The sequence below is a fragment of the Hymenobacter ginkgonis genome (assembly GCF_009755225.1).
GTDB classification, from domain to species: Bacteria; Bacteroidota; Bacteroidia; order Cytophagales; family Hymenobacteraceae; genus Hymenobacter; species Hymenobacter ginkgonis.
In genome coordinates this window covers 286,314-342,791 of record NZ_WQKZ01000003.1, presented here as the reverse complement: position 1 = coordinate 342,791, position 56,478 = coordinate 286,314, and the positions used below count along the sequence as shown (strand labels likewise).

The 56,478-nt window shown below is 61.2% G+C and carries 52 protein-coding genes (1 of these 52 cut by a window edge); 25 read left to right on the top strand and 27 right to left on the bottom strand.

The window, feature by feature from the left end; all coding sequences use genetic code 11:
• The first annotated feature begins 112 nt into the window (after positions 1–112).
• From GO988_RS12905 to GO988_RS12895, 3 genes are all read left to right on the top strand, one after another.
• Positions 113–1,039, top strand: coding sequence for a helix-turn-helix transcriptional regulator (locus GO988_RS12905; RefSeq protein ID WP_157566059.1), 927 nt, complete (start codon positions 113–115; stop codon positions 1,037–1,039).
• Positions 1,040–1,207: 168 nt separating this feature from the next.
• Complete coding sequence (locus tag GO988_RS12900; RefSeq protein ID WP_317164861.1) at positions 1,208–2,491, top strand: M20/M25/M40 family metallo-hydrolase; 1,284 nt, start codon at positions 1,208–1,210, stop codon at positions 2,489–2,491.
• A gap of 259 nt (positions 2,492–2,750) precedes the next feature.
• Complete coding sequence (locus GO988_RS12895; RefSeq protein WP_157566057.1) at positions 2,751–3,572, top strand: class I SAM-dependent methyltransferase; 822 nt, start codon at positions 2,751–2,753, stop codon at positions 3,570–3,572.
• Between the two features lie 108 nt (positions 3,573–3,680).
• Here GO988_RS12895 and GO988_RS12890 read toward each other — a convergent pair whose 3' ends face one another.
• Positions 3,681–4,454 carry a cupin domain-containing protein gene (locus GO988_RS12890; RefSeq protein WP_157566055.1) on the bottom strand — a complete coding sequence of 258 codons (774 nt, stop codon included), beginning with the start codon at positions 4,452–4,454 and terminating at the stop codon, positions 3,681–3,683.
• Between the two features lie 109 nt (positions 4,455–4,563).
• On the bottom strand, positions 4,564–5,835 hold the full coding sequence (locus tag GO988_RS12885) for a DUF6807 domain-containing protein (RefSeq protein WP_232341508.1): 1,272 nt from the start codon (positions 5,833–5,835) through the stop codon (positions 4,564–4,566).
• Positions 5,836–6,182: 347 nt separating this feature from the next.
• Here GO988_RS12885 and GO988_RS12880 point away from each other — a divergent pair, with 347 nt between their 5' ends.
• The 4 genes from GO988_RS12880 (at position 6,183) to GO988_RS12865 (ending at position 9,584) form a co-directional block, all read left to right on the top strand.
• Positions 6,183–7,052, top strand: a complete 870-nt coding sequence (locus tag GO988_RS12880) for an aldo/keto reductase (protein ID WP_157566053.1) — start codon at positions 6,183–6,185, stop codon at positions 7,050–7,052.
• A 33-nt stretch (positions 7,053–7,085) separates the two neighbouring features.
• Positions 7,086–7,907, top strand: coding sequence for a polysaccharide deacetylase family protein (locus GO988_RS12875; RefSeq protein WP_232341507.1), 822 nt, complete (start codon positions 7,086–7,088; stop codon positions 7,905–7,907).
• Between the two features lie 57 nt (positions 7,908–7,964).
• Entirely contained in the window at positions 7,965–9,077 is a 1,113-nt protein-coding gene (locus GO988_RS12870) for an OmpA family protein (protein ID WP_157566051.1), read from the top strand.
• Between the two features lie 132 nt (positions 9,078–9,209).
• A complete protein-coding gene (locus tag GO988_RS12865; protein ID WP_157566049.1) occupies positions 9,210–9,584 on the top strand; it encodes a sugar 3,4-ketoisomerase in 375 nt (124 codons plus the stop codon).
• Positions 9,585–9,605: 21 nt separating this feature from the next.
• Here the strand turns inward: GO988_RS12865 and GO988_RS12860 are convergent, their stop codons facing one another.
• From GO988_RS12860 to GO988_RS12850, 3 genes are all read right to left on the bottom strand, one after another.
• The gene (locus tag GO988_RS12860; RefSeq protein WP_157566048.1) at positions 9,606–10,523 is read right to left on the bottom strand and encodes a glycosyltransferase family A protein; all 918 of its coding nucleotides are present in this window, start codon (positions 10,521–10,523) and stop codon (positions 9,606–9,608) included.
• Positions 10,524–10,612: 89 nt separating this feature from the next.
• Positions 10,613–11,857, bottom strand: coding sequence for an MATE family efflux transporter (locus GO988_RS12855; protein ID WP_157566046.1), 1,245 nt, complete (start codon positions 11,855–11,857; stop codon positions 10,613–10,615).
• Between the two features lie 159 nt (positions 11,858–12,016).
• A complete protein-coding gene (locus GO988_RS12850) occupies positions 12,017–13,027 on the bottom strand; it encodes a GNAT family N-acetyltransferase (protein WP_157566044.1) in 1,011 nt (336 codons plus the stop codon).
• Between the two features lie 121 nt (positions 13,028–13,148).
• Here GO988_RS12850 and corA point away from each other — a divergent pair, with 121 nt between their 5' ends.
• Positions 13,149–14,369 carry a magnesium/cobalt transporter CorA gene (corA, locus tag GO988_RS12845; protein WP_157566042.1) on the top strand — a complete coding sequence of 407 codons (1,221 nt, stop codon included), beginning with the start codon at positions 13,149–13,151 and terminating at the stop codon, positions 14,367–14,369.
• A 110-nt stretch (positions 14,370–14,479) separates the two neighbouring features.
• Positions 14,480–14,677 (top strand): hypothetical protein, encoded by a 198-nt coding sequence (locus GO988_RS12840; protein WP_157566040.1) that lies wholly within the window; start codon positions 14,480–14,482, stop codon positions 14,675–14,677.
• Between the two features lie 180 nt (positions 14,678–14,857).
• Here the strand turns inward: GO988_RS12840 and surE are convergent, their stop codons facing one another.
• Entirely contained in the window at positions 14,858–15,712 is an 855-nt protein-coding gene (gene surE / locus GO988_RS12835; RefSeq protein ID WP_157566038.1) for a 5'/3'-nucleotidase SurE, read from the bottom strand.
• Between the two features lie 99 nt (positions 15,713–15,811).
• On the opposite strand from surE, the gene GO988_RS12830 reads away from it, so the two are divergent.
• Positions 15,812–17,602, top strand: coding sequence for a M14 family zinc carboxypeptidase (locus tag GO988_RS12830; protein WP_157566036.1), 1,791 nt, complete (start codon positions 15,812–15,814; stop codon positions 17,600–17,602).
• A gap of 103 nt (positions 17,603–17,705) precedes the next feature.
• Here GO988_RS12830 and GO988_RS12825 read toward each other — a convergent pair whose 3' ends face one another.
• From GO988_RS12825 to dnaG, 6 genes are all read right to left on the bottom strand, one after another.
• Entirely contained in the window at positions 17,706–18,170 is a 465-nt protein-coding gene (locus GO988_RS12825) for a BLUF domain-containing protein (protein WP_157566034.1), read from the bottom strand.
• A 57-nt stretch (positions 18,171–18,227) separates the two neighbouring features.
• Entirely contained in the window at positions 18,228–19,451 is a 1,224-nt protein-coding gene (locus GO988_RS12820; RefSeq protein WP_157566033.1) for a bifunctional 3,4-dihydroxy-2-butanone-4-phosphate synthase/GTP cyclohydrolase II, read from the bottom strand.
• Positions 19,452–19,575: 124 nt separating this feature from the next.
• Positions 19,576–20,787 (bottom strand): glycosyltransferase, encoded by a 1,212-nt coding sequence (locus GO988_RS12815; protein ID WP_157566031.1) that lies wholly within the window; start codon positions 20,785–20,787, stop codon positions 19,576–19,578.
• Entirely contained in the window at positions 20,781–22,106 is a 1,326-nt protein-coding gene (locus GO988_RS12810; protein WP_157566029.1) for a glycosyltransferase family 4 protein, read from the bottom strand. The genes GO988_RS12815 and GO988_RS12810 overlap by 7 nt, the downstream gene beginning before the upstream one ends.
• 69 nt (positions 22,107–22,175) lie before the next feature.
• Complete coding sequence (locus GO988_RS12805; protein ID WP_157566027.1) at positions 22,176–23,195, bottom strand: potassium channel family protein; 1,020 nt, start codon at positions 23,193–23,195, stop codon at positions 22,176–22,178.
• A gap of 168 nt (positions 23,196–23,363) precedes the next feature.
• A complete protein-coding gene (gene dnaG, locus GO988_RS12800; RefSeq protein ID WP_317164860.1) occupies positions 23,364–25,409 on the bottom strand; it encodes a DNA primase in 2,046 nt (681 codons plus the stop codon).
• Between the two features lie 289 nt (positions 25,410–25,698).
• Between dnaG and GO988_RS24625 the strand changes: the two genes are divergently transcribed.
• The gene (locus GO988_RS24625; RefSeq protein WP_157567283.1) at positions 25,699–28,668 is read left to right on the top strand and encodes a leucine--tRNA ligase; all 2,970 of its coding nucleotides are present in this window, start codon (positions 25,699–25,701) and stop codon (positions 28,666–28,668) included.
• A gap of 190 nt (positions 28,669–28,858) precedes the next feature.
• Here GO988_RS24625 and GO988_RS12790 read toward each other — a convergent pair whose 3' ends face one another.
• On the bottom strand, positions 28,859–30,277 hold the full coding sequence (locus GO988_RS12790; RefSeq protein WP_157566026.1) for a discoidin domain-containing protein: 1,419 nt from the start codon (positions 30,275–30,277) through the stop codon (positions 28,859–28,861).
• Positions 30,278–30,586: 309 nt separating this feature from the next.
• The gene (gene rlmF, locus GO988_RS12785; RefSeq protein ID WP_157566024.1) at positions 30,587–31,561 is read right to left on the bottom strand and encodes a 23S rRNA (adenine(1618)-N(6))-methyltransferase RlmF; all 975 of its coding nucleotides are present in this window, start codon (positions 31,559–31,561) and stop codon (positions 30,587–30,589) included.
• Positions 31,562–31,690: 129 nt separating this feature from the next.
• Here rlmF and GO988_RS12780 point away from each other — a divergent pair, with 129 nt between their 5' ends.
• On the top strand, positions 31,691–34,324 hold the full coding sequence (locus GO988_RS12780; protein WP_232341506.1) for a M14 family metallopeptidase: 2,634 nt from the start codon (positions 31,691–31,693) through the stop codon (positions 34,322–34,324).
• 91 nt (positions 34,325–34,415) lie between these two features.
• Here the strand turns inward: GO988_RS12780 and GO988_RS12775 are convergent, their stop codons facing one another.
• From GO988_RS12775 to GO988_RS23770, 5 genes are all read right to left on the bottom strand, one after another.
• Complete coding sequence (locus GO988_RS12775) at positions 34,416–35,870, bottom strand: discoidin domain-containing protein (RefSeq protein ID WP_198172703.1); 1,455 nt, start codon at positions 35,868–35,870, stop codon at positions 34,416–34,418.
• 350 nt (positions 35,871–36,220) lie between these two features.
• On the bottom strand, positions 36,221–36,871 hold the full coding sequence (locus tag GO988_RS12770; protein WP_157566020.1) for an NAD(P)-dependent oxidoreductase: 651 nt from the start codon (positions 36,869–36,871) through the stop codon (positions 36,221–36,223).
• 126 nt (positions 36,872–36,997) lie between these two features.
• Positions 36,998–37,426, bottom strand: coding sequence for an Rrf2 family transcriptional regulator (locus GO988_RS12765; protein ID WP_157566019.1), 429 nt, complete (start codon positions 37,424–37,426; stop codon positions 36,998–37,000).
• Positions 37,427–37,439: 13 nt separating this feature from the next.
• The gene (locus GO988_RS12760) at positions 37,440–37,799 is read right to left on the bottom strand and encodes an MmcQ/YjbR family DNA-binding protein (RefSeq protein ID WP_157566017.1); all 360 of its coding nucleotides are present in this window, start codon (positions 37,797–37,799) and stop codon (positions 37,440–37,442) included.
• 13 nt (positions 37,800–37,812) lie between these two features.
• Positions 37,813–37,989 (bottom strand): DUF6728 family protein, encoded by a 177-nt coding sequence (locus GO988_RS23770; RefSeq protein ID WP_198172701.1) that lies wholly within the window; start codon positions 37,987–37,989, stop codon positions 37,813–37,815.
• A 326-nt stretch (positions 37,990–38,315) separates the two neighbouring features.
• On the opposite strand from GO988_RS23770, the gene GO988_RS12755 reads away from it, so the two are divergent.
• On the top strand, positions 38,316–39,647 hold the full coding sequence (locus tag GO988_RS12755) for a dicarboxylate/amino acid:cation symporter (protein WP_157566015.1): 1,332 nt from the start codon (positions 38,316–38,318) through the stop codon (positions 39,645–39,647).
• Positions 39,648–39,679: 32 nt separating this feature from the next.
• On the opposite strand, the gene GO988_RS12750 is transcribed toward GO988_RS12755, so the two are convergent.
• Positions 39,680–40,399, bottom strand: coding sequence for a phytanoyl-CoA dioxygenase family protein (locus tag GO988_RS12750; protein WP_157566013.1), 720 nt, complete (start codon positions 40,397–40,399; stop codon positions 39,680–39,682).
• A 91-nt stretch (positions 40,400–40,490) separates the two neighbouring features.
• Between GO988_RS12750 and GO988_RS12745 the strand changes: the two genes are divergently transcribed.
• Positions 40,491–40,952 (top strand): nuclear transport factor 2 family protein, encoded by a 462-nt coding sequence (locus tag GO988_RS12745; protein ID WP_157566011.1) that lies wholly within the window; start codon positions 40,491–40,493, stop codon positions 40,950–40,952.
• 122 nt (positions 40,953–41,074) lie between these two features.
• Here GO988_RS12745 and ispG read toward each other — a convergent pair whose 3' ends face one another.
• A complete protein-coding gene (ispG, locus tag GO988_RS12740; RefSeq protein ID WP_157566009.1) occupies positions 41,075–43,063 on the bottom strand; it encodes a (E)-4-hydroxy-3-methylbut-2-enyl-diphosphate synthase in 1,989 nt (662 codons plus the stop codon).
• Positions 43,064–43,193: 130 nt separating this feature from the next.
• On the opposite strand from ispG, the gene GO988_RS12735 reads away from it, so the two are divergent.
• Positions 43,194–43,688, top strand: coding sequence for a TlpA disulfide reductase family protein (locus GO988_RS12735; protein WP_157566006.1), 495 nt, complete (start codon positions 43,194–43,196; stop codon positions 43,686–43,688).
• A gap of 23 nt (positions 43,689–43,711) precedes the next feature.
• Positions 43,712–44,329, top strand: a complete 618-nt coding sequence (locus GO988_RS12730; protein ID WP_157566004.1) for a thioredoxin family protein — start codon at positions 43,712–43,714, stop codon at positions 44,327–44,329.
• A gap of 84 nt (positions 44,330–44,413) precedes the next feature.
• Here the strand turns inward: GO988_RS12730 and GO988_RS24620 are convergent, their stop codons facing one another.
• A complete protein-coding gene (locus tag GO988_RS24620) occupies positions 44,414–45,304 on the bottom strand; it encodes a PAS domain-containing protein (protein ID WP_157566002.1) in 891 nt (296 codons plus the stop codon).
• 43 nt (positions 45,305–45,347) lie between these two features.
• Positions 45,348–45,707 carry a hypothetical protein gene (locus tag GO988_RS12720; RefSeq protein WP_157566000.1) on the bottom strand — a complete coding sequence of 120 codons (360 nt, stop codon included), beginning with the start codon at positions 45,705–45,707 and terminating at the stop codon, positions 45,348–45,350.
• A 298-nt stretch (positions 45,708–46,005) separates the two neighbouring features.
• Here GO988_RS12720 and GO988_RS12715 point away from each other — a divergent pair, with 298 nt between their 5' ends.
• A complete protein-coding gene (locus GO988_RS12715; RefSeq protein WP_157565998.1) occupies positions 46,006–46,545 on the top strand; it encodes a hypothetical protein in 540 nt (179 codons plus the stop codon).
• 34 nt (positions 46,546–46,579) lie between these two features.
• Here GO988_RS12715 and GO988_RS24615 read toward each other — a convergent pair whose 3' ends face one another.
• From GO988_RS24615 to GO988_RS12700, 3 genes are all read right to left on the bottom strand, one after another.
• Positions 46,580–47,089, bottom strand: coding sequence for an NAD(P)-dependent oxidoreductase (locus GO988_RS24615; RefSeq protein WP_317164859.1), 510 nt, complete (start codon positions 47,087–47,089; stop codon positions 46,580–46,582).
• Positions 47,090–47,692: 603 nt separating this feature from the next.
• Positions 47,693–48,106 carry a hypothetical protein gene (locus tag GO988_RS12705; protein ID WP_157565995.1) on the bottom strand — a complete coding sequence of 138 codons (414 nt, stop codon included), beginning with the start codon at positions 48,104–48,106 and terminating at the stop codon, positions 47,693–47,695.
• 143 nt (positions 48,107–48,249) lie between these two features.
• Positions 48,250–48,957: a hypothetical protein gene (locus GO988_RS12700; RefSeq protein WP_157565994.1), complete on the bottom strand. Its 708-nt coding sequence runs from the start codon at positions 48,955–48,957 to the stop codon at positions 48,250–48,252.
• Positions 48,958–49,179: 222 nt separating this feature from the next.
• Here GO988_RS12700 and GO988_RS12695 point away from each other — a divergent pair, with 222 nt between their 5' ends.
• The 3 genes from GO988_RS12695 (at position 49,180) to GO988_RS12685 (ending at position 51,298) form a co-directional block, all read left to right on the top strand.
• Positions 49,180–49,593, top strand: coding sequence for a 6-pyruvoyl trahydropterin synthase family protein (locus GO988_RS12695; RefSeq protein ID WP_157565991.1), 414 nt, complete (start codon positions 49,180–49,182; stop codon positions 49,591–49,593).
• A complete protein-coding gene (gene folE, locus GO988_RS12690; RefSeq protein WP_157565989.1) occupies positions 49,583–50,257 on the top strand; it encodes a GTP cyclohydrolase I FolE in 675 nt (224 codons plus the stop codon). Before GO988_RS12695 ends, folE begins: the two co-directional genes overlap by 11 nt.
• A gap of 132 nt (positions 50,258–50,389) precedes the next feature.
• Entirely contained in the window at positions 50,390–51,298 is a 909-nt protein-coding gene (locus GO988_RS12685; protein WP_157565988.1) for a TIGR01777 family oxidoreductase, read from the top strand.
• Between the two features lie 8 nt (positions 51,299–51,306).
• Here the strand turns inward: GO988_RS12685 and GO988_RS12680 are convergent, their stop codons facing one another.
• Positions 51,307–51,834, bottom strand: coding sequence for a D-glycero-alpha-D-manno-heptose-1,7-bisphosphate 7-phosphatase (locus GO988_RS12680; protein ID WP_157565986.1), 528 nt, complete (start codon positions 51,832–51,834; stop codon positions 51,307–51,309).
• 90 nt (positions 51,835–51,924) lie between these two features.
• Here GO988_RS12680 and hemG point away from each other — a divergent pair, with 90 nt between their 5' ends.
• The 5 genes from hemG to GO988_RS12655 all read left to right on the top strand — a co-directional run.
• On the top strand, positions 51,925–53,262 hold the full coding sequence (gene hemG, locus GO988_RS12675; protein WP_157565983.1) for a protoporphyrinogen oxidase: 1,338 nt from the start codon (positions 51,925–51,927) through the stop codon (positions 53,260–53,262).
• Between the two features lie 124 nt (positions 53,263–53,386).
• Entirely contained in the window at positions 53,387–54,169 is a 783-nt protein-coding gene (locus GO988_RS12670; RefSeq protein ID WP_157567279.1) for a polyprenol monophosphomannose synthase, read from the top strand.
• A gap of 93 nt (positions 54,170–54,262) precedes the next feature.
• On the top strand, positions 54,263–55,216 hold the full coding sequence (locus tag GO988_RS12665; RefSeq protein ID WP_157565981.1) for a TerC family protein: 954 nt from the start codon (positions 54,263–54,265) through the stop codon (positions 55,214–55,216).
• 16 nt (positions 55,217–55,232) lie between these two features.
• Complete coding sequence (egtD, locus tag GO988_RS12660; protein ID WP_157565979.1) at positions 55,233–56,195, top strand: L-histidine N(alpha)-methyltransferase; 963 nt, start codon at positions 55,233–55,235, stop codon at positions 56,193–56,195.
• 151 nt (positions 56,196–56,346) lie between these two features.
• Positions 56,347–56,478: the beginning of an MATE family efflux transporter gene (locus GO988_RS12655; protein WP_157565977.1), read on the top strand. Its footprint extends 1,275 nt past the window's final position; 132 of the gene's 1,407 nt are visible here — the first part of the coding sequence; its start codon is at positions 56,347–56,349; its stop codon lies beyond the right edge, outside the window.

The window sequence follows — 56,478 nt, the reverse complement described above, 5'->3', positions numbered from 1 at the left end:
GTAAAAGCGACTTGTTATAAGCGGCTGGCATGTTTGGCATGCCAGCCGCTTAAGCTTTTGTAGTCTATACTAACAAGGATAGCTTCTTACGCGTCCCTCCCCTAACGCCCGCATGAAAACGCTCGCGGTCCCCTTCACCGTCTTAGATACGGTAGCCGATTTTACGCAACATTATAGCTTTGCCCCGCCTACACATCCGCTGGTGACGGTTATTGACCTGGCCGAGTACCCAGCTCCCGATTTTTTGGCAAAACCCGCGTTGCGCCACCTGTACCTCATCGTATTGAAGCGGCACTTCGATGGGCAACTTCCCTACGGGCAGCAGGTATATGACTACCGGCAGGGCGTGCTGGGCTTTTATGCGCCCGGCCAGCCCGTGCAGTTTTGCCCGCCGGGCGATGTCCCCACACCGGCCAAGCCGCAGGGTTGGATGGTTGTATTTCACCCCGACTTGCTGGCGCGCCGTCCGGCGGGGCAGTTTCCGGGTAGCTATCCATTTTTTGCCTACCGTGTGCAGCAAGCCCTGGCTTTATTGCCTAGCGAGGAACAAGCCCTGACCTACGCCGTGACCGGTTTGCGGCAGGAGAGCGAGCAGCCCGCCGACACCTTTAGCCAGCAATTGCTGAGCACGCAGCTCGCTGTGTTGCTGCAATACGCCAATCGGGCTTACCACCGGCAGTTCCCCACCGAGCCAGCCCACGGCCCCGACCTACTCAGCCGCTTCGAAGCCCTGCTAACCACCTACCTGGACCACGCCGCCGAGCAGCCCCTACCCACCGTGCAGCACTTTGCCGAGGCGCTGCACGTGTCGCCCGCCTACCTGGGCGATGTGCTCCGCACGCACACGGGACAGAATGCGCAGCAGCATCTGCACTACGCACTTCTCGAAAAAGCCAAGGGCCTACTCTTGGGTACTACCCACAGTATTCGCGAGGTTGCTTTTTCCTTAGGCTTCGATAATCCTTCCTATTTCAGCCGCTTATTCAAGCAGAAGACGGGCCTCACGCCCGCCGAGTTCAGGCAGGCAGCCCTAGCCTAGCAGCAGGTACTTGGCTGGCACTACCAGACGTGGCTGTTTGTAGATAGCGGCCGCGCTCAGCTTGCCGCACCGGTGTTCTCGCTGCCCATGCAGCGCTTTTGCCTTTTATGCTGCGCATTGCGTCAAGAAGGCCTGTATATTGGCAAGCCTTAGTAAGCTAACTTAATAGTGCAATATCTTTTACTCGCCGCCGCTTTCCTTGGCTGCTACGCCGCCCAGGCCCAGCAGCTCACCCCTACCGAGCGCAAGATTGTGGCCTCGGTGCAGCAGCATATGCCGCAGACCGAGCGACTGCTAGAGCAAGTCGTCAACATCAACAGCGGCACGCTCAACGTGGCGGGCGTGCGCGAAGTGGGTGCGGTATTTCGGAAGGAGTTTGACGCGTTGGGGTTCAAAACCGAATGGGTGGCCATGCCCGCCAGTATGCAGCGAGCCGGCCACTTGGTAGCCCAGCGCAAAGGCAAAAAGGGTAAAAAACTCTTTCTAATAGGGCACCTCGACACGGTGTTTGAGTTAGATATGCCGTTTACCAAGTACACCCGGCTCAACGACTCGACGGCTACCGGCCAGGGCGTAAACGACATGAAGGGCGGCGATGTGGTGATACTAGCGGCGCTCCAGGCGCTGCAAGCCAACGGCCTGCTTAAAGACGCCAACATCACGGCTTACTTCACCGGCGACGAGGAGCGCGGCGGCAAGGGCCCGGAAGCCCGCGCCGACTTCATTGCCAAAGCCAAAGAAGCGCAGGTGGCCCTGGCCTTCGAAAATGCCATCGACCGGCACACGGTAGCTACGGCCCGGCGCGGCAGCAGCAATTGGCAGCTGAAAACGTTTGGCACGGCGGCGCACTCCTCCACCATTTTCAAGCCTACGGTGGGCTACGGGGCTATTTACGAGGCCGCCCGTATTCTGAATTCTTTTCGGGAGACGCTGAGCCAGGAGCAGTACCTGACGTTTAACCCTGGCCTTATCGTGGGAGGCTCGGAGGTAAACTACGACGAGGGGAAAGCCCACGCTGAAGTGACTGGCAAAACCAACATCATCGCGCCCACCGCGGCCGTGGCTGGCGACCTGCGGTTTTTGACCGAAGCCCAAAAGGAGGGCGCCCGCGCCAAGATGCGCGCCATTGTGGCCCAGAGCCTGCCTGGCACCCGGGCCGAAATCACGTTTTCCGATGGCATCCCGGGTATGGCCCCTACCCCCGGCAACCAGAAACTAGCGGCCTTGGCCGACCAAGCTAGCCGCGACTTGGGCCTGGGGCCCGTAGTGGCCGGCGACCCCGGCTCGCGCGGAGCCGGCGATGTGTCCTACGTGGCGCAGTACCTCGATTGCCTCGATGGCTTAGGCGCACCGGGTAAAGGGGCCCACGCTCCCGGCGAAACAATTAATTTGAAGGAATTTCCGTTGCTGATTGAGCGCACGGCACTTATGCTATACCGCCTCACCCGCTAGGCACTCTACCGCCTGCACGCAGCACGTCAGGGGGTAGGCTTTTCAACCTGCCGCAAGTTTAGCGCAGCATAACGCGGGCCTGGCGGTGGCGGTTACTAAGTCCGCGCTAGCCGTGGCTAGCTCCTCGTTAGCCGCTTAGCCGCTGGCTGAAGCTAGCGGTATCGCTGAAAATAAAAAGGGGGGTTCAACATTTTTTTATTTGTTACCTCCTTCTTTATGAGTAATTTGTAGCAGTTCCGACACTTCGCGCCTTGCTGCTATGCCCCTCGCTTTGTCAGGTATTAGGTTGGGAGCTTATTTGCTGGCGGGGGCCAGCCTGCTCGCCGCAGCGCCGGGGTATGCGCAGCAGCCAGCACCGACCGACAAACGGAGCCTACCCCCCATTCCGGGGCTGGGGCCCGCGCCGGTGCTGCCAGCCCACGCCACGCCGGCCGAAAAAGAGGCCTACGCCCGCCAGATGGCCGAGCGCACCCGCCAGCGCTGGAACTACCTGCTTACCGACTCGGTGGCCCGCACCAGGGTCTTCAACACCGCCCCGAATGCCTTGCTTGTGGAAACGGTGCGGGGGCTACCCCCCGGCACTGTCCTCGATGCCGATATGGGGGAAGGGCGCAATGCCCTCTACCTAGCCCAGCTGGGGTGGCAGGTAACGGGCGTGGACGTGGCGGAAAAGGCCTTGGCGTTTGCGCAGCGCCGGGCGCAAAGTATGGGAGTCAAGCTCACGACAGAGGTGCACGATATGGCTACCTACGACTGGGGCACCAATAAATGGGACCTCATTGTGCTGAGCTATGCCGGTGGGCGCGACTACGCACCGCGCGTGGCCCAGGCCCTCAAGCCCGGTGGACTGGTAGTGCTGGAAGCCTTCCACATGGACGCGACTACTCGCCTGCAAGTAGTGGACGGCGATTACCGCGTGTTTTTCCGTACCAATGAATTGCCCAAGCTGTATGGGGGCGCCGGCCTGAAGATTGTGCGCTACGAGGAGCCGCTGGCCCCCGCCGATTTTACCAAAGAAACGCTGCGCCTCGTTCGGCTGGTAGCCCAAAAGCCTAACCCAGCTCCGACGAGCGGGCGATAAGCCCGCCCTACCGCGGCGCGTTATTTTCCTCACGCGGCCATCTCAATGCGGTGCGGCACAGCGAGGAGCGCTCGGCCCTACCCCCACCAATTTACTCAAGAGACGTTGCTACTCGGCCTTGCTGTGCCACTGAATGGCAAAGTAGCCCACCGGGGCTTGGCTGGTATTGGTGAAGGCGTGGGGCACATTGGCGCGCAGCAGCACCACATCGCCAGCCGCGGCGGGGTAGGCGGTTTTGTCAATCAAAATTTGGCCCCGGCCCTGGGTCATGAGGATAATTTCCTCGGCGCGGTGCGTGTGCGGCGGGTGGCTGGCCCGGCCGGCATTAAGCACGGTGGCGTGCACATCGAAGCGCGGAAACATAGACGAGGGCCGGTCGAATACCGGCCGGGTTTCGCCCTTGTCGGTTTTTGTGAGCCGGAAGGCAGGCCAATCGCGCATGAAGGCGCCGCCCGCGGCTTGGCCCCGTGGCGCATCGGCCCCATCCACGGCGCGGAATCTCAGTTGCCAATAACGCACGGACGCGGCGGTGGCATTGCGCAGCGCGGGCTGGTCGCCGGCCATGGCCAGCAGCACCCCGCCGGGGCCCAGCGTTTTGGTAGAGTCATGGAGGGTAGCGGCCAGTTGGCCGTCCTGCACAATGAGCAGCGCTTCGGCCCCGGCCAGCGGGGGGCGGTTGGCTTGGCCAGCCGGCAGCGTAACGGTGATTATTTCCAGCTCCTGGAGGTCGAGGGTGCTGCCTTTCAGCAGGGGTAGGGCCGTGGGCCCGCGGCCGGGCCGGGCAGTTGCCGGCGCGTGGTACACCGCCGAGGGCAGCGAATCGGAGGGTAGGGCGAGGCTAGTCGCCACCAGGGCAGCTAAGGCGGCAGAGGCAAGGTTCATGGCAAGGCAATTGGGGTGGGAATTTGAGTAGGTACTACGTTGGCAGTCAGTACACCGCGAGGCAAGAGAGGGCGTCGCCACTCTTTCTTATCACCATACCTGGCTTGTTTTACTGCCGGTTAACTAGCACGCGCGGCGGGTGGGCAAAGTAGTACCAGGCGCTTTCGGCTTGCGCTTTGGTGCAGTGGCCATTGAAGACGAGCAGGCGGTAGTGGAGGGCGTAGGTTTGGCCAGGGGCGAGCGGCCAGGCCTTGGTTTTGGTGGGCGAAAAACTGGCAAAAACGTCGCCGCGGCCGTTTTGGTCCTCGGGCCAAATGCGCAGGGGCTCGGGATGGTTGTAGTTGGTAGGATACGAGAGCAGTACTACCCCCCCGTAGTCGGCCGGGCCGAGCTGGCCCTGCACCACGCACCAGCGCGCAGTGGTGCCATCGGCATCGTGGCGGGTTTTGCCGGCCGAGGTCAGCACCTCGCTGTTTTGCTTGTTCCACTGCGCGGTGGCGCGCCAGCCCAGGCCGCCGTAGCGGTAAGCCAGCAGCTGCACGGGGCTGGCCGTGGCACAGTTGAGTTGAATGGTGAGGTCGGCCAGGTAGCTATCGGGGCCCGCGGGCTGGTACACGCGCACCGTTTGCACTTCGTGGAGGGCAGTTCTTTCGGGGCGGCCTTTGGGAAAAGCGACGTGGTTTTGCAGCACTTGGTATTCGCCATACACCGCGCCGCTGGTGGTAGCCAGCACGTTGGCAAAGCGCACGGTGCCCTTGTGGTCGCCGATGTTCCAAAAGTCTACCGTATCGCCTTCAAATAAAACATGCGTCCAGGGGTTCCAAAGGCCGAAATGGTGGTAGTGGTCGGGCGCCTGTATGCGCGTAAGCTCTTGGCCGTGGGGCGACCACAGCGGGTGAATGAACCCGCTGCGCTTAAATGCTGTGTCGATACCCGCCGGCGGGTATACCGTGCGGTAGTTGTAGCGCAGCAGTGGGCGCGCGCCGGCGCGCACGAGCAGCGCGCCCTGCTCGTCGGCCACTTGCATGGGCGGGGGGGTAGGGCGCGGCGGCGGGCCCAGCCGCAGCTCGTAGGTGTGGGTAGCGGGCGTAGTACTGGCGGCCGCCAGCCAGTGCAGCACCCGCTCGCGGCCGTGCTCGATTTGGGTGGGCACTACCGTGCGGGTTTTGCCGCGCACCTCTACCAGCCGCACGGCCGAATCGGGCAGCAGCGTGAGCGCATCGAGGCTGGTGCTCACCGGAACGGCCAGGCTGCCGGTTGGGCGCGGCAAGGCCACGGTGAGCGTGGCCAGCTGCTGGGCGCGGGCGCCCAGGCTAGCCAGCCCGAGCAGCACCAACGCGCACGCTAGTCTTGGCAGCCAGGGGTAGGGAGGTGCTAGCAAAGGGGGGTAGGGAGGCTTGGTAGCAGCATAGCGCAGGGCGTAAGGAGGGGCAAGTTAGCGCGGCTGGCGGAGCTTCCACTTATGCCTTCGCCACTGCAAACTATCACAAACGATTGCGATTAGCAGCAGTACATTACTTTCTAAGTCAACTACTTACCTAGCAAGCTTTTTCTAATTTTATTTCCCCGAGCGTTCGCCGACACAGCCGGCGGTTGCGTTAGAGGCAAGTGGCCGCCCGGCGCACGCCCTGGCTTGGGTGCTGGCTACGGCCCAGCCTTACCTTGCCGCCGCGCGAAGGAAATTTCTCGGCAAATTTGTTTAGGGTACTCATCCCCCAACCTACGTTCATGAACCTCACCATTGCCCCGCACTCTGCCCACCCCCTCACCGTTTCGCGCCTCGGCTACGGCACCATGCGCCTCACCGGCCCCGGCATTTGGGGCGAGCCCGCCGACCGGCCGCAAGCCCTAGAAATTCTAAAAACCGCCGTGGCCCAGGGCGTCAACTTTATTGACACCGCCGACTATTACGGCGAAGACATCACCAACCGCCTGATTGTGGAGGCGTTGCATCCGTACTCGAAAGACCTGGTTATCTGCACCAAAGTGGGTGCCACCCGCCGGCCCGATAAAAGCTGGGTGCCCTTTAACACGCCCGCCAACTTGCGCACCAGCATTGAAAATAACCTGCGCACCCTCAAGCAAGAGCAGGTGCAGCTGGTGCACTTGCGCCTGATGGGCCCGGGCCCGGTGCCGCTGGCCGAGCAGCTAGGGGCCATGTTTGAGCTGCAAAAGGAAGGCAAAATCCAGCACGTGGGCCTAAGCAACGTGAGCCGCGAGGAGCTGGAAACTGGCCTGGCGATGGGCGAAATCGCTACCGTGGAGAATATGTATGGCTACGCCCAACGCACTACCCTGCGCGACGCCCACGGCGAAACCCGCGGCGGCGAAGAAGTGCTGGCTTTGTGCGAGCAGCACGGCATTCCACTGGTGCCGTTTTTCTCGCTGGTGCACGGCCTGCCCAACGCCGGCGACAAGCTAGTCACGCTGGCCAAGCAGCGCGGCGTGTCGGAGGCACAGCTGAATATTGCCTGGCTGCTGCACAAGTCGCCCCTGCTGCTGCCGATACCGGGCACGTCGTCGCTGGTGCATTTGCAGGAAAATTTGCAGGCCGCCAGCATTCAGCTGAGCACCGACGACATGGCGTATCTGGGCTAGCCGACTAGCCCGTCAAGTTTAACTTTCTTCGTTTTGAAAACTAAAATCCTTCTTGTTTCTTGGCTCGCCGCGCTGGGTTTGGCGGGGCCCCTGGCTAGCCAGGCCCAGGGCCTCAGCGTGTGGAATAACAAGCAGTGCGCCGTAGTGCTGACGTATGACGACGCTATCGATGCTGACCTCGACCGCGTGGTGCCGGCCCTGGACTCGGCCCGGCTGCGCGGCACGTTCTATCTCATTGGCTCGTCGCCGGTGGTGGCGCGCCGGCTGCCCGAGTGGCGCCGCGCTGCCCAGCGCGGGCACGAGTTGGGCAACCACGCCATGTTTCATCCCTGCGACGGCAGCTTGCCGGGCCGCGGCTTCGTGACGCCCGACAATGACCTGAGCAAGTACACCGTGAACCGGGCGGTGAGCGAAATCAGGGCCAATAACACGCTGCTGGCGGCTATCGACGGCAAGGCCACGCGCACGTTTGCCTACCCCTGCGGCGACCGGCAGATTGGCGGCGTATACTTCTACGACCAGCTGAAGCCCGATTTTGTGGCGGCGCGCGGCGTCATGCCCGGCCTCCAAACAGCGGCGCAGGTAGACCTCAGCAACGTGCAGTGCTACGCCATAAATGGCCAGGATGGCACCTACCTGGTAAACCTCGTGAAGCAAGCCGAGCAGTCGCATACGCTGCTGGTGTTCCTGTTTCACGGCGTAGGCGGCGGCCACAGCCTCAACGTGAGCCTGCCGGCGCACCGCCAGTTGCTGCGCTACCTCCAGGCTAATGAGCAGCGCATTTGGGTGGCGCCTATGGTGGAGGTAGCCGAAAAAATCAAGCAGGCCCAGCCAGCTGGGGCCGCCCAAAAATAGGGCGGCTACTTCGGCGCGGCTAATTAACACTTGTTTGCGGCATCGTATTTTGGCTTTATGAAAGGCAGCTTTTGGTTTTGGGGCGCCGGCGGGCTGGCCTGGCTACTGGCAGGGCCAGGGCGGGCCCAGTCGCTGGCGGGGGCGTGGCAGGGCGTCGAAACGAAAACGGGCGAAGACGGCATCTGGCCGTCTATGCTGCGCTTGCAGCCCGGCCGGGGCGAATTGTTGTTTGGCGTGCTGTACCAGGAAGTGGGCAGCGAGCCCGAAACGACTGTTACCTTCCAGGTGCAAGGCACCCGCAGCGGCCCCGGCCTACGGCTTGAGCACGTGCGCAAGCTGGACGAAACCCGGCGCTCGCCCTTCAGCTACTGGTGCTACGGCTCCATCACCTTCACCTACGATGCCACGCTAGAGAAGCTGACCGGCGTAGCTACCTACCTGCCGCAGGGCGACTGCGATACGGGCACGTTCACGTTTTACCGCATCAAGCTGAAGTCGGCGGCCAGCGTGCCGGCGGGTGCGCTCAGCACCTTGCGCGTATCGGGCCGCGACGTGCGCTGGTTTGCCGACCCCGAGCGCAAGCAGCCCCTCGCCACCGGCAACAGCTACCGCACCAAGCTCACCAAAACCACCACCTTCTACCTCACGCAGGGCTACTACCCCACCGCCGACAGCCCAGCGGTGCCCATCACCATTCAGGTGGCGGGCACGGCCAAGGCAGCCCCTACCCCCCGCCCCACGCCCAAGGCTCCGTCGGCGCCCGCTGCTCCTGCCCCTACTCCTACCCCCCCTGCACCGGCCGACTCGCTGGCTGCAACCCCGCCGGCGCCCACTCCGGCTCCGGCCCCGGTGGTGCTGCCTACCGTGCTGTTTCAATTGGGCACGGCCGAGCTGCTGCCCACGGGTGGGCCCGCGCTTAAGCAACTAGCGGCCGACCTGCTGGCCAACCCGGCGCTGCGCTTGCGCATTGCGGGCCACACCGACCGCATTGGCGAGCCCGGCAAAAACCAAGTGCTGTCGGAGCAACGGGCCGAAGCCGTGAAAGCCTACCTCACCAAAGCCGGCGTGGCCGCCGACCGCATCCAAACCAGCGGCTACGGCGATACCCGACCCCTATACCCCTCGCCCGACCCGCGCAATCGCCGCGTGGAAATAGAAAAGCTGCCCTAAGCGAAACACGTTCAGCAGCCGCTTTTTGAGTAACAGCCCCACAGGCAGGCGTGCACGGCCGCACCCCGGTATCAGAAAAGCTCGGCGGGCACTCCCCCGTACTAGCCTACCTTTGCGGGCCATTTTACCCGCATGACCCAGCCTTATTTACTTTCGCTACCCCTCCACGGCTCGGCCGATAGCGGCTGGCTGGCCGTAGCCGAAAGCCCTCACCTGCCCTTTGCGGTGAAGCGGGTGTACTGGGTAGTGCAGGTGCCAACCGACCGGGTGCGGGGGCGCCACGCCCACCATACCCTCGAACAATTGCTGGTGGCCGTGCACGGCGTAGTCGACCTGCATATTCGGGTAGAAGGCCAGGCCGAGATGCAGCATTTTCGGCTCGACCACCCCGACCAAGCCCTATACCTACCGCCCCACTGCTGGCCCGAGCTGCACTTTGGGCCCGGCGCGGTGCTGCTGTGCCTGGCCTCGCAGGCGTACGATGCGGCCGACTACATCCACGAGTAGCCGGCTTGTTTTGAAGATAGGTTAGCGCCCCAAGGGGAGGTAGGCCAGTAGCGTCAGCGCATAGTCTACAGGCCCGCGCCGGGCTACCTGGCGCAGCAGCCCGGCCACCTCGCGGGCCGCGGCTAGCTGCCGGCGGCGCAGCGCATGGCGCAGCTCGTAGCGCAAGCGGGCGGCCAGCACTTGGCGCTCGGTGGGCGTGCGGCACAGCGCCAGCGCCTTGGCGCATACCCGCACCGTGGAGGCCAGGTAGGGGTCGTGGGCGCGGGTTACCTGGGCGCTCATGCTGCGCAGGTGCTTGCGCTTGCGAGTCGTCACGGCATCCTGGTACTGAAAGCGCCAGTCACGGCTGGCCCGCACCCAGAAGTCGAAGTCTTCGTAGCTCAGCGTTTCGTCGTAGCCACCCAGGGCCAGCAGCGTGGCCCGGCGCATGAGCATGGTGGGCGTGCTGATAAAAAAACGCCCCAGTACTTCTGCAAATACCCAGCCGCTGGCGGGGCGAGGCACCAAGCCGCCATGGCCATCGGGCTGGTGGTGCAGCCCCAACGGCTGGCCGGCCTCGGTCAGCAATTCGCAGTTAGAATACACCATACCGTAGTCGGGGGGTAGGCTTTGAAACAGCGCCACCTGCTGGCTTATGCGCTGGGGCAGCAGCACGTCGTCGGTGGCAAAGTCCACTACAAACTCACCTTGGCTCCGAAAAAAAGCTTGGTTGAATGCCCGGCAGTTGCCCACGTTTTCGGGCAGCAGCAGCAGGTACCAGCTGGGGTGCTGCTGGGCATACTCCTGCAAAATGGCCGGGCTCTCGTCGTGGCTGCCGTTGTCAACCAGCCACACTTCCAGCGGCGCATAGTCCTGCGCCAGGATAGAATCTAGCGCCTCGCGCAGGTAAGGCGCATGGTTGTGGCACAGCGCTACAATGGTAACAAGCGGCGAAATCATAGCAGGCTACTAGCTTGATTTATAAAAGTAATAAGCTCGTTATGTGTTGCCTATGTATTACCCATTTGCATTTTTAACAAAAGAGTATACTATCTCCAAATGTGAATAAGCCCGCAAGCCAGTAGCAGTAGCCCATAGCGGGCGGCGTGCGCCAGCAATACCCCCTCCAACCCGTGCGAGGGCAGCAGCCCGGCCAGCAGCCCTGCATAGAGCGCCGCCGAAGCCGCCTGCACCGCCAGGTAGGGCAGCGGCCGGGCGCGGGCCAGCAGCTGGTACAGAAAAACCCAGGTTAGAAACTTGGCCCAGTCGCCGAGCAGCTGCGGAGCCAGCAGCTCGCGGGCGGCCAGCAGGCGCGGCGCAAATAGCAGGGGCAGCAGCGTATCGCGCAGCGCGTACACTACCCCCAGGCCCAGCGCCAGCCCACCAGCCAGCAAGCCCAGCACGGCCCGCAAGTAGCCCTGGGCCTGGGCCGGCGCGGCCGCCAGCGCCGCCAGCCGCGGGTAGAAAACGGTGCTGAGCAAGGCGCCCACCACCAGCGTATAATTATCGGAGAGCTTGGCTACCGCCTGCCATAAATCGGTGCGGGCGGGCGCAAACTGCGCCATGATAACTGCCCGCACGGCGTAGTCAACAGCCCGCCCAAATAGCAATGAGCCCGCCGCCATCAGCAGAAAGCGTAGTAAGCCGCGTATGGCCGCGGGGCTGTGCGGCCCCAAGCGCAGCCCGCGCAGCAGCCCCGCCCGCCGCGCCGCCACTACCCCCGGCGGCAACGCCAGCACCTGCCCGGCCAGGTAGGCCAACAGCACCTGCGGCAAGGCCCAGCCCGCGGCCAGCGCCCCGGCCGCTGCCCCCGTACCCAACAGGCTCAGCACTACCGCCTGGGCCACGTAGGCGCGGCGGCGCCCGGCCGCCAATAGCGCGGCGCTCACCAGTGCCTGAGCGGCCACCAGCAATAGGCCGAGCGTGAAAACCAGCGACCGGCCAGGGGGCCAGGCCGCGCCGCCAGTCACGAGCAGCACGGCACCGGCAGCCGCCACCGTGGCCGCCGTGAGCACGCCCGCGGCGCCCAGCCAAGCCCGGTAGCGGCCTGAACCGGGCCGCAGCGGGGCCAGGCGCGCCGTAGCGCCCACCTGCACGCCATCGGCGGGCAGCGCGCCAAACAGGGCCATTAAATTTTGGAACTGGGCCAGCTGCGTGAGGCCGCCGGGCCCTCCGTACACGGCCACCAGCTTGTTAAGCACCAGCGTGCCGGCTGCCCGCGCCACTACGGCCACCCCCGTGCCCAGCGAGCCGCGCACAAAGCCTTGCCAAATGGAGCGAGTAGAGGTAGCCATGCGGCAAAGGTCGGGGTAGGCCAGCCAATGCCGCTGAGCCACGATAGGAAGGGGGAAAGCGTTGGTTTTTACCCGCTGGTGTCAGCTCAAATCAAGCCGTCAAACCTGTTTTTACAAATGAGTAACCTATGAAAACAGGTTCACTAAATGAGTATACACTTATCCTAAGTCTTTCTGCCAGCTGAGTTTAGTGTTCCCTACCCCCCCGAGGTGGCGCTTGAAGCGCAGGAGCGACTCGTTGGGTTGGCCAACGAGTTGGCCGGGGCCGGCAGGCAGTGTAGAAGTGCCCAAGTCAACCACGGCCAGGCCCGAGGCGCGGGCGTAGGTGTGCAAGCTTTCGTGCAGCAGCACGGCGGGGCTGAGGTGGTTGTCGGCCAGCTGGCTGGCGGGGTAAAAGTTATACAGCACCTGCTCGCTTACCTGAATGGCAATGGTAAGGGCTGCCCACTCGCCACTTGGCTTACGCACCGAAAACAGCAAGTGCTGCCGCGGAAAAGCCCGGAATAATTCCTGCACGCGCGGCAGCGGCAGCGACAGTTGCTGCCCCCGCTCGTGCCGGCAGGCGGCGATGAAGTCGTAGGCCCAGGGCAGGATGAGGGGCGGCTCTTGCTCGGGCACTAGGCCAAGCTGGTGGCAGCGGCGCAGGCGGCGGCGCTCGCTGGGGTGCAAGTGGGCTACGTAGTCGCGGGTGGGGTCGAGGTAGTAGTTTTCTTCGGCCAGCGTGGTGATGTAGTGACGCTGGCCGAGCACCTCAGCCAAGAGGGCCACTCCGGCGGGGTCGTAGCAGGCGGGGTAGCCGCGCACCAGCAGCTGGCGCTGGCCGTGCTGGCGCAGCGTGGCTTCGGCCACCGCCAGCAGGTGGTGCAGGGCAGTGGCCGGCACGCCGGCCGCCAGCTGCACGCCCCCAAACGGTGCTTGGCCCGGCGAGCTAGCCTGGCCCGGCCCGGCCCCATCGGGTACCACAAAAAACTGGGCCACGCTTTGGCCGGTGGCCTCTTCTTCCAAGTAAAAGCTGAGCACTACCCCCGGCTGCGACTGCAAGACCTGGTGGGCGGGCTCGAGGTAGAGAAAAGGGGCAAAAGCCAGCGGCCGGCGCGGGCCGGCCGGCGGCTGGCCGGGTGCGGCCTCGGCCACGTATACGGCCCAGCCCAGCAGGGCGGTAGGTAGCAAAACAGGGAAGGCTCTAGACAGTGGATGCCGGGCAAAGTACGGCAGCAGCCCGCCGCATTTCAGTTTTGAGGCGCACCTTGCAGCTGTTTTAGTTGCTCTGCCTGCTGTTTATGAACGCTTTATGAACCCAGCCCCTGCCCTACCCCGCGCCGCTGCCCCACCCCTGCCACCCATTTCCCCCACTACCGACCCAGTGGAAACCCTGACTACCCCCCCTTTTTCGGCCGAGCGGGAGGCCCGCCGGCAGGCCCGCTACCAGGAGGTTGGCCAGCGCCCCGGCACGCTCAATGTGCGCCCCGACGCCCTGAAGCCGCGTATGCTGCTGCTCTCCTACACCGACGAGACCTACTCCGAAACCGAGTACACTGACCGCTTCGACGACTTGGTGGCCTACCTGCGCGACCACCCCGAGCAGAAGCACTGGATTGACGTGCGCGGCTACGGCGACCTGCCCCTGATGGAGCGCCTCATGGAGGAGTTTGGCCTGCACCCACTGCAAATGGAGGACGTGCTCGGCGACTACCAACGCGCGAAAGTGGAGGTGTTTGACGATAACCGGCTGTTTTTGGTGTCGCGCATGACGGAGTTTACCCCCGACCTGACCATCAACGATGACCAGCTGTCCATCTTCACGGGCCCTAACTACGTGCTCACGTTTCAGGACGACTACGAGGATTGCCTGGATGTGCTGCGCAACCGTTTCCGGGGCAATTTTAGCCAGCTGCGGCGCAAGAGTAGCGGCTACCTGGCCTACGCCCTCACCGATGTAGTGCTCGACCACTACTACCCCACCATGGCCGCCATCGGCGATTACATCGAGGAGCTGGAGGAACGCATTTTTGACACCAGCCACGAGCGGCGGCTGCTCAATCGCATCCTGCGCATCAAAAAAGACGTGGTGCGCTTTCGCCGGCTGGTGTACCCCGAGCGCGATAAGATGTCGGAAATTCTGCGCCTGCCCGACGAGGTAGTGCCCGAGGATTTGAAGGCGTATTACCGCGATGCCTACGACCACGCCATTCAGGCCCTGGACCTGGCCGAGAGCTACCGCGACAACATCTCGTCCTTGGCCGACCTCTTCCTCTCCGACCAAAGCAACCGCATGAACGAGGTGATGAAAGTGCTGACCATCATCAGCTCTATTTTCATTCCCTTGAGCTTTGTGGTGGGCCTCTACGGCATGAACTTTCAGCACGAGGATAGCCACGGCCACCTGCTGCCGCTCAATATGCCCGAGCTGTACTCGCCGTTTGGCTACCCCATTTTGCTGGTTGTACTTACCGCCATTGTGGCCGGGCAGGTGTACTATTTCTGGCGCAAAGGCTGGCTGAGCAGCGACTAACTACCGCGGCGCTCCTACCCCTGCCTGCGGGCCTAACTCGCACCTACTCATTGCTATTCACAGGGGCTTCACCAACGTATGGCGAACTTGAAGAGCTAAGTGTAGCTCGTATGAAATTGCCGCTTTTGCTCGTGGGTTTGCTGCTGCTGGCGCTGCTTTTGCCGCCGGCCGGGCACAGCGCGCACCGCCGGCATCGCCATGCGGCGGTGGGCCGCTGCCCCGGCTCGCCACAGCTGCTGCCCCTGCGGGTGCTGCGCACCGCGCAGTCTACGCAGGGCCCCAAAGTGGTGCGGGCAGTAGGGAGGTAAGCCCACAGTCTACAACCCGAATAAGCGGAAACATTAGAAAAATCGGCTGCCCTGCGGAGCTGGGCGAAGCATCTCTCCCGAACGGTATGGGAGAGATGCTTCGCCCAGCTCCGCAGGGCAGCCGATTTTTTGATTCAAGAACAGGGCTACTTATAAGTTAGGCGTTCGTTACAGTATGTACTACTGCGCGGCGGGGCCGTAGTCTTCGCTGGCCACGGGCTGGGGAGGCGTGCTGGCGGGCCCAGCGGGGGGTAGGGCCAGCTGCCAGGCGTCGGCCATTTCGGCGAGGCCGGTGTAGCTGGTGAGGTCGAACTGGCAGGGCACCACTGATACGTAGCCGGCGGCCAGAGCCGCCTCGTCGGTGTCGAGGCCGCGGTCTTGGTTCACAAATTCGCCTAATAACCAGTAGTAGGGGCGCTTGTAGGGGTCGTGGCGCTGCTCGAAGCTTTCCTGCCACTTGGCGCGGGCCTGGCGTGCCAGCCGGATGCCCTGGATGGGGCCGGCGGCGTGCTTCGGAATGTTCACGTTGAGGGCGGTGCCGGCCGGAATGCCGTGGGCCAGCGCCTGGCGGCACACTTCGAGCACCCAAGGGCCAACGTGCGAAAAATCGGCACCGTCGCCGTATTCGCACAGCGAAAAGCCAATGGCCGGCAGCCCCTCAATAGCCGCCTCAATGGCCGCCGACATGGTGCCCGAGTACAGCACGTTCACCGACGAGTTGGAGCCGTGGTTGATGCCCGACACCACGAGGTCGGGCCGCCGGCCCTGGAGCACATAGTGCTTGGCGATTTTTATGCAGTCGGCTGGGGTGCCGCTGCACGCGTAGGCCTCCACCTCGGGGCCAAAAAGTGAGGACTTATCGAGCCGCAGCGGGTGGCCGATGGTGATGGCGTGGCCCATGCCCGACTGCGGGCTGGCGGGTGCCACCACCACAATTTCGGCGTGCAGCTCTTGCATGCAGCGCACCAAGTGCGCAATGCCGGGGGCGATAAGGCTGTCGTCGTTGGAAATAAGAATAAGGGGACGAGTGGGCATGGGCAATTAACTAAAAGAATAAAATAAGCACGTCCTGCTGAGCCTGCCGAAGCAGGACGTGCTAGCGGGGTTATTTCTGCGCGAAGGTACTTTCGCCCTATGTACGTTGCCCCGCTCCTTCTCGCCGCCTCGCTGCTGGCTCGCCCGCTGCTCGCGCCGGCCCCTACCCCCCACCGCGGCGCCGAGCCGCCGCTCACCACGCCCTTCGAGCGCGACCCGGCCCACAACACCACGGCCACCTACGCCGAGTGCATTGCCTTTTATAAAGCGCTGGCCGCAGCCTACCCCGCCACCGTGCAGCTACGCGAGGCCGGCCCCACCGACAGCGGCCAGCCGCTACACGAGGTGGTGCTTTCGGCCGATGGCACCTTCGAGCCGGCCGCCAGCCGGGCCAAGGGCCGGCCGGTGCTATTCATCCAAAACGGCATTCACCCCGGCGAGCCCGAGGGCATCGACGCCAGCATGGCGCTGGCCCGCGATGTGCTGCGCAGCAAAAAGCTCTTACCCCTGCTGCGCCAGGTTACGCTTGTCATCATTCCGGCCTACAACATCGACGGCATGCTGAACCGCAACTCGACCACCCGCGTGAACCAGAACGGCCCGCAGGCCTACGGCTTCCGGGGCAACGCGCGGCACCTCGACCTCAACCGCGATTTTGTGAAGCAGGATTCGCGCAATGCGCGCTCGTTTGCGGCGCTCTTTGGCAAGTGGCGGCCCGAGATTTTTGTGGATACCCACACCTCCAACGGCGCCGACTACCAGTACACGATGACGCTCATTCCGACGCAGCCCGACAAGCTGGGGCCGGTGTTGGGGCCGTATTTGCAAGACAAACTGCTCCCCGCCCTCTACGCCGGCATGGCCCAGAAACACTGGCCCATGACGCCCTACGTCGATTTCAACGGTGAAACGCCCGAGAGCGGCCTGCGGGCTTTTATCGAAAGCCCGCGCTACTCTACCGGCTACGCGGCCTTGTTCAATACCCTCAGCTTCATGCCCGAAACGCACATGCTCAAGGCCTTCGGGCCCCGCGTGCAAGCCACCTATGACCTGCTGCTGACCTACCTCCAAACCACTGCCGCCCAGGCCCCGGCGCTGCTGGCCGCCCGCGCCGCCGCCGACCGCACCCTGGCCGCCCAAACCCGGTTTGCGCTGGCCTGGGCGGGGCGCGACACGGCCAGCAGCACGGTGCAGTTTAGGGGCTACGAGGCGGGCCACAAGGCCAGCGCCGTGAGTGGGCAGCAGCGCCTCTACTACGACCGCGCCCGGCCCTACACCCGGCCCGTGCTCCTCTACAACGCGGCCCGCGCCACGGCCGGTGCTACCGCGCCGGTGGCCTACGCCATTCCGGCGGCTTGGGGCGAGGTACTCGACAATTTGCGCCGCAACGGCGTGGTGCTGCGCGAGTTAAAGCAGCCCCTTACCGGCCCCGCCGAAACCTACGAAATCACCGATTTTAAGACCACGCCGCGGCCCTACGAGGGCCATTACCTACATTCGGGCGTCCAGCTCCTACCCCACCCCGCCCCTACCACCCTCGAAGCCAGCACGTACCTGGCGGTGCTGGCCGAGCAGGGCCCCGCCGCCCGCTACCTCGTGGAGGCGCTAGAGCCGCAGGCTACCGACTCGTTCTTTGCCTGGGGCTTTTTTGATAGTGTTTTGCAGCAGAAAGAGCACTACTCCGACTACGTATTTGAAGACTTGGCCGCCGATTACCTAGCCCAAAACCCCGCCGTACGCCAGCAGCTAGAGGCCGCCAAAAAGGCCGACCCCGCCCTGGCTGCCAGCGGCCCGGCCCAGCTCGAATGGGTGTACCAGCACTCGCCCTACCGCGAGGCCGGCTACCGCCGCTACCCCGTGCTGCGCTGGCTGGGGCCGGTGCCGCAGTAGCGCCGCCCTACCCCCGCTTTAGCCGGCGAGCTGCTCAACTCCCAACAAGAAAGGCTCTCCTGCGCAGGAGAGCCTTTCTTGTTGGCAAAACCAAGTGGTGCGGCTAGGTAGCCGGCGGCAGCGGCGCGGCAAAGCTGGCCAGGAAGCGCCGCAAGGCCTCGGGCACGTGCACCACCAGGCTAAACGGATTGCGGCGGCCAGGGGGCTGGCCCAGCGGCAGGTAGCCGGTAGTGGTGCGCAGGTCTTGGGTGGCGGCGGGCACGAAGCCCATGCGCCAATCCGGAAACATACGGCCCGCGGCGGGCCCCTCGTGCAGCACAAAGGCGTGCTTGTGGCGCGGGTCGCGGGTGATGCGCTGGTAGAGCGTATCGAGTTCATCGCGCGGGCCCTCCAGCACTTGTACAAACTCGTGGGTATCGGCGGCGTAGAGCAGCAGGCCCGTGAGGCGATGGTCCTGGTTGTGCGCCCGCGCCTGGCGCAGCAACCCGGCCAACACGTCGGGGCTCCTGCCCGCTTCCGTGGCCAGGCTGTGGTAAATAATCTGGTAGAGCGGGGGAGAAACCAGCATGTAACTACAAATTAAGTTTCCCCTTTACGCGAACCCGAACGCCGGGTTGGGCAAGCTCTACGCGGCCGGGTCGGGCACCATTTGCTGCAAAATGTCGTGGCCCATTTTGTCGCGCTTGGTGGTGAGGTAGGTGCGGTTGTGCTGGTTGGGCAGGATTTCGATGGGCACGGTTTCGGTTATTTCGAGGCCGTAGCCACTGAGGCCGGTGCGCTTCTTGGGGTTGTTGGTGAGCAGGCGCATCTGCCGGATGCCGAGGTCGCGCAAGATGGCGGCACCCACACCGTAGTCGCGCTCGTCGCCGCGGAAGCCCAGGTCTTCGTTGGCCTGCACGGTGTCGCGGCCGGCCTCCTGCAACTTGTAAGCCTTCAACTTGTTGAGCAAGCCAATACCCCTACCCTCCTGGTTCATGTAGATGATGGCGCCACGGCCTTCGCGGTCAATTTGCTGCATGGCCTGGTGCAGCTGCGGGCCGCAGTCGCAGCGGCACGAGCCAAAGATGTCGCCCGTAATGCACGAGCTGTGCACGCGCACCAGCACCGGCTCGGGGCCCGAAATATCGCCCTTCACCAAAGCCAAATGCTGGGCGCCGTTCGAGCGCTGGGTGTAGGCGTAGAGGTCAAAATCGCCAAACTCGGTGGGCATCTTCACCGTGATTTCGCGGTGAATGAGGCTTTCCTGGGCCAGGCGGTATTTGATAAGGTCCTGCACCGAAATCAGCTTCAAACCCCACTGCTTGGCCACTTTTTCTAGGTCGGGCAGGCGGGCCATTTCGCCGTCTTCTTTGAGAATTTCGACCAAAACGCCAGCCGGCTCGAAGCCCGCCAGGCGCGCCAAATCTACGGCCGCCTCGGTGTGGCCGGCGCGGCGCAGCACGCCTTCCTTACGCGCCTTGAGTGGGAAAATGTGGCCCGGCTTGCCCAAATCCTCGGGCTTAGTAGCCGGGTCGATGAGGGCCATAATCGTCTTGGAGCGGTCGGAGGCTGAAATGCCGGTGGTTACGCCGTTGGTGAGCAGGTCTACGCTCACCGTGAAGGGCGTGGCGTGCAGAGCCGTGTTGCGGCCCACCATCAGGTCGAGGCCCAGTTCGTCGCAGCGCTCGGCAGTAAGGGGCGCGCACACCAGGCCGCGGCCGTGGGTGGCCATGAAGTTGATGACTTCGGGTGTGGCGCAGCGGGAGGCGCAGATGAAGTCGCCCTCGTTTTCGCGGTCTTCATCGTCAACGACGATAACAACTTTGCCAGCGCGGATGTCTTCGATGGCGGATTCGATGGAGTCAAGCATAAAAGCAGGCAAGGGAAACTTGCCCATCAGGTAAAAAATCAACTAGTAAACAGCCCTACCCGCCCCTTCGTTTTAAACAAGTATAAAAGGTGAGCGAGTGCCCTTAACGGCCACAAATGTCGGGCTAATCGCCGGCCCGCTGGTTGCGGGCGGTGGGCCGCCACACCGCCGAGCGCTGGCGGCGCAAATAGCGCCACCAGCCTACCAACAGGGCCAAATTCATGAGGTAGAAGTGGCGCACGTAGCGCAGGCCCGCCACGGGCGGCGTGCCCAGCCGGCGCAGCAGCCAGTCGAGGCCGCCCAGCAGCGGCAGCCCTACCTGCCCAGCCAGCGCCAACTGCCAAAACCAGCCGCCCGCGCCCCGCGCCACCAGCGCCGCATTGGCGGCCAGGGCCACGAGCAGCAGCTGTGGGGTGAGCCAGCGCAGCACTTTGTGCGACCAAAACGCGAACGCTATCCCCCGCCACGGTGGCCAGAGCAGCGCCCGGAATTCGTGCACATTCTGGAAATTGCCGACCGAGATGCGCGCCTTGCGGCGAAATTCTTCGGCGGCGTGGTCGCCCACGTCTTCGGTGGCGCGGGCGGCGGGGTCAAGCAGCACCTGGTAGCCCGCCCGCAGCGCGGCCATCGAAATAAAAAAATCATCGACCACAAAGCCCACCGGCGCGGGCGTGTAGGCCGCCCGGCGCACCGCAAAAGCCCCACCGTGCGCACCCATTGCCGCCCCCCAAATCAGGCTTTCCTGGTATTTGAAGTGGTTTTCGCGGGCCAGGTAGGCGCTTTCCTGGGCCGTGACGCCCTGGCCCGCGCGGGGGGGGGTAGGCGGAGCTAACACATTGGCACCCACCAGGCCCACCTGGGGGCGGGCAAAGTGCTTTACCAACTCGAACAGGGTGGTGGGCTCGAAAAATACGTTGGCATCGGTGAGCACCAGCACCGGGGCGGTGGCCTGGGCCGAGAGGTGCTGCATAACGCCGGGCTTGCCCTGGCGCTCGGCAAACGTGGTGACGCGCAACTGCGGAAACTCACCCGCCAGCCGGGCCAGCAGGGCGTTGGTGCGGTCGGTAGAGGCGTCGGAGCCCACTAGCAGCCGCAGCCGCTCCAAGGGGTAGGTGGTGGCAAACGTGGCGCGGATTTTTTGCTCGATAACCACCTCCTCGTTGTGCGCGGCCAGCAAAATATCCACGGCCGGCAGTGCGTCGGCGGGGCCATACACGGGGCCGGGCAACGCCTTACCCCCGCTCAGGCGGCGCAGCAGCAGCGGAAAGCCGGCGTAGGAATACACCACCAGCCCGCCACTGAGCAGGGTAAGCGCCCCGAGCACCGCCCCTAGCATGACGGTAGCGGGGCTGGCTGGGCCTGGGCACGCAGCACTTGTTCATAAAGCGCTAGCAGCCGCTGGGTTACCTGCCGGGTGTCGTAGAGGTCGTGGGCGGTGCGGGCCGCGGCCTGGCCGATGGCGGCTACGGGCAGGCGGCCGTGGTAGTAGTCGCGCAGGGCTTGCAGCCAGGCGGCGGGCGCGTCGCGCAGCAGGATGTTCTCGCCGTCGCGGGTGGCGATGCCCTCGGCGCCGAGCGTGGTGCTGAGGATGGGCTTACCCAGGGCCAAGCCTTCCACCACTTTCACGCGCATGCCGCCGCCGCTGAGCAGCGGCACCAGCATTAGCTCGTACTGCTGCATAAAGGCGGGGGCCGACTCCACAAAGCCGTGGATGAACACGTTGTCCTGGCCCTTGGGCCGCGCGGTGAGGTGCGCGGGTGGGTGCGAGCCAGCCACGTGCAGTTCCAGTTCGGGCAATTCGGCGTGGGCCTGGGGCCAAATTTCGCGCAAAAACCAGTCGAGCCCTTCGAGGTTGGGCTGCCAGTTGAGCGAGCCGATGACGAACACCGTGCGCGGCTGGGGCGGCGCGGCGAGGGGGGGTAGGGCGCCCAGGTCGAAGCTGGCCGGAATGGCGGCGAAGATGGGCCCCTGTCCACCACCGGGCAGCGCGGCCCCAGTTTCAGCGTTCACTGGCGCAGGCAGCCTGGCGTAGAACATGCTTCGCAGGCGAAGCGCATCCTCCTCAGTAATTGCTGCCACGGCATCGACGCGGTGCAACATATCCTTTTCGAAGGATTTCAAACGTGTCGCCAGTTTTTGCAGATACCAGTTTTTCAGGGGGTTGCCGGCCCGGCTAGCCAACATTTCCAAGATGGTGTATTCTACGTTGTGGGCGCGCAGCACAAACTGCGGCCACTGGGCTGTGTCTGTTTTTCGGGCAGTTAATTCCTGGCTCAGCTGGCCGGCGTACCAGGCCACGAAGGTGCCTTCAAACTGCACGACGTCTACTTCTTCCGTCAGCACTAACTCCACCAGCTTCGCCAGAAGAACGGAGCTAATAAACCGCTCTAGGTTGTAGGGCAAATTGCTGAAAAGCAAATTTTTCAACGCCCGCAGCGGCTTGAGGCGCGTATCTACGTCCACTGGCACGAGGCGCACGTTGGGGCCTAGGTGGTCGAGGGCGGTGGCGGGCTGGTGATGCTTGGGCGTGTTCACGGCTAGCACCGTCACGCGGTGGCCGGCTTCGGCCAGGCCACGCGCCGTTTCGTACATGGCAATGGCCCCGCCATCGTGCGGCGGATACGGAACGCGGAAGCAAAGTTGCAGAATGTGCATCGGCGGCAAAGATACGGCCGGCGCTAAGCCTAGTGAGCCCGCTATTCGGCCCCTCCCTACCCCCGGCTTTTACTTGAACTGCTGGTGCAGGGCCTGAATCTGGGCTTCGTTGCCGAGCACGAGTAGCACATCGCCGGCGGCGGTGCGGTAGTCGGCGGCGGGGCTCACTTCGAGCTCGCCGCCCTGGCCGCGGCGCAGGGCAATGATGGTGGCGCCGGTGCGCGAGCGCACGTCGAGCTCGCGAATGCTTTGGCCGCGCAGCGTGGGTTTGAGCTCACTAAATGGCAGCTCTTCGAGGCGCAGCTTGTTAGGGTCGAGGCCCGAAATCATGTCCAGAAACCGGATGACCTCGGGGCGAATAATGAGGTTGGCCATGTGCGAGCCGCCAATTTCATCGGGCATCACCACCGAGTTGGCCCCGGCTGAGATGAGCTTGCTAACGCTGCTGCGGGCGCTGGCCCGGGCAATGATGATGAGGTGCGGGTTGAGCTCGCGGGCGGTGAGGGCCACAAACACGTTGTCGGCATCTTTGGGCAGGGCCGTGATGAGGGCGCGCGCGTGCTCGACGCCCGCCTGGCGCAGGGCCGACTCGGTGGTGGCATCGCCTAGCACGGCCGGAATCTGGTGGCCGATGGCCTCGTTGGCCGCGTTCAGCAGTTGCTGGTTTTGCTCCACTATCACGGCGCGGGTACCGCTGTGGCGCAGCTCGTCGTAGGCCTTGTAGCCGTTGCGCCCAAAGCCGCAAACAATGACGTGGTCGCGGAAGCTCTTGATTTCCTGGTCGGCGCGAATCATGCGAAAGAGGTGGCGCAGCTCGCCATCAAAAATATACGTGGTGAGCACCGACACGAGGTAGGCCACCACCAGCAGGTTGAAGAGAATATAAAACGAGACGAATATGCGCCCCACGTCCGACAGCGGGTGCACTTCCCCGAAGCCGACCGTGGAGGCCGTTATCACCGTCATGTAAAAGGCGTCGATGAAGGGATATTTCTCTATCCCCATAAAGCCCGCTACCCCCACGCCAAAGCTGAAGACCAGCAGGGCCAGCGCCAGGTAAAGGCGCGACAGGTTGAGTTGTTTAAGCATTGATTCTGGGTTGTCAGGTCGCCATGACCCGCTATCCTTGCATAAAGAACGTCATGCTGAGCGAAGCCGCAGCAGCTTGCTCGCATCATTCAACGATTCGAGCAAGCTGCTGCGGCTTCGCTCAGCATGACGTTCTTTCAATAGCGCATTTATTTTTCAATAGTACCTCTACGCGCCGCGGGCCACCACGGTGCCCAGCATTTGGGCCAGCTGGCCATCAAGCTTGGTGAGCTCATTGTAGCGCAGCAGGGCATTGAGCTGCTCGTTTTCATCGAGCCGCGCGTCGTTGAGTTGGGCTAAGCACTGCTGGCGTTCGCGCTGCACGTGGCATTTATTAAGGCGCAGAATGGCGTTGTCGCAGGCTAACTGCAAGAGGTTCAGCTCGGTGGGCACGTAAATATCCTTGATGCGCCAGTTGGGGCTGAGGTCGTAGCGTTCGGTGGCAAAATCGGCCAGCAGGTGGCGAATGGCCGCATCGGGGTGGTGCGCCAGCTGGCGCACATCGAGGATTTGGCCCTGCAAAAACGCCTGCCGGTACTCGTCCCACAGCTGGGCATAGAGCGGCGTGCGCAGCGGCGTGCCCTCGAGCTGGCTCAGTAAATAGTGCGCGGCCGACACGCCCTCCTGCAATTCGTGCGGGCCATACAGCACCAGCAGGCGCAGCACGGCCTGCTCGCATTGCTGCAGCACATCAACCGGGGTGCCGTCGTCGGCCGGGCTGGGGGGGGTAGGGCTCAGGAGGCCTACCCCCTCTTCCGAGCCGCTACTCACGCCGTACATGGCCTCCTCGGCTTCCTCCTCGGGGGTGAGGGCGCGGCGCGGCGCGGCTGGGGGGGTAGGGCTGGGCGCGCGGCTTTCTTCGGGCCGGGCTTTGGTGGGGCTGCTGGTTTTGAGCAGCTTGTTGTATTCGGTGATAATTACCTGCTCATCAAAGCCGAACACGCTGGCGGTCTGCTGCAAAAACACCTGGCGCTTGAGGCCGTCGGGCACTTTGGCAATGCTTTGCAACACCTCCCGAATGGCCTCGGCCTTTTTCACCGGGTCGTGGCTGGCTTCGCGGGCCACGAGCGTGGTTTTGAAGGCAATAAAGTCCTGGCTCTGGCCCTCGATGTAGTCGGTAAAGCGCTGGTCGCCCACCTTGCGGATGTAGCTGTCGGGGTCTTCGCCGTCGGGGAAGAGCACCACGCGCACGTTCAGGCCGCCTTCGAGCAGCAGGTCGATGCCGCGCAAGCTGGCTTTGATGCCCGCCGCATCGCCGTCGTAAAGCACCGTCACGTTGTCGGAATACCGCTTGATGAGCCGGATTTGGCCTTCCGTGAGCGAGGTGCCCGACGATGCCACCACGTTTTTAATGCCGCCTTGGTGCAAACTCAGCACGTCGAGGTAGCCCTCCACGAGGTAGCACAACTCCTGGTTGCGGATGGGCTGCCGCGCCTGAAATAGCCCGTACAGCACATCCGACTTGTGGTAAATCTCCGACTCGGGCGAGTTGAGGTACTTCGCCATCTTGTCGTCGCGCTTCAGGGTGCGCGCCCCGAAGCCCACCACGCGCCCACTCACGTTGTGAATCGGGAACATCACGCGCCCGCGAAAGCGGTCGTAGCGCCGGCCGGTATCGTGGCCCTGGTCGTCCTCACGCTTGATGACGAGGCCGGTTTTCTCCAGGTATTTGAGTTGATAACCTGCTTTTTCGGCCGATTTTAGCAGGTCGTCCCACTGGTCGAGCGAGTAGCCCAGCTCGAAGGTTTGGATGGTCGTCAGGTTAAGGCCGCGCTCCTTGAGGTAGCCGTAGCCCACGCTCATTCCCTCCTCCGTGTTTTGCAGCAAGCGGTGGTAGTGGTCTTTGGCCCAGTTAGATACGATGTACTGCGAATCGCGCTCGTTCTGGGCGAGCTGCTCTTCGGGGGTGCGCTCTTCCTCTTCGGGCACGGCTACCCCGTACTTTTTGGCCAAGGCCCGCAACGCCTCGGGGTAGCTGCTGCCCTCCACGTCCATCACAAACTGGATGACGCCGCCCGCCTTGCCGCAGCCGAAGCATTTGTACAATCCCTTGCTCGGGTTTACCGAAAAAGAGGGCGATTTTTCGTTGTGGAACGGGCAGCAGGCCCAGTAGTTCTGGCCCTGGCGCTTGAGCTGCACGTAGTCGCCCACCACCTCCAAGATGTCGGCGGTGTGGATAATTTGGTCAACGGTTTCTTTGGGGATGCGGGCCACGGGTACGAATTAGAGTATCAAATTTACACCCGGCACACTGGCGCAAGTTTAGCGCCGCGCAACTCGGGCCTATTTAATGACGCGAGGCTGCGCCAGCAGCAAACCGGAACCGCTCCGGTAGCTCGGCCTGTTTTTATACCACGACTTGACCGTTGGCAGGCACAGCCTCCCGGCATAGTCAGCCCACGTTACGCTTCCCTGGTTGCGCCAAACTCGCACCAATAGACAGGATGCTGCTAACGCACCAATTTATCAGGCTTTAACTTTGCCTGATTCAACCAGCCAAGAAATGCCCGCGTACCGCCCCCAAGACCTCGAGAAAAAGTGGCAAGACCACTGGCAGCAGCACAATACCTTCCGCGCCGACAACGACTCTAGCAAGCCTAAATACTACGTGCTCGACATGTTTCCCTACCCCTCCGGGGCGGGCCTGCACGTGGGGCACCCGCTGGGCTACATTGCCTCCGATATCGTGGCGCGCTACCAGCGCTTGCAAGGCCGCAACGTGCTGCACCCCATGGGCTTCGACTCGTTTGGGCTGCCCGCCGAGCAGTACGCCATCCAGACCGGCCAGCACCCGGCCGTGACCACCGAGAAGAACATCGAAACCTATATCCGGCAGCTCCAGCAACTGGGTTTTAGCTACGATTGGGAGCGCGAGGTGCGCACCTCCGACCCCGACTACTACAAGTGGACGCAGTGGATTTTTCTCAAGCTGTTTAACAGCTGGTACAACCTCGATACCGACCGCGCCGAACACATCCGCACCTTGCAGGAAAAGTTTGCCGAGAACGGCAGCGCCGGCATCCGCGCCGCGGGCGAAGCCGACGACCGCCACGACTTCTCGGCCGGCCAGTGGCAGAGCTTTACCGAAAAGCAAAAGCTCGCTGCCATCCTCCCCTACCGCCTAGCCTATCAGCAAGATACCTACGTGAATTGGTGCGCCGCGCTGGGCACCGTGCTGAGCAATGACGAAGTAAAAGACGGCCTTTCGGAGCGCGGCGGCTACCCCGTCGAGCGCCGCCTCATGCCGCAGTGGAACCTGCGCATCACCGCCTACGCCGACCGCCTGCTCCAGGGACTCAACACCCTCGACTGGCCCGACGCCGTGAAGGAGATGCAGCGCAACTGGATTGGCAAGAGCATTGGGGCCGAGGTCACCTTCCCGGTGCAGGGCCACGAAAACACGGATATTAAGGTGTATACCACCCGCGTCGACACCATTTACGGCGCCACTTTCTTGGTGTTGGCTCCCGAGCACGAGCTGGTTGACCAGCTTACTACCCCCGCCCAGCGCGCCGACGTAGACGAGTACATCGCCGCCACCAAGCGCCGCTCGGAGCGCGACCGCATGTCGGATGTCAAGCACGTTTCGGGCGTGTTCACGGGCGCCTACGCGGCCAACCCGGTCGATGGCACGCCCGTGCCCATCTGGCTGGCCGACTACGTGCTGGCCGGCTACGGCACCGGCGCCGTGATGGCCGTGCCCAGCGGCGACCAGCGCGACTACCTCTTTGCCAAGCATTTCGACTTGCCCATCCCGGCTATTTCGGACGCGCAAAAGGACCTCGACCAGCAGGCCGACCCCACCAAGGAAGGCCGCTACATCAACTCGGGCATCGTCAACGGCCTCACTTATAAGGAAGCCACCGCCAAGCTTATCGCCTTCCTCGAAGAGAAGGGCCTCGGCAAGGGCAAGGTGAATTTCCGCCTGCGCGACGCTATTTTCGGCCGCCAGCGCTACTGGGGCGAGCCTATCCCGATTTACTACAAAGATGGCACCGCCTACGGCGTGGCCGAAGCCGACCTGCCGCTCGTGCTGCCCGAAATCGACGAGTACAAGCCCACCGAGCACGGCGAGCCGCCCCTGGGCCGCGCCAAAGGCTGGAAGTACAAGGGCCAGTACGAGTTCGAGCTGAGCACCATGCCCGGCTGGGCCGGCTCTAGCTGGTACTACCTCCGCTACATGGACCCGCACAACGCCGACCGCTTCGTGAGCGAGGAAGCCGAGCAGTACTGGGGCCAGGTAGACCTCTACATGGGCGGTGCTGAGCACGCCACTGGCCACCTGCTCTACTCCCGCTTCTGGTACCTGTTTTTGAAGGATTTGGGCCTGGTCACGCACAGCGAGCCGTTCCAGAAGCTGATAAACCAGGGGATGATTTTGGGCCGGTCGAGCACAATCTACTTACTTCCTTATCTGTGGAGTATGTGGGTTGGCTTTGAAACGACCACTAAAGTGCCCGAAACGATTAGCCTTCCTACCGTCTACATCTCGAAAGGGGTTCTTGACAGAGCAAGAAAAGGGCAGCAAAGCGCAGCTGATAAAGCAGCTATAGAAGCTGTGATGCATCAAGCATTTAATGAGTGGGGAGTCGAAAGCTCTATCCCCTTCTCAACTGAAACAGTTCCTCTTGAATACGAAGATGCAGCTTGGTTCAACGTTGATATTAGCATCGTAAAAGACGACCTTCTTGATTTAGAGCGCTTCAAAAAATCGCGTTCTGATTACAATACTGCATATTATATAACTGAGCCAGATGGTTCATTCATATGCGGTAATGAAATTGAGAAGATGTCAAAATCGAAGTACAATGTTGTTACTCCCGATGAACTAGTTGACAAATACGGCGCGGACGCCCTGCGCCTCTACGAAATGTTTCTCGGGCCGCTTGAGCAGTTCAAGCCCTGGAATACCAACGGCATCAGCGGTGTAGCCACGTTCCTCAAGCGGTTCTGGCGGCTCTTCCACCCCGAAGACGGCTCGCTGGCCGTGACCGACGAGGCCCCTACCCCCGCTGAACTGAAGACCCTGCACCGCGTCATCCAAAAGGTGGCCCACGACATCGAGAAATTCAGCTTCAACACCTCGGTCAGCACCTTCATGATTGCCGTGAACGAGCTAACGGCCCTCGGCACCCACAAGCGCGCCATCCTGGAGCCGATGGTTATCCTGCTCTCGCCCTTCGCCCCGCACCTCGCCGAAGAGTTGTGGGAGGAACTGGGCCACAAGTCGGGCAGCATCAGCCACGCCGCCTACCCCGAATTCCGCGAGGAGTTCTTGGTGGAGGCCAACGTAACCTACCCCGTGGCCATCAACGGCAAAGTGCGCGACCAGCGCCAGTTTGCCGCCACCGCCACCGCCGCCGAAATTGAAACGGCTATTTTAGAATCCGATTTCCTAAGCCGCTTCGGCGAAGGCAAGGCCGCCAAAAAAGTGGTGGTAGTGCCCGGCCGCATGGTAAACGTGGTGGTATAAGGCTAGCGCCTACCCCCGTCCGTACTGCTGAGCTTGCCGAAGCATTTATACCGAACCGTTGAGCTAGGCGGATGAAGCGGCAGAGATGCTTCGGCAAACTCAGCAGGACATTCCTAGCATAAAATTATAGCAAGCAAAAAGAGCCCGCGGCATGTGCCACGGGCTCTTTTTGCTTGCTATAATTTTATGCTTAATTCACTTTCTGCACGCGGGTGTGGCGGGCAGCTTGGCCGGGCGTTTCCACGGTCAGCACGTAGCTGCCGGCGGGGTAGGCTTGCAGGTCGAGGGGTAGGGAAGTTAGGTCAGATTGCAGGCTGAGCAGCTCAGAGTGCACTACCTGGCCGGTGCTGTTGGTCAGGTACCAAGAGGTGGGGCGAGCCGAAGCTTCCCATTCGAGCGTAGCGTGGTCGATGGCTGGGTTGGGGTAAACGTGGAGGGTAGCGGAGCCGGCAGCCAGGGCTTGCACGGCCACTACCGGTCCGTACGTAGCGGTGCCATCGGTGTCGAGCTGCCGGAGGCGGTAGTAGCTCGTGGTACGCAGCGGAGCCGCGTCGAAGTATATATAGCGGTGGCTAACCTGCGAAGTGCCCGCACCAGCTACTTTAGCCAGGGTAGTAAAGGCGGCACCATAGGCCGAGCGCTGCACCTCGAAGCCGGCATTATTCAGCTCGGAGGCCGTGGCCCAGTTTACTTCAACGCCAGTGGCCTGCCGCGCCGCACCGAAGCTAGCCAGCGTAACGGGAAGGGGTACGGGCGTGGTGCCAGTAACCTGAAACTCGTAGAGCGAGAACCCAAAGTCGGCGCCTGTGTTACCCCGCTTGGTGCCATTCATGCGGATGTACCGGCCGCTGGCCGGCTTGGCAAACGTGATTTCGTTGAAATGCAACGTGTTGCCCGTTACCGAATAAACGGTGGTCCAGGTAGTGGCATCGTCCGACACGTCAATGGTATAGTCCGCGCCGTAGGCCGTTTCCCACACCAGATACACCCGCGAAAGCGTCGATTTACCTCCCAAATCCACGTACAGGGAAGCCGCATTGAGGTTAACCGTGCTGCCCCAGCGGGTGGTATAATCGGCGTCGAACGCGCTGGCCGTGTACAGGCCGCCCTGGGTGGAGGAGGCCACGGCCGGCCGGCCAAGCGCCAGGTTATTGTCGTTGTTGGAATAGTTAAAAACTTCAAACTCAAATAGAGAGAACCCGTAGGTGGTCGCCCGCTTCGTGCCATTCATCTTCACGTAGCGGCCAGAAGTTTTCAGGTTAACATATTCGTTGGCCGTGGTAGCGTTGTTGGTCACGGCCCGCACTACCGTCCACGTCTGCTGGTCGTTGGAGACTTCCAGGGTAAAATCCTTACCATAGGCGTTTTCCCACGTCAGCCGGATGCGGTCGATTGTTTGTACCGACCCCAGGTCTACCACAATGGACTGAATATCAGTGGAAGCACTTTCCCAACGCGTATTGCCCTTGCCATCGAAAGCCAGAGACGCTGTCCCCGACGTGGCAGTGGCAGTTTTATTAAGGGCCAGGTTTTGGGCTAAGGAGGGGGTAGTGGCAAGGAGCAGAAGAATACCTAACCAGTTCAGACCCGCACGAAGGATATTTTGCATTATAAGAAGCGACCGTAGAATTATACGATTCTCAAAATTACTTCTTACCTGGGCCTGGCCTCAAGCCAAAAACGCTAAACACCACTTTCTGCGCTGTCAACGCCCCTTATTTCTGTGCTGACTTCTTGCGCATTACTGGCATTAACCTTCAGCTTAATGCCAGTTGCATCTCCGTAGCAAGGCCAGCCAATGCAACCAGAACAACAATTTTCTGACCCGTCTATTATACCAGCTTAAGTAGTATTTTATATATAAACTACCGGCACTAGCAAAGCTAGTATTGCTATGCGCCAATACAGTCTTAAAGTATTACTGCTGAGCAGCCCAGCGCGTCCGGCGCCAATCCTCCTGTTGGTCGGGGGTGAGGAAAGTCCAGGCGACGAGCCGGCTTTTCTTCTGGCCTTGGGCCATGTCGATGGTACGCACGTCGGCAGCTTTGGCGTAGCGCAGGGCGTGGTACACGGCGGGCAGCGTGTCTTTCTGCGACACCAGGGTCGTAAACCAAAAGCTGAGGGTAGGCAGCTGGTGGCTTTCCTGCACCAGGCGGCGCACGAAGCCCGCCTCGCCGCCGGGGCTCCAGAGCTCGGCGTTTTTGCCGCCAAAATTGCGCACGGGCTGGGTACCACGGCCAGTGCCCAAGTTACTGAGCTTGCGCTGCGTACCGGCCGCCGCCTCGGCCGCCGAGCCGTAGAAGGGCGGGTTGCACAGCGTGGCATCAAACACTTCGCCGGGCTTGGCTAGGCCGGCCAGCACGTGGCGGGCGTCGGGCTGAAGCCGGCAGTCGATGCTGCCCGTCAGGGCTGGGTTGGCGGCCACTATTTGCCGGGCAGCGCGCAGGGCCACGGGGTCCGTTTCGGAACCCACGAAGCGCCAGCCGTATTCCTGGTGGCCAATAAGGGGGTAGATGCAGTTGGCCCCTACCCCCACATCGAGCACCGAGAGGACTTGGCCACGGGGCACGGCCCCGCCGTTGCTGGCAGCCAGCAAATCGGCTAGGTAGTGCAAGTAGTCGGCCCGGCCCGGAATGGGTGGGCAAAGGTAGCCGGCCGGAATATCCCAGTGCTCGATGCCGTAGAAGTGCCGCAATAATGCCTGGTTCAGCAGTTTAACCGCTTCGGGGTCGGCAAAGTCGATGGAGGCTTCGCTAAACGTATTGCGGTGCACAAAGGGCGCCAGCGCGGGGCTAGTTTGCACCAGCGCGGCAAAATCGTAGCGCGCTCGGTGCTGGTTGCGCGGGTGCAGCACGTCTTTGCTGGCAAGCAGGTCTTTGGGCGGTTGGCTCATTTGCCAAAGTTACGCCTTGCCTACGCTTCAGCTAGTAAAGGGGGGGGGTAAGGTAAAATACATCGATTTTTTTGTGAAATACCTCCATTTTGCCCCCTACCTTGTGCCCGTCAATCGTTTTTTTACCCTATGATGCTTTCTTACGCCTCCTATTTGGGAAATAATGCTAAGCACTTGCTACGCAGTACCACGCTACTGGCTGGTCTGTTAGCCGGCACTGCTGGCCACGCCCAAACTACCCCGCCGAGCCTACCCCCCCCAATGGCAACCGACGCCACTGGCCCCCTGTTAACGCCTGACCAGTTTTTGGGCTATAAGCTCGGCGACCAGTTTACGCCCCATGCCGAGGTGCTGCGCTACGCGGCCCACGTGGTGGCCCACACGCCCAGCCGCATGAAGGTGGTGCGCTACGGCCAAACCTACGAGCACCGCCCACTGGAGGTAATTGAAGTGGCCAGCGCCGACAATTTTGGACGCTTAGAGGAAATTCAGCACAACGCCCGCCGCTTGGCGAGCCTCGAAAGCGGCGCGGCCAGCCGCCAGTTGCCGGCCGTAGCCTGGCTGAGCTACAACGTGCACGGCAACGAGGCCGTGAGCTCGGAAGCCGTGATGCAGGTGCTCTACGACCTGGCCAACCCGCAGGACGCGCAGGTGCAGAACTGGTTGAAAAACACGGTGGTCGTGATTGACCCCTGCGTAAACCCCGACGGCCACGACCGCTACGCCAACTGGTACAACCGGGTGCGCAACCAGAACCCCAACGCCGGCCCCGACTCGTGGGAGCACCACGAGCCCTGGCCCGGCGGGCGCTACAACCACTATTACTTCGACCTGAACCGCGACTGGGCCTGGCAAACGCAGCAGGAAAGCCGCCAGCGCATTGTGCTCTACAACCAGTGGCTGCCGCAGGTGCACGCCGACTTCCACGAGATGGGGCCGAACAACTCGTACTACTTCTCGCCGGCGGCTAAGCCGTTTCACGCCGACATCACGCCCTGGCAGCGCCAGTTCCAGAACGTGATTGGTGACTACAACCGGGCGACGTTCGACAAGAATAACTGGCTGTATTTCACCCGCGAGGTCTACGATTTATTCGCCCCAACTTACGGCGACACCTGGCCCAGCTTCAACGGCGCCATCGGCATGACCTATGAGCAGGGCGGCGGCGGGCCGGCCGGCGTGCGCTACGCCCGCACCGACGGCGACACCCTCACGCTGGCCCAGCGCATTGCGCACCACCACGCCGCCAGCCGCGCTACCCTCCAAGCCACTGCCGAGCGGCACGACGACCTGCTGCGCGAGTTTCAGGCGTATTTTACTAACGCCAAAACCAAGCCTGGCGGCACCTACAAGACCTTTGTGCTGGCCTCGGGCAGCGACCCCGGCCAGTTGCGTATGCTCACGCAGTACCTCGAGCGCCAGCAAATCAGCTACGGCTTCGCCCCGAAAAAAGTCAAAACCAAGGGTTTCAGCTATGCTTCTGGCAAAACGGAGGAGGTCGAAATCATGCCCCACGACGTGCTCATCAGCATGTATCAGCCCAAATCGACGCTGGTGAAAGTGCTGTTTGAGCCTCGCCCGCAGCTCGAAGATTCGCTCACCTACGACATCACTTCCTGGGCCCTACCCTACTCGTTTGGGGTGAAGGCCTACGCTCTGGCGCAGCGCCTCGATGGCAGCGGCCCTACCCCCTCTACCACCGTGGTGAAGGGCAGCGCCGCTGCCGACGACAAACCCTACGCTTACCTGGCGCGCTGGAACAACTTGCAGGATATTCGCTTCCTGAGCCAACTGCTTCAGCAGAAGGTGAAAGTGCGGTTTGCCCAGCAGGCCTTTGAGGCTGAGGGCCAGAAATACGCGGCCGGCACGCTTATTATGACGCGCACCGGCAATGAGGCCCTGGGAGCCAAGTTCGACCAGCTCGTGCGGGCGCAGGCCGACTCGGCGGGCACCGTGGTGCAGGCCGTAAAATCGGGCTTTTCGACCACCGGGCACGACCTGGGCTCGGGCTCGGTGCACTTTGTGAAGCGGCCCAACGTGGCCGTGGTAGCTGGCCCCGGCATCGATGCGACGGCCTTTGGCGAGGTGTGGCACTTTTTCGAGCAGCAGCTCGGCTACCCCATCACGGTGCTGGGCACCGAATATTTGAGCCGGGTAGCGATGCAGAAAATTGACGTACTCATCCTGCCCGATGGCGATTACACCGACGTCTACCCCGACCGGGCGCTCGAAAGCCTGCGGGCCTGGGTGCGCGGCGGGGGCAAGCTCATCGCCATGGAAGGCGCCACCCAGTTTCTGGCCAACAAGCGCGATTTCCTACTCAAAACGAAATCGGCCGACTCGGTGGCCCTCAAGAAAGCCGCGCTGGCCAACCCCTACCTCCCGCTGCGCCGCTACGGCACCGCCGAACGTGAAAATACTGAGGATAAGGCCCTGGGTAGCATCTACCGCGTGCAGCTCGACAACACACACCCGCTGGCCTTTGGCTACGGCGACACGTATTCGGCGCTCATTCGCACGCCCATCAGCTACCGGTTTTTGGGCAAGGGCGGCTGGAACGTGGGCGTCATCAAAAAGAACGGCTACTACGCCGGCTTCAGCGGCAGCAAAGCCCGCAAACAGCTGACTGATACCTTCGTGCTAGGCGAGCAGGACCTGGGCCGCGGCCAGGTTATCTACCTAGCCGACAACCCGTTGTTCCGCGCCTTCTGGCAGAGCGGCAAGCTGCTGTTTGGCAATGCCGTGTTCCTGGTGGGGCAATAATTTCTTCACTTTAGCACGCATTAAAAAAGCCCTTCCGACGTATCGGCAGGGCTTTTTTTAGTGGGGGTAGGGCGGGCGCGGGGCCAGCTACCTATTCGGCTTTCTGCACGCGGGTGCGGCCCAGCACTTTGCCCGCCGATTCTACGGTGAGCACATAGCTGCCAGCGGCACAGGCCCGCAGGTCGAGAGCTTGGGCGTTGTGGCCTTCCTGTGCATCTAGGCTGCCGGAGCGCACGAGCTGGCCCGTGGTGCTGGTCAGGCTCCAACGCACGGGGCTGGCCGAGCTGGCGTTCCACTCAATGGTGGCCCGGTCGGCGGTGGGGTTGGGGTAGATGTTGATGGTAGCTAGCGCTGCGCTGCTAGCCGCTGCCTGCACGGCCACTACTGGGCTATAGGTAGCGGTACCGTCGTGGTCTACCTGCTTGAGGCGGTAGTAGCTCGTAGCGAGCAGTGGAGCCGCATCAAGGTACTGGTACTCTTTGAGGGTCTGGCTATTGCCTGCACCAGCTACCTTAGCCAAGGCTGTAAAACTGGTACCATCGGCCGAGCGCTGCACCTCGAAGCCCGCGTTGTTCAGCTCGGTAGCGGTGCTCCACTTCACGGCCACGGCACTGCCCTGAGGCGCCGCCGTGAAGCTCAGCAGCGACACGGGCAGCGGCGTTGCAGTACCAAACAGGGCAAATTCATAGATGGAGAAACCACCACCGGGAAGCACTGATTTACGCGCCAGAATCCGGTAGAAACGGGCCGTAGCCGTACCCGCTACTTCGTTGTAAAAAGCCTGATTATCTGCATAGGTAGCGAAAGCACTCCAGTTGTTAGCGTCCACATCGGCCTGGGTGCGCGCATACTCAATCGAGAAATTAGTAGCATAAGCATACTCCCAGCTCACGTAAGCTCTCGATACAGTGGCCAGCGCACCGAAATCTACTACCAAAGTCTGGTACTCGTAGTTGCGGGTAGACCAGCGCGTTTCGGGGTTGCCGTCGAAGGCGTTGGCGGGCGCGTAAGTACCCTCCGTGTTAGAAGCAGAGAGCGTAGTCGTCGGCTTCTGAGTGACTATCAGGTTGTTATTGGTGTTGTTGGAAACACCAAATACTTCAAACTCATAAATAGAATAGCCATACGATTGGCCATCAATTACATGGCGCTTGGTACCCACAAAACGGATGTACTGCCCCGTAGTATTCAGGTTTGAGTATTCGTTCAAAAACTGGCCGTTGTGGACGACGGGCACGTTGTCCACAACCTTCTTTACAACGGTATACCCGTCAAAAGCGCTGTTGCTAGCTACCTGTAGCTCAAAATCGACAGCGTAGGCTTGTTCCCACGAAATGCGGATGCGGTCAATGGCTTGCATCGAGCCCAGATTAACTACAAACGACTGGTTAGGACCGGTATTGCTCGCCCAACGGGTAGCTTGGTTGCCGTCGTTCATGTTGCTAGCCGGCAGGGAGGCGCTCTCTACCGAGGCGGCCGTAACAGTTGCTGTGCTCCCTTGATTGCCTGGCTTGCTCAGCGCCAAGTTCAAGTCATTTTGGGCCATAAGTGGCCTGCTACCAGCTAGAAGAAAGAGCAGTAGCAGCCCAGTGTAACGAAGTAAAGAAGTTTTCATGCTGAAGCTATTAGAGGTGGATTATCGAAATAGTTCACAAAACTATTACTTTCCTCTCATTTAAGGCTACTTTAGGCGCATTAAATAATTAAACTGATTTTATAATCTTCATCACTATTCTGCTAAATGTCCTATCCTGATTTTCTATTAGCTCAGCAGCATAATCGCTTGCCAATTGGCTATTAACAACCTACCCCCCTCCCCAAAAGCGGCTGCCTTTGTAGTAGGCAATCTCGCTTTCGGAGAGGGGGGTAGTAAAATTTATTCGCCTCACCCCTAACCTAGTAGGCTGCCGTGAAGCGCTGGCGGTTATAGTGCGGTTGCTCCAGTTCGTCAAGCACTACTACGGCCAAATCTTCGCCCGACAAAATACTCCGCCCTTCGGCGTTGAATACCGGGTTTTCGGTGCCAAGGCGGTAATGGCCGGTGCGGCCGGTATCGATGCCGGGGTGCATCTCAATGGCCGGGCTGAAGAACGTCCAGTCCAATTCTTGGTTGGTCTTTAGCTCGGTGAGATAATCGCGGGCGGCCGTGGCACCGGGCTTAATATTGGCTGGAAATTGCGGCCCATCAACCAATTGCTGGCCGTTGATAAAGAGGCTGCCGGCCCCTCCAATCACGAACAAACGCGGCACGCCGGCTTGTGCGGTGGCCTTTTCAATGGCCCGCGAGCCGGCCAGGAAATCATGGTATAGGTTGGGATTCGTCCAGCCGGCATTAAAGGCGTTGAGTACCACGTCGTGGCCAGCGAGCTGCTCGGCTAGTTGGGTGGGGTTGTTCACGTCACCGGTTACAACCGTCAGTTGGTCAGACTGTTCGGTCAGTTTGGCCGGGTCTCGCACAATAGCCGTTACGTGGTGGCCGCGGGTTAGCGCTTCGTGCAGCAGCCGGGAGCCAACAAAGCCAGTGGCACCGATAAGAGCAATTTTCATGAGTAGATAAGGATGAGTTGATTTTTGAGGTTACCCTTTGGCCAATGAGGGGGGTAGCGAGCGCAAATGTAGGGACAGCAATCTTTATTGTAACAATACCAGTTACAATGCGAGACAAAAAAATTCTTAGCCCACCAGTTCTCCCGTACCGGCCGCCACTTGGGCCACGCTTACGGCGGCCAGTTGCTGCTCCAGCGCTGTTTGGGCGCGCGTGAGGGTGTCCTCCAAGGCAGCTTGGATGGTGCGGCCCACGGGGCACTTGGGGTTAGGCTTATCGTGCATGCTAAACAAACGGTTATCAACCACTTCTACCGCCCGGTAGACATCGAGGAGCGAGATAGCAGCGGGGGCGCGGCGCAGGTAAGTGCCGCCCGCCGCGGCGCGCACTTCTACCAGGCCCGCTTTTTTGAGCTGGCCCAGGATGCGCCGAATTATCACCGGGTTGGTGTTGACGCTGCCCGCCATGCGGTCGGAGGTAAGGAGTTCGCCCGGCGGCGTCACGGCCAGCAGCGTCAGCACGTGCACAGCTACTGAAAATCGGCTGCTAATCTGCATCTTAAGTAAGCGCTTATTCAGCAGCTTGCGCTAATTCGGCGCGCATGGCTTTGGGCAAAGCTGCCACAATAAGCTGATATGAATCGGTAATCCACTGCTTCAGTTGGGCCTGGCTAGCGCCGGTGCCGATGAGCACCGTATTCCAATGTTTTTTATTCATGTGGAAACCGGGCAGAACGTACTCGTAGCGCTCGCGCAATTCGGCAGCCTGCTCAGGTTCGCACTTGAGGTTGATGCTGCCAAATGCACGTAAATCGGTGAGAGCAAATATTTTGCCGCCCACCTTAAAAACTAGCGTATCAGGGCCGAAAGGTGTTTCCTCGATGGTGCCGGGCAGAGACAGGCAGAAGTCGCGGAAGTCTTCGATATTCATTTCCTACCCCTGCTTAGCGGAGAAACCACCGGTAGAGCAGGACGCCCAAACCGACCAAAAACATCGCCATGCTCAGCTTATTGATGAAGTGCATGGTGCGCAGGTTGAAATTGGTTTTGCGGTCAGGGTCGGCTTTGCGGAAGAAATAACCGAAGGCCGGGCCGAAGTTAAAAAGGTTCTTGCCGTTCATATCTACTGTAAGATGGGTGTGGCAAGATAACACCAGCGGCGCTAGAAAGATTGTCGAAATGCGGGATTTATCCGCCTATTCTGCCAAGCAAATGGGCGCGGCGCGGCGGCCGCCAACAGCAGGTTCTGAATAGCTTTGTGGCCAGCTCAAGGGTTGGCGCGGCCAGCTGCCCTACCCCCTCCCACCCTGCTTAAGCGCTGCCGTACCCATCTTGCTGGTTGCAAGCCTTACCCGGCTAGCTCGGCCCACCACCAACTGTTTGGCGCCGGAGCGCTGCCACGGTGGGGTGGCGCGCTGCTACTTTTCCCCGCTACTTTCCTTGCCCCATGAAACGCTTATTTTCTAACCTGACCGTGCAGGTGCTAACAGCCATTGCGCTGGGCGTGCTCGTGGGCGGGCTATTTCCGGCTTTTGGCGCGGCCCTCAAGCCGGTAGCCGATACGTTTATCAGCCTCATAAAAATGCTGATTGCGCCCATCATTTTCCTCACGGTAGTGCTGGGAATTGCGGGCATGGGCAGCCTCAAAAAAGTAGGCCGGGTAGGCGGCAAAGCGCTCCTGTACTTTGAGATAGTGACGACGCTGGCGCTGGGCCTCGGCGTGGTGGTGGCCAACCTCAGCCAGCCCGGCGCGGGCGTGCAGGCCACGGCTCAGGCTGTGCTGCGCGACAGCAAGCAGACGGCCGAAGCCGCCAAGTTCACCTCGCAGGCCGGCGAAATGAATTGGGTAGAATTCTTCACCCACATCGTGCCCGATAATGTGGTGGGCGCTTTTGCCAAGGGCGACATCTTGCAAGTGCTGCTGTTTTCGGTGCTGTTTGGGCTGGCGCTCAACCGCATGGGCGACTATGCGCAGCCGCTGGTCAAGACCTTCGACCGGCTGTCGCACGCCATGTTTGGGGTGCTGGCCCTGGTCATGAAGCTGGCCCCGATTGGTGCGTTTGGCGGCATGGCCTTCACCATTGGCAAGTACGGCATTGCTACCCTGCTGCCGCTCGGCAAGCTTATGCTAGTGGTATATGCCACCATGTTCTTGTTCATTTTCGGGGTGTTAAACCTCATTTTGCGCGCCTACAAGCTGCGGCTAGGGCCGTACCTGAGCTTCATTAAGGAGGAGATTTTACTGGTGCTCGGCACCTCGTCTTCCGAGTCGGCCCTACCCCGCATGATTGATAAGCTGGAGCGCTACGGCTGCTCGCGGTCGGTGGCGGGCCTGGTTATTCCTACCGGCTACTCGTTCAACCTCGATGGCACCTCCATTTACCTTTCTATCTCGGTTATATTTCTGGCACAGGCCTTTAACGTGCCGCTCTCGCTTACGCAGCAACTCACGCTGATTGCCATTCTGGTGGTCACGAGCAAGGGCGCGGCGGGTGTCACGGGTTCGGGCTTTATTGTGCTGGCCTCTACGCTGGCGGCCACCAAGGCTATTCCGGTCGAGAGCGTGGCGCTGCTGCTGGGCGTCGACCGCTTCATGAGCGAAGCGCGGGCCATCACCAACGTCATTAGCAACGGGGTGGCCACGCTGGTTATCGCCAAAAGTGAAGGCGAATTTGACGAAGCCCGCCACCAGCTAGCCTTGCAAGGCCACTCGGTGCCCGAAAGCAAGCAGCCAGCGCCGGCCGCGGCACTGCCGCTAGTAGGGCAAGAGCGCTCGTAAGGGGGTAGGGATTCTGCCTAGCTCAGCTAAGCCTACCCCACCACTACTGGCCGACGCTCGCGCCACGCCAGCCCAGCGGGCAGTTCTTCGGCCGAAAATTCTAGGTGAATTACCCGGCGCGGCCGGGTGCTGGTGCTGCGGTTGGAGGCGTGCAGCAACAGCGGCTTCATGAGCATGGCGCCGCCAGCCGGCACGGCACACACGGTAGGGGTAGCCGTGAAATCGGCAATGGTTTCGGGAGGTACCACCCCGCGTTGGTGCGAGCCAGGTACTACCTTGAGCGCGCCGTTGGTGGCGTCGCAGTCGTCGAGGTGCAGCCGGATGGTATAGGTATTTTCGAGCACCGCTACCCAATCGGCCTTGATAGTCCAGGGCCCGAAGCCCGGCAAGTCGGCGCGGCGGTCTACATTTATCATCAAATCTTGGTGCCAGGCCACTAACCAGTTCGACTGGGCGGGCTTATCGAAGTAAATGGCCTTGGTGAGGTGGCCGCCCACCGGCAATAACGCGCTTAGCACCTCGCGCAGCGCCGGGGTAGCCAGCAGCGGCCATAGCGCCGGAATCTCCCCCAGCACATTGCGGATGGCAAACACGTCTTGGCTGCGGCGGAAATTAGGACCGGCCGCGGGTGCGCTTTCGATACACGCAAGCAGCGCCGTCACCTCGGCCGGAGTATATAGCATCGGCAGGGTGGCGTGGCCGTCGGCCACCAACTGAGCAGCTAGCGTGCAAGGAGCAGCAATGGGGTTCATAGCTGGCAAAGCTACGGTAGGCTCTTGCGCTGCTTGCTACGCAACCTGCCGGTGAGTCCGTTGCCTTTACGCCCTTACCCTTTCCATCTGCATGAAAATCTACTTTCTACTCTTAGCGCTGGTAGCCGGCACCCATTCCGCCCTGGCCCAAAAAGCAGCGCCCGAAACGGAGGCCGTAAAGCAAACTGTCAACGCATTTTTTGACGGGATGCGGCGGGGTGATAGCACCCTGGTGCGCCGCACATTGGCACCGGGGGCCGTATTCCACGGCATCGGCAGCAAGCCTGGCCAGCCGCCTGCCTTGCAAACGGAAAGCATCACCAGCTTTTTAAAAGCAGTCGGCACGCCTCACCCCGAAATGTGGGACGAGCGGGTGCAATTCGAGCGCGTGCTACTTGACGCCAACCTGGCCAGCGTGTGGGCGCCATACGAGTTTTACCTGGGCAACAAATTCAGCCACTGCGGCTACGACTCGTTTCAGCTAGTGAAACTAGCCGACGGTTGGAAAATCGCCCATATCATCGACACCCGGCGCAAAGAGAAGTGTAAGTAGTTGGCATTCTCTGTAATCGCCGAAGGCCACTAAGCCGCAGTTCGCGGCAAAGGCTTGTTTTGGAATGAAGGCCTAAGACTAATTCATGGATAATCGCATCTGGTTACTATAAAGAGCTGCACTTACACCCCCATTGGTTCGTCTACCAATTCCTTCTCAATCCACTTGCCATCCTCGCGCATAAGCTCGATGAGCTCATCCACAGCGCGCTCTTCAGGCACGGCTTTTTTGATGACGTCCTGGCCGCGGTAGAGGGCAATTTTGCCCTTCCCTACCCCCACATAGCCGTAGTCGGCGTCGGCCATTTCGCCGGGGCCGTTCACGATGCAGCCCATGATACCGATTTTAATGCCCTTGAGGTGGTCGGTGCGCTTGCGAATCATGGCCGTGGTTTCCTGCAAGTCGAACAAGGTGCGGCCACAGCTGGGGCAGCTGATGTATTCGGTCTTGCTCATGCGGGTGCGCGCTGCTTGTAAGATACCGAAGCTCAACTGGTTGAGCGTGGCCAAAGTATCGAGCCACGCCTGCTGCGAGCGCGGCGCCAGGGCCGAAGTATCGAGCCCTACCCCATCGCCGAGGCCGTCGATGAGCAAGCCCCCAATATCAGTGGCGGCGTCGAGCTGGGTTTGCTCCAGGGGTTGGTCGGGGTAGGCGCGATTAATAATAACCGGGCAGTGTATCTCATTCGTAATCAGCTCGAAAAACAACCGACGCAGCTCGGGCATGGCGTGAGCATTGGTGGCAGCTATCACTGGCACCACCGTCAGGTCGGCGCGCAGGCGGCGCAGCAGCGCCGCGTCCAGCGTATCGAGGCTGAGCATCAGGAAATTCAGCTGCGGGTGCAGCACCTCTTCCTCCATGTAGCGGTCGGCCGTCATGATGGGGTAGTGATGCGACCGACGACCGGCATCGACCCAGGCGCGGAAATTCACGATTTCCTTCAGGCCATTGGGCAGCATAAAAGCCACCGGTCGCTCGCCGGTATAGATGTAGTCGGCGCCTTGGTCCGACATCTGAAACTTATCAAGAAACGGCGAATACAAATGCCCAGCGGCGCGCAGGTCAGCATATTCGAGCTGCGGTAGCCGGGCCAAATCCACGATAACGCGGGGCACGTTCAGCCCGCCAAAGTTCAGAACTTCGTGCGTAGGGCGGCGCAGGTATTGGAACGGATGGAGCGGCTCCTCGCCCACCAGCGGCCGGATGGGCTGGGCCAGCGCGGCGCGGTCCACGTAGCGGCTGATGAGCATGCGCGCCACCGGCGCTTCCGCCTCCGGCGCCTCGGTGAGCGACACCCGCACGGTGTCGCCGAGGCCATCTTCGAGCAGCGTGCCGATGCCCACGGCGCTCTTGATGCGGCCGTCTTCGGCCTCGCCGGCTTCGGTTACGCCCAGGTGGAGGGGGTAGGGCTGGAGGCCTTCCTCGTCGAGCTTTTGCACCAGCAGGCGGTAAGCCTGCACCATCACCTGGGTGTTGCTGGCCTTCATGCTCAGCACCACGTCGTAATAATTTTCTTCCTCGCAGAGGCGCAAAAACTCCAGCGCCGACTCTACCATGCCGAGCGGCGTGTCGCCGTAGCGGCTCAAAATGCGGTCCGAGAGCGAGCCGTGGTTGGTGCCGATGCGCATGGCCGTGCCGTACTGCTTGCATATCTGCACCAGTGGCCGGAAGCGCGCCCGAATGCGCTCGACCTCAGCGGCGTAGCTGCTGTCGGTGTACTCGATTTCTTCAAACTTCTTCTTATCGGCGTAGTTGCCGGGGTTCACGCGCACTTTCTCCACAATGCGGGCGGCCAGTTCGGCGGCATTGGGCGTGAAGTGAATGTCGGCGATGAGCGGCACGTTGCAGCCGCGCTTGCGCAGCTCCTTCCTGATTTCCAGCAGGTTCTGGGCCTCCTTCACGCTGGGCGCCGTAATGCGCACGTACTCGCAGCCGGCTTCCACCATGCGCAGCGTCTGTTCCACCGAGCCGAGCGTATCCATCGTGTCCACGGTGGTCATGCTTTGCACCCGAATGGGGTAATCGCCGCCCATGGGCACGCCGCCAATATTTACTACCCGCGCCACGCGGCGCTTATACTCGGTTAGGCTGGGGCAATAGGTCTTGTTCATCGCGCTAAAAACTAGGGCCGGCAAGCGAAAGTTGCCGCCCGGCACAAAGGTACGCTAGGCGCTTGGGGCACTAGCCGCCGGGGCAACTTCTTGCCTAGCTTGCTTGTCTGTGGTAAATACCTGTTTTCGTATGTCGCTTCTAAAAACTTTTGGCCTGAGTGCCGGCTTGCTGCTGGCGGCGCACGCCGGCCAGGCGCAGCGGGTGGCTGTGCTTAAACTGCCCGAGCTGCAACAACGCCTGGCCCGCCCCACCGATACCACCTACGTGGTCAACTTTTGGGCTACCTGGTGCGGGCCGTGCGTGCAGGAAATGCCTGGCTTCGAGAAGGTGCGCGCGGCCACTACCAAGCAGAAAGTCAAGTTTTTGCTGGTAAGCCTCGACTACGCCTCGCAGCTTGATAAAAAAGTGCGGCCTTTCATTCAAAAGCGCGGCCTTCAATCGGAAGTGGTGCTGCTCGATGAAACCGACCCCAATACCTGGCTCACTAAAATTGATGCGCGATGGTCGGGCTCCATTCCGTTCACGCTGATTGTTAATAATAAAACGCGGCGGCGTGCCACGTTCGAGCAGCCCCTTACGGCGCCCGAGCTGACGGCCGCTCTGCAAAAATTCCTCGTTCCTTAACCTACACCGCTTCCCCTACCCCCATGAAAAAGCTTCTCCCGCTGCTCGCTTTGTGCGTGGCACTGCTCAGCAGCTTTGCGCTGCGCCCCACCGCCGCCGGTTATAAAGTAGGCGATAAAGCCGCCGATTTCCACCTCAAAAATGTGGATGGCCAGTTAGTGTCGCTCGCCAGCAACCCGGCTGCCAAGGGCTACATCGTGGTGTTTACTTGCAACACCTGCCCGTTTGCCAAGGGCTACGAAAGCCGCATTATTGCGCTGCACCAGCAGTATGCGCCGCAGGGCTACCCCGTCATTGCCATCAACCCCAACGATGCGGCCAGCGCGCCCGGCGACTCATACGCTGCCATGCAGGCGCTGGCAAAGGCACACAAGTATCCCTTTCCGTATTTGCAGGATGAAACCCAGCAAGTAGCGCGCACTTACGGGGCTACCCGCACGCCGCACCTCTACGTGCTGAAACGCGAAGGAACCGGTTTTGTAGTGTCGTACATCGGGGCTATCGACGACAACTCGGAAGATGCCAAGTTGGTGAAAACCAAATACCTCGAAAACGCCATGACCGACATCATAGCCGGACGCCCCGCCACTACCAGCGCCACCCAAGCCATCGGCTGCGGCATTAAGTGGAAGAAAGCGTAGAGGTCCTACCCCCCGCTTTCAGGACAACAAAAAAGCCGGCTCATCGCCGGCTTTTTTGTTTGAATTGCTACCGGGGCCCCGCGCCTAGCGCTGCGCTAGCTGCTGCCGGAGCTGCCGCACTTGGTGCTCCAGGTCGAGGTTGCGGAAGGTCACCTTGGCTTCGAGGTCGGCATAGGAGTTTTGTAGCTGCTCTTGCAGCTGGCGCATCTCGGTCACATCGGTGTTGGTGCCCAGCCAGCGCACGAGGCTACCCCCCTCATTGCGGACGGGCACGGCGCGGGTTAGAAACCAGCGGTATTCGCCATCGTGGCCGCGCAGCGGAAACGTGAGCTCCCAGGCCTGGCCGGTTGCCCAGGCTTTGCCCACAAACTCCACTACCGATTTAATAAAATCGGGGTGGTGCACTTTTTCCCAGCCCCAGCCTTCCATTTCGGGCAGCGTGGTGCCGGTGTAGTCAAACCAGCGCTTGTTGTACCAATAAATATGGCCATCGGGGCGGGCCATCCACGAAAGCTGGGCCATGTTGTCGGCCAGCGTCACAAATTCAGCTTCGCGCTCAGCCAGCGCTTCATTAGCCAGTTTCTGGTCGTGAATGTCGGTGCAAGTACCAAACCACGTCACGATATCGCCCGCCTCGTTGTACAGGGGTAGGGCCTGGCCCAAAAACCACCGGTAGTCGCCTTTTTTCGACTTGAAGCGGTACTCGATTTCGTAGGTATCGCCGGTTGCCAGCGAATGGCCCCATACCTGCCGGGCCCGCGCCTGGTCGTCGGGGTGCAGCAGGTTGTTCCACATATCGGGCCCAATACTATCGGCCAGCGTGTAGCCAGTGTAGTCAATCCAACGCTGGTTGAAGTAGGTATGAAACCCGGTGGGGTCAGTTATCCAAACCAGCTGCGGGATAAAATCGGCTAGAAAGCGAAACTCTTCTTCGGCTTTGGTAGGCGAGACAGGAGCGGCATCAGAAGTAATCACGAGGGCAGAAACAGGGCGAGTGAAAGCTCTAAAGATTAAAAAGCTACGGGCGGTCGAGCTGCATTTCCAGCCCCGAGCTAAAATACAAATTCAGCTGGCTACGTGCGCCATCAGTCGTGCGGCGCAGGCGCGTGACGAGGGCGCGCAGCTCTTCAGCCGGGAAACTCAGGCGCAGGTAGGGGCGGTTGAGGAGTTCGTCGCGCTGCACGGTCCAGCTGCCCGTTTCGCTACGCGTGGGCGCTTGCAGCTCCAACTGCTGGTCGCTCATTACCAAAGCGGTAGCCTGCGCCAAGGGGCTAGCCGGGTCGGCGCGGTTGATTACCCGGTGCGCCACCCGCCAAGAGCCGGCCAGGTAGTCATCAGGCACTTGTTGTAGGTTTATATCGAGTAATAAGTCAGACATTTGAAGAAAAAAGCCAGTTACAGCACTGGCGTATAAATAGCGCCTTACCCTCAAAAAAAGGAGTTAGCAGCGTACTTTTTAGCAACGCTTCCTCACAACATCAAAACCCAGGCGTGGGTTTCTGCTCGGTTGGCAGTGCGGCTTAGGCAGCAGCGTTCATTTTTTTACGTAGCTTTAAAACAGCTATTTACACACTTAATTTTCTCGATTTATCCGGCAATACACCTGGTTTTAGCCGGCGGCGCACCCACTCGGTTGGCGCGGCCGTATCAGGGCTAGCCACTGCGCTTGCTTCCCTATGAAATATTTTTCTTTGCCTACGGGCTTGCCGGGCCAGGTACTTACGGCCGCGCGCCAAACCGGCTTGCGCGCTTGGCAAACGGGTCGGCTATTCCGGCAGCTGGCCCAGCGCACCCTCGACTCGGTGCAGGATGTGCTACGGGCCGAAATTCAGAATGGCCACGCCCGGCTGGTAGCTGATTTTCTGGCTGATAAAGCGCTGCCCGCCGCCCGCGCCCTCTTGCTCGAGCGCATGGCGGCCCGCCTGCTGCTGCGCATTGGCCTGCGCGGGGCTTTCATGACCAATATCGCGGGCTGGGTGCTGCCGTTTGTGCTCGAAAAACTGTTTCAAGCTGCGCGCGCCAGCGGCTTGCTCGCACGCCTCGAAGCCAACCCTACTGTGGCCGATGCCCTTGGCCGCCTCGACGAGCTGCGCCAAGCAGCGGCCCGCCTCATCTTCCCCGACGGCGCTTCGGAGGCCCGCGTCCTCACCGATGAAGAAGCCGCCGAGCTACTACGCCAGCCAGCTAAGCAATTGGCAGTGAGCAGTGAGCAGTGAGCAGTGAGCAAAAAAATGTTCATTGCTTACTAATTCAATAGCCCTTTCCTAGTTCTACTTGGTTTTCCAATGGTTGGCCAGCCTGGAGCAGCTGCAAATTGCGTAGCAGCTGAGCCACTTTGCCCTCGGCCTCGTGGGGCTGGCCGCCGCCAGTGTGCTGCGTAAGCAAGACGTTGGGCAGCGTCCAGAGCGGGTGGCCGGGCGGCAAGGGCTCGGCGGCTGTCACGTCGAGCACCGCCCCGCCCAGGCGGCCCGCCTGCAAGGCCGCTACCAGCGCCGGCTCGTCGGTGGTAGTGCCGCGGCCCACGCTGGCGTAGAGGCTACCGGGGGGTAGGGCCGCGAGCAAGTCGGCCGAAAAAAAGCCCACGGCACTACCCGGCAGGCAATTGACGACGATATCCGTCTGGGGCAGCGCTGCTGCCAGCTCCTCGCGCGAGTGCAGCTGGGCCTGCGGGGCGGTGCGCGCTAGCAGCTGCACCTGGCACCCAAACCCACTCAGCTGCTGCTGTACGGCTTGCGCAATGGCGCCCGCGCCCAAAACCACGACCCGCTCCGCGCAGCAAGCCTGTGCGTGCTCGAATGGGCGCCCCTACCCAGCGCTGTTCGGCTTGCAGGTGCACGAGTTCGGGCAGGCAGCGGTACAGGGCCAGCAGGCCCGCCACCATCGTTTCGGCGCAGGGCCAGGCAAAGTAGTCGCCCATATTAGCCACCAGCGCGGCCACCGCCAAGCCCTGGTAGCGGTCAAAACCCGCCGAGTCGATTTGCCACAGCCGGAGGTTAGGCGGGCTGCCAGCTGCCAGCCATTCGCGCGGAGGATTACCAAATAACACTTCAGCCCGCTGAAACTCGGCCGCTTGCTGCGCCGCGGGTAAATCGTGGCCATATACCGCTTCTACTCCGGCCGGTAATCCTTGCTCAAGCTGCGCGCGGGCCGCAGCGGGCAAGGCAGCACACACAAATAATCGCATGAAATAACTACTTAACTGAAGGCTTCTGCTACGGCTATTTATACGCCAGACGCTGTTTCTTACTGAATTACTGGCCCTACCCCCTGCTTTTCAAGCCAAGCAAAAAGAGGTATTGCCCTACCCCCTTGGGGCTAGGCAATACCTCTTTGCAGCCCGCCGCAACGGGTAGCATTTGGCAATTAGGCCGACTGGTCTATGCCGCGGTTATTGTTTTTCAAATCTTGCTCGGGGGTAGTATCCGAGCCTTGTAGCTGGCCAGCAGCGGCAAGCAGCGCGGCGCTCAGCTTCTCGACGTGCGTACGCGTGTTGCCGTCTGAAAAATGCGCTACGCGGGCGGTTTCGTTGCCCAGGTGGTGCAGCAAGCGGCCCACTTGGTCGCCATTGTAGGTGCCGCCGTGCAGCAGGGCCTTCAGGGCTTGCAGGTCTACTACTAGCTTGTGAAACTCGGGGTTGTTGGCGGCTTTCAGGTCTTCAATCCAGCGTTGCAGCTGGTTGTCGATGCCTGCACGGCCAGCTTCCTCCGTGAGGTCGCCGGTCAGTAGCTTGATGGCGCCTTCCAAATGCACTTGGTGTTGAACTTCGGTCTTTTCCATGGGTCGGGGTAGGAGTGGGTGGGTAGGCCAGCCAAGTGGCTCGCCTACTTCCCCAACGCAAGCCGGGCCGTGGGGGTTAGCTTTCGGGCAATAAAAAACCCCGCCGGTAGCCGGCGGGGTTTGGCGTGAGCCGGGCAAGCTGCCTACTCAATCTTGCTCATGCGCTCCTTCACCGACTCTAGGGCCACGCGCATGTTCACAATGTCGGCGCGGGCAGCTTCCTGCTCCTTCAAGTTGGTGTCAATCTGGTTGTTGTACTGCTGCAATTCGGCCGCGTTGTTCGCCAGCTGCTGCTGAATCTCAATCTTGCGCGCCTTGTTTTTCTCGATTTCTTTCTTGATAGCATCCGACTTAGCAATAACTGCCATGTGGTTGTTTTGCGAGTTTACCAGCGCTTTTTCAGCATCCGTAATCTGCGCCACCAAGTCTTCGCGGTACATCGAGCGAGCAAAGTTCTTGAGATAGCGCTCGCCGGCTTTCCACTGGGTAGGCGTCGAGGCTTGGCCCAGGTAGGCATTGCCCAAGTCGATGCTCCACCACACGCCCGTGCCGGTAGGCAGCGGGTCGACGCGGCTAATAATGCGGACGGGGGTAGGCGAAATATCGGCGATGGTAACGCCATCCATCGTAATAATACCCTTGTTATTCTTCACCTTGCCAGGAAACTGCTCGTTTAGCTGCTTTATCCAAGAGGTTTCTACCCGCTTGTTGTCTAGCTGCAAGCTTACGCGCTGGCCTTTTCGCGGAATATTATTAATATTCTGGTCCGCTTCGTCGACAGGCGAGCGCTGAGCTGACACGCGCAGCGCGCCAAGCAACAGGAAAAGGACCAATAGTATGTTTCGGTTCATAGAGGGTAAATGACTAGGAGTAGAAAGGTAGAAAATGGATAAAATCTAGAAAAAAGTGACTGCTATTGAATTCCGGTCCCTCAAATTTAAGCGCTTTATCGTAACTGAATCAGCCCAAAAGGCTTTTTTTTCGCTTGGCATGCATTTTATTTGTTTAGTGCAAATTAACCCTGTTTTTGTGCCGGGCCAACAAAAGTTGGTCATCTACAGTTTAGCCACCCTATGCCCCAGCTCACCATTTGCCGTGCCGAGCACTTCAATGCTGCCCACCGCCTGCACAACCCCCATTGGGACGATGCCCGCAACCAGCAGGTATTTGGCAAGTGCAACAACCCCAACTACCACGGCCATAACTACGACCTGACCGTGCGCCTCACCGGCGAAATTGACCCCGAAACGGGCTACGTCTTCGACCTTAAGCAGCTCAGCGACATTATTAAGCAGCAGGTGCTCAACCGGTTTGACCACCGCAACCTCAACCTCGACACCGACGATTTTCGGGAGCTAAACCCCACGGCCGAGAACATTGCCGTCATTATTTGGCGGCTGCTACGGGCGGCCCTACCCCCCACCCTAGCGCTGGCCGTGACGCTGCACGAAACCGACCGTAATTTTGTGGAATACTATGGAGAATAATACCCCCGCGCCCGCGGCCGGCGACGCCGACCACCCGGATGCGCACCTGCCGGCGGGCCTGCGCACGCCCCTGCGCCCCGACGCGTTTGCCCGCCCCGACGACGAAAAAATTGCGGCCATCACTGGCCACTTCCGCGCGATTATGGACGAGCTGGGCCTCGACCTAACCGATGATAGTTTGGCTGGCACCCCGCACCGTGTGGCCAAAATGTTTGTGCAAGAGTGGTTTAAGGGCCTCAACCCTGCGCACCGGCCCGAGGTGCGGCTATTCGAGAATCGTTACCAGTACCAGCAACTGCTGGTAGAGCGCGACATCACGCTATTTTCGTGCTGCGAGCACCACTTTGTGCCCATTATTGGCAAAGCGCACGTGGCCTACCTTCCTGGCAAGCATGTAGTTGGCCTCAGCAAGCTTAATCGGGTGGTGCAGTACTATGCCCGCCGGCCCCAGGTGCAAGAACGCCTGACGCGGCAAGTAGCTGAGCACCTGCGCCACAGCCTCGGCACCCCCGACGTAGCCGTGCTCATCGAGGCCGACCATCTTTGCGTAATGAGCCGCGGCGTGAACGATACCAGCAGCTCGACTATTACCAGCGAGTACGGCGGCAAGTTTTTGGAAGACAGCGGCCTGCGCGCTGAGTTTCTGCGCCAAATTGGCAAATAGCTTTTACTGCTTAACGACGAATAATTAGCGATAAATGGCTAATGGTAAGCATGTAATGATTAATCGCCTAAGCAATGCCGTTCAAATTGATTATTTATCTTTAATTATTCACCCCTAATCCTTCCTCATTGCATGAGAGTTCTCATCACCGGCGGCACGGGCATGATTGGCCAACGGCTGGCTACCCTGCTCATAGACGGTGGCCACGAGGTGGCGCTGCTGACCCGCGAACCGCAGAAAACTAGCACGTTCCGCCTCTTTGGCTGGGACCCGCAGGCGGGCACCATCGACCCCGCCGCCGTGCCCTACGCCGACTGCGTGGTGAACCTAGCGGGCAGCAGCGTGGCCGAAGGCAAGTGGACCCCCGAGCGCAAACACGAGATACTGCGCAGCCGCCTCGATGGCTTGGAGCTGCTGCACCGCGAACTGGCTAAGCCCGGTCACCACGTACGCACTTTGCTATCGGCCTCGGCCATTGGCATTTATGGCGACCGGGGCGATGAGATTTTATACGAGGACTCGCCGGCAGCGGCACCTGCCGACGACTTTCTGGCTGATGTTGTGCTGCAATGGGAAGCCGCGGCCCGCGCCATTGGCAGCCTGGGGCCGCGCGTGGTGCTGCCCCGCATTGGCATCGTGCTCAGCCCTGAAGGGGGGGCGCTGGTGCCCATTGCCAAAACGGTGCGCTACGGAGCGGGTGCGCTGCTGGGCTCGGGCCGGCAGTACATGAGCTGGATTCATCTCGACGACCTATGCCGGCTGTTTGTGCAGATGCTGGAGCACGACGCCTGGCAGGGCGAATACAACGCCGTGGCCCCCGAACCAGCTACAAATAAGCAATTTACCGAAACGCTGGCCCAGGTTATGCACCGCCCCCTGCTCCTGCCCAAAGTACCGGCCTTTGGCCTCAAACTGGCCATGGGTGAGATGAGCGAAATCGTGCTGGGCTCGCAGCGTGTGAGCGCCGATAAGGTTCTCAGCGAAGGCTTTACGTTTGAATACCCTACCCTGCGGGCGGCCTTGGAGTCGTTTTATGAATAAAAACGTGCTTAGCCAGCTGTGCTAGCCACTAGCCCATTCAAAATCAGGTCGGTAGCCTCTACCAAATTAGCCACGCGGGGGGCGTAGTTAACTGGCTCGGTGTGGCCCACCAAAATGCCGGGCACCCCCAGCCGGGCGCCGGCTTCGAGGTCGCGGGCACGGTCGCCCACTATCCAGCAGCGGGCGGGGTCGAGGCGGAAGCGGGCCACAGCTTTTTCAAGCATTCCAGAGTCGGGCTTGCGAAAGATGGATTCGCTGACGGACGGGTGGCTTTCAGAAAAATACAGCGCATCGAGCTGATAGCCACAGGCTTGCTGCAACAGCTCGTGGCAGGCTAGCACATCGGCGCGGGTGTAGAGGCCCTTGGCAATGCCGGCCTGGTTGGTGACCACAACGAGGTGGTAGCCAGCCGCTTTGAGGCGGGCTAGGCTGGCGGGAACGCCAGCGGAAATGCGAAAGCGCTCGGGCGTCCAGACGTAGTCGCCGAGTTCGTCGTTAAGCACGCCATCGCGGTCCAGAAAAACTGCTTGGTTCATGGAGTAGTTACTAGCAATTGGCGCCTAGCTGGCCGCCGGAATAAACAACAAAGCTATCAGCTAACCGCTGGCGGCTGCCAGTTTCACACTATGCGCATTGCCATTATCGGCGGCGGCCTTACCGGGCTCACGCTGGCTTACTACTTACAAAAAGAGGGGGTAGCCTACGATTTATTTGAGGCAAATGAGCGGCCGGGCGGCAACTTGTTGTCGCCGCTCGACCAAGCAGGTTACCAGCTCGAAGCCGGCCCCAATTCCCTACTGCTCAGCGCCGAGCTGAGTGAGCTACTAACCGAGCTGGGCCTGGCCGACCACATTCAGGAAGCGGCACCAGTGAGCCAGCACCGCTACGTGCTGCGGCAAGGGCAGTACCAAGCCCTGCCGGGCTCGCCGCCTGCGCTGCTAGCCAGCAATTTTTTTAGCTGGAAAACCAAGCTGCGGCTGCTGCGCGAGCTGCTGCACCGCCCTACCCCCCCCGTGCCGGGCGAGACGGTGGCCGCGTTTTTCGAGCGGCACTTCGGGGCCGAGGTAGTGAACTACGCCGTGAACCCGTTTGTGGCCGGCATCTACGCCGGCGACCCAGCCGAGCTACTCTTGTCGCTCACGTTTCCCCAACTGGCGGCACTCGAGCAGCAGTACGGCTCGGTGCTGCGCGGCTTCGCGGCGGGCCAAAAAAAGGGGGGTAGCGGGCGCCGCCGCACCATCACGCTGCGCGGCGGCGTGCAGGCCCTCACCGATGCGCTGGCTGCCCGCCTCACCCATTATCACCCCGGGCATTCAGTGCTAGCCATTCACCAGCAGGCTGACAGTCAATATGAACTGACCGTCCAAAACCAGCCGCCAGCCACTTACTCGCACCTGGCGCTGGCCCTACCCACCTACGCGGCGGCCGAGCTGCTGCGCCCGCTGCACCCTGGCGCTGCCACCGCGCTGGCCGCCGTGCGCTACCCCCCCATGACGCTCGTGTACTCGGCCTACGACCGCGCCGCCGTGGCGCACCCCTTGGTAGGCTTCGGCGCGCTGCACCCGCGGGTGGAAGGCACGTATGCGGCGGGCGCCATCTGGACGAGCGCCATTTTCCCCGACCGAGTGCCGGCCGGGCAGGTGCTGTTTACCAGCTTTGTGGGGGGCACGCAGTTTGCCCGGCAGGCCCAGGAACCGGCAGCCGCGCAGCTAGTAGCCGTCGATACTGAGTTGCGGCAACTCTATGGCATTGGCGCCGCGCCGCGCTGGCAGGGGCGCTACTACTGGCCGCGCAGCATTCCGCAGTTTGATGCGCACCTAGCGGCGGCGCGGGCGGCGGTGGCCCCGCTGGCGGCGCAGGGCATTGTGGCGGTAGCCAACTGGGCGGCCGGCGTAAGCGTGCCCGACTGCGTGAAGCACGCCCGCGCTACAGCAGGGGCATTTGGCAAGCAGCATGGGAAATAAAGAATTTAGGCAGAGGAAGGAATAATTGAAAAGGTCTAACCGTTTAATTCCTCAGTCTAAATTCCTACTTCTCCTTTGTGCAACCCTATTAGCCGGACCCTTATCTTTGCGGGTAATGAGTAATATGGCCGCCGGATTGGTGCTTATTCCGACGTACAACGAGCGGGATAATGCGGAGCTTATCATTCGGGCCGTATTAAAGGTGCCGAAGAATTTCCACGTCCTGATAATTGACGATGGCTCGCCCGACGGCACGGGCGCGATAGTGCGCGGGCTTATTCCAGAATTTGAGGGCAGGCTTTTTTTAGAGGAGCGTTCCGGCAAGCAAGGCCTCGGCACGGCCTACATCTACGGGTTTCGGTGGGCGTTGGCGCGCGGCTATAGCTATGTATTTGAGATGGATGCCGACTTCTCGCACAACCCGCAAGACCTGCTGCGCCTCTACGAAGCCTGCGCCGTGCAGGGCTACGACCTGGCCGTGGGCTCGCGCTACAGCGACGGCGTGAACGTAGTAAACTGGCCCATGAGCCGGGTACTGATGTCGTATTTTGCCTCCAAGTACGTGCGCTTTATCACGGGCATGCCCATCCACGATGCCACGGCGGGCTTTAAGTGCTACAAAGCCGACGTGTTGCGCGCCATCAACCTAAGCCGCATTCACTTCGTGGGCTATGCGTTCCAAATTGAGATGAAGTGGCTGGCCTACTGCCTGGGCTTTCGCATCAAGGAAGTGCCTATCATCTTCACCGACCGCACCCGCGGGCAGTCCAAAATGTCGAAAGGCATTTTCAAGGAAGCCCTGTTTGGCGTGGTGCAAATGAAGGTGAGCAGTTGGGTGCACCCGCCACGCCGCGCCCACGCCTCAGCCGCGCTGCAAGGCCTGCCTACCCCCCAGGCGGCGCAGTAGCACGGGCACGTGGGCAGGGCCGTGGGGCAATTCCAGCCGGTGGCATCGCCATGGGGCCAGGTTTTGCGTATCTAGCCCCACTACCCCGCCCGGATGGAAAATACGCCCCTCTTCTGGATTTTATTTAACCTACTGGTAGTCGGGCTATTGCTGCTCGACCTGTTGGTCTTTAATCGCCGGACGCACGCCATAAAGCTGAGCGAGGCGCTGGGGTGGAGTGCGTTCTGGATTACGCTTTCGCTGACCTTCAACTACCTCGTGTACCGCACCATGGGCCACGAAGCCGGCCTGCAATGGCTGGCCGGCTACCTCGTAGAGAAGGCCTTGAGCGTAGACAACCTATTCGTATTTCTGCTAATCTTCACCTACTTCAAGGTGCCGGCCGAGTACCAACACCGCATCTTGTTTTGGGGCGTGCTGGGGGCGCTGCTGCTGCGGGGCATTTTCATTGTGGCGGGGGCGGCACTGCTGGCCAAGTTTCACTTTCTGCTCTACCTGCTGGGAGCATTTTTGATTTACACCGGCATCCGTATGGCGCTGAGCGGTGGCGAGGGACCCGAAATCGACCCCAATGGCAACCCCGTCGTGCGCTTTCTCAGTCGGCACTTGCCCATCACGAAGCAGCTCGACGGCGGCAAGTTTTTTACCCACCGCGAGGGCGTGCGCTTTGCTACCCCCCTGCTGGTGGTGCTAGTCATGATTGAGACGACGGACGTGGTATTTGCGGCCGATTCCATCCCGGCCATCCTGGCCATTTCGCGCAACACGTTTGTAGTGTACACCTCCAATGTGTTTGCGCTGCTAGGGCTGCGCGCCTTGTACTTCGCGCTGGCCAGCCTCATGCAACTCTTTCATTACTTGAGCTATGGGCTGGCGCTGATACTGGTTTTTATCGGCGGCAAGCTCTTGGCAGAAGACTTTTTACGCGAGCATTTTAACCTGGAGCTACCTATGCCGGTTTCGCTAGGCGTGGTGGGCGGGCTATTGCTGGGCGCCATCGCGGCGTCGCTGCTCTGGCCCAAACGCGCCGCGCCTAACGAAGACTAAACACCTCTCCCGCATTTTGAATCAACTCGCCGAACACCTGGCGCAGGGCCTCAGCCAAACGCCAAAGTCCTTGTCGTCCAAATACTTTTATGATACGGTAGGCAGCCGGCTGTTTCAGCAGATAATGGCGCTGCCCGAGTATTATCCCACGCGCACCGAGCTGGCTATTTTTGAGGAGCAGGGCGCGGCCATTGCCCAGGCCTTGCGCGCCGGGGCGGGGGTAGGCCAACCACTGGCCGTGGTAGAGCTGGGTGCCGGCGATGGCCTGAAAACCAAGATTTTACTACGCGCCCTACTTGGCCTGCCAGCCGCGTCGCCACTCACCTACGTGCCGGTCGATATTTCGCCCTCGGCCCTCGACGAGCTAGTGGCCACGCTGCGCCAAGAGCTACCTGCCCTACCCACCGCCCCCCTAACCGCCGAGTACGGCGAGGCGCTGGCCACGCTGGCCGCCCGCCCCGAGCCCAAGGCGGTGCTATTTGTGGGCTCTAACATTGGCAACTTTGGGCCGGTTGAGCAGCTGGCCTTTTTGCAGGCGCTGGCGGCCCCGCTCACGCCCGCCGACCGCCTGCTGGTGGGCTTCGACCTGCGCAAGGACCCGCGCCGCATTCGGGCGGCCTACGACGATGCGCAGGGCGTCACGGCCGAGTTCAACTTGAACCTGCTGCACCGTTTCAACAACGAGCTGGGGGCTGATTTTCAACTCGAACACTGGCAGCATTTCCCCGACTACGACCCCAGCACCGGCGCCATGCGCTCGTGGCTGGTGAGCCGCCGCGCCCAAACCGTGCGGGTGGCGGCGCTCGGCGGCCAGGCCTTCGAGTTTGAGGCGTGGGAAGCCATTCACACTGAAAATTCCTTTAAATTCTCCCTGCCCCAAATTGAGGCGCTCGCGGCCAGCGCGGGCTTGCAGGTAGTCGAGGTTTTTCAGGATGCCGCCGGCGACTTTGCCGATGTGGTACTGGCCGTGGAGGGGTAAGGTTGTAATTTTGCGCACGAAATTGCTATGTAGAACGTCATGCTGAACGCAGGGAAGCATCTCGCTCGCACTGTTCAACGGGGCGAATGAGATGCTTCCCTGCGTTCAGCATGACGTTCTTTTATAAGCATTTACTTTAGTAAACCACGTTTTGAAATCCCACCTTCGCCCTACCCTCCTCCTGGCCTACCCCGTCGTGCTTAGCCAGCTCGGGCACATCCTGGTGAGCGTGTGCGACTCGGTAATGGTGGGCCAAACCGGCAAGGTGCCGCTGGCCGCCGTG

Excerpts from the sequence above, each read along its gene's own strand:
- GO988_RS12905 (WP_157566059.1), top strand. The coding sequence starts at position 113 with ATGAAAACGCTCGCGGTCCCCTTCACCGTCTTAGATACGGTAGCCGAT.
- GO988_RS12895 (WP_157566057.1), top strand. The coding sequence starts at position 2,751 with ATGCCCCTCGCTTTGTCAGGTATTAGGTTGGGAGCTTATTTGCTGGCG.
- GO988_RS12890 (WP_157566055.1), bottom strand. The coding sequence starts at position 4,454 with ATGAACCTTGCCTCTGCCGCCTTAGCTGCCCTGGTGGCGACTAGCCTC.
- GO988_RS12880 (WP_157566053.1), top strand. The coding sequence starts at position 6,183 with ATGAACCTCACCATTGCCCCGCACTCTGCCCACCCCCTCACCGTTTCG.
- GO988_RS12870 (WP_157566051.1), top strand. The coding sequence starts at position 7,965 with ATGAAAGGCAGCTTTTGGTTTTGGGGCGCCGGCGGGCTGGCCTGGCTA.
- GO988_RS12865 (WP_157566049.1), top strand. The coding sequence starts at position 9,210 with ATGACCCAGCCTTATTTACTTTCGCTACCCCTCCACGGCTCGGCCGAT.
- GO988_RS12860 (WP_157566048.1), bottom strand. The coding sequence starts at position 10,523 with ATGATTTCGCCGCTTGTTACCATTGTAGCGCTGTGCCACAACCATGCG.
- GO988_RS12855 (WP_157566046.1), bottom strand. The coding sequence starts at position 11,857 with ATGGCTACCTCTACTCGCTCCATTTGGCAAGGCTTTGTGCGCGGCTCG.
- corA (WP_157566042.1), top strand. The coding sequence starts at position 13,149 with ATGAACCCAGCCCCTGCCCTACCCCGCGCCGCTGCCCCACCCCTGCCA.
- GO988_RS12840 (WP_157566040.1), top strand. The coding sequence starts at position 14,480 with ATGAAATTGCCGCTTTTGCTCGTGGGTTTGCTGCTGCTGGCGCTGCTT.
- surE (WP_157566038.1), bottom strand. The coding sequence starts at position 15,712 with ATGCCCACTCGTCCCCTTATTCTTATTTCCAACGACGACAGCCTTATC.
- GO988_RS12830 (WP_157566036.1), top strand. The coding sequence starts at position 15,812 with ATGTACGTTGCCCCGCTCCTTCTCGCCGCCTCGCTGCTGGCTCGCCCG.
- GO988_RS12825 (WP_157566034.1), bottom strand. The coding sequence starts at position 18,170 with ATGCTGGTTTCTCCCCCGCTCTACCAGATTATTTACCACAGCCTGGCC.
- GO988_RS12820 (WP_157566033.1), bottom strand. The coding sequence starts at position 19,451 with ATGCTTGACTCCATCGAATCCGCCATCGAAGACATCCGCGCTGGCAAA.
- GO988_RS12815 (WP_157566031.1), bottom strand. The coding sequence starts at position 20,787 with ATGCTAGGGGCGGTGCTCGGGGCGCTTACCCTGCTCAGTGGCGGGCTG.
- GO988_RS12810 (WP_157566029.1), bottom strand. The coding sequence starts at position 22,106 with ATGCACATTCTGCAACTTTGCTTCCGCGTTCCGTATCCGCCGCACGAT.
- GO988_RS12805 (WP_157566027.1), bottom strand. The coding sequence starts at position 23,195 with ATGCTTAAACAACTCAACCTGTCGCGCCTTTACCTGGCGCTGGCCCTG.
- GO988_RS24625 (WP_157567283.1), top strand. The coding sequence starts at position 25,699 with ATGCCCGCGTACCGCCCCCAAGACCTCGAGAAAAAGTGGCAAGACCAC.
- GO988_RS12790 (WP_157566026.1), bottom strand. The coding sequence starts at position 30,277 with ATGCAAAATATCCTTCGTGCGGGTCTGAACTGGTTAGGTATTCTTCTG.
- rlmF (WP_157566024.1), bottom strand. The coding sequence starts at position 31,561 with ATGAGCCAACCGCCCAAAGACCTGCTTGCCAGCAAAGACGTGCTGCAC.
- GO988_RS12780 (WP_232341506.1), top strand. The coding sequence starts at position 31,691 with ATGATGCTTTCTTACGCCTCCTATTTGGGAAATAATGCTAAGCACTTG.
- GO988_RS12775 (WP_198172703.1), bottom strand. The coding sequence starts at position 35,870 with ATGGCCCAAAATGACTTGAACTTGGCGCTGAGCAAGCCAGGCAATCAA.
- GO988_RS12770 (WP_157566020.1), bottom strand. The coding sequence starts at position 36,871 with ATGAAAATTGCTCTTATCGGTGCCACTGGCTTTGTTGGCTCCCGGCTG.
- GO988_RS12765 (WP_157566019.1), bottom strand. The coding sequence starts at position 37,426 with ATGCAGATTAGCAGCCGATTTTCAGTAGCTGTGCACGTGCTGACGCTG.
- GO988_RS12760 (WP_157566017.1), bottom strand. The coding sequence starts at position 37,799 with ATGAATATCGAAGACTTCCGCGACTTCTGCCTGTCTCTGCCCGGCACC.
- GO988_RS23770 (WP_198172701.1), bottom strand. The coding sequence starts at position 37,989 with ATGAACGGCAAGAACCTTTTTAACTTCGGCCCGGCCTTCGGTTATTTC.
- GO988_RS12755 (WP_157566015.1), top strand. The coding sequence starts at position 38,316 with ATGAAACGCTTATTTTCTAACCTGACCGTGCAGGTGCTAACAGCCATT.
- GO988_RS12750 (WP_157566013.1), bottom strand. The coding sequence starts at position 40,399 with ATGAACCCCATTGCTGCTCCTTGCACGCTAGCTGCTCAGTTGGTGGCC.
- GO988_RS12745 (WP_157566011.1), top strand. The coding sequence starts at position 40,491 with ATGAAAATCTACTTTCTACTCTTAGCGCTGGTAGCCGGCACCCATTCC.
- ispG (WP_157566009.1), bottom strand. The coding sequence starts at position 43,063 with ATGAACAAGACCTATTGCCCCAGCCTAACCGAGTATAAGCGCCGCGTG.
- GO988_RS12735 (WP_157566006.1), top strand. The coding sequence starts at position 43,194 with ATGTCGCTTCTAAAAACTTTTGGCCTGAGTGCCGGCTTGCTGCTGGCG.
- GO988_RS12730 (WP_157566004.1), top strand. The coding sequence starts at position 43,712 with ATGAAAAAGCTTCTCCCGCTGCTCGCTTTGTGCGTGGCACTGCTCAGC.
- GO988_RS12720 (WP_157566000.1), bottom strand. The coding sequence starts at position 45,707 with ATGTCTGACTTATTACTCGATATAAACCTACAACAAGTGCCTGATGAC.
- GO988_RS12715 (WP_157565998.1), top strand. The coding sequence starts at position 46,006 with ATGAAATATTTTTCTTTGCCTACGGGCTTGCCGGGCCAGGTACTTACG.
- GO988_RS12705 (WP_157565995.1), bottom strand. The coding sequence starts at position 48,106 with ATGGAAAAGACCGAAGTTCAACACCAAGTGCATTTGGAAGGCGCCATC.
- GO988_RS12700 (WP_157565994.1), bottom strand. The coding sequence starts at position 48,957 with ATGAACCGAAACATACTATTGGTCCTTTTCCTGTTGCTTGGCGCGCTG.
- GO988_RS12695 (WP_157565991.1), top strand. The coding sequence starts at position 49,180 with ATGCCCCAGCTCACCATTTGCCGTGCCGAGCACTTCAATGCTGCCCAC.
- folE (WP_157565989.1), top strand. The coding sequence starts at position 49,583 with ATGGAGAATAATACCCCCGCGCCCGCGGCCGGCGACGCCGACCACCCG.
- GO988_RS12685 (WP_157565988.1), top strand. The coding sequence starts at position 50,390 with ATGAGAGTTCTCATCACCGGCGGCACGGGCATGATTGGCCAACGGCTG.
- GO988_RS12680 (WP_157565986.1), bottom strand. The coding sequence starts at position 51,834 with ATGAACCAAGCAGTTTTTCTGGACCGCGATGGCGTGCTTAACGACGAA.
- hemG (WP_157565983.1), top strand. The coding sequence starts at position 51,925 with ATGCGCATTGCCATTATCGGCGGCGGCCTTACCGGGCTCACGCTGGCT.
- GO988_RS12670 (WP_157567279.1), top strand. The coding sequence starts at position 53,387 with ATGGCCGCCGGATTGGTGCTTATTCCGACGTACAACGAGCGGGATAAT.
- GO988_RS12665 (WP_157565981.1), top strand. The coding sequence starts at position 54,263 with ATGGAAAATACGCCCCTCTTCTGGATTTTATTTAACCTACTGGTAGTC.